The 56,105-nt window shown below is 65.6% G+C and carries 55 protein-coding genes and 1 pseudogene (2 of these 56 only partly in view); 40 read left to right on the forward strand and 16 right to left on the reverse strand.

Annotation, left to right across the window (positions count from 1 at the left end; translation table 11 throughout):
* The 3 genes in view from U0034_RS11835 to U0034_RS11845 are tightly spaced (at most 54 nt apart) and all read left to right on the forward strand, a layout consistent with a single transcriptional unit that may run on beyond the window.
* On the forward strand, positions 1–428 hold the 3' portion of the coding sequence (locus U0034_RS11835) for a TetR family transcriptional regulator (RefSeq protein ID WP_085227798.1). 250 nt of this gene lie to the left of the window's left edge; only the last 428 of its 678 coding nucleotides appear in the window; its start codon lies off the left edge, out of view; its stop codon occupies positions 426–428.
* Positions 429–482: 54 nt separating this feature from the next.
* Positions 483–1,337: an FAD binding domain-containing protein gene (locus tag U0034_RS11840; protein WP_085227799.1), complete on the forward strand. Its 855-nt coding sequence runs from the start codon at positions 483–485 to the stop codon at positions 1,335–1,337.
* Positions 1,318–4,149, forward strand: coding sequence for a molybdopterin-dependent oxidoreductase (locus U0034_RS11845; protein ID WP_085227800.1), 2,832 nt, complete (start codon positions 1,318–1,320; stop codon positions 4,147–4,149). Before U0034_RS11840 ends, U0034_RS11845 begins: the two co-directional genes overlap by 20 nt.
* Positions 4,150–4,290: 141 nt before the next feature.
* On the opposite strand, the gene U0034_RS11850 is transcribed toward U0034_RS11845, so the two are convergent.
* Positions 4,291–4,677, reverse strand: coding sequence for a BON domain-containing protein (locus U0034_RS11850; protein WP_085227801.1), 387 nt, complete (start codon positions 4,675–4,677; stop codon positions 4,291–4,293).
* 203 nt (positions 4,678–4,880) lie between these two features.
* Complete coding sequence (locus U0034_RS11855; RefSeq protein WP_085227802.1) at positions 4,881–6,437, reverse strand: YifB family Mg chelatase-like AAA ATPase; 1,557 nt, start codon at positions 6,435–6,437, stop codon at positions 4,881–4,883.
* Positions 6,438–6,760: 323 nt separating this feature from the next.
* On the opposite strand from U0034_RS11855, the gene U0034_RS11860 reads away from it, so the two are divergent.
* Positions 6,761–7,993 carry an RpiR family transcriptional regulator gene (locus U0034_RS11860; protein WP_244142496.1) on the forward strand — a complete coding sequence of 411 codons (1,233 nt, stop codon included), beginning with the start codon at positions 6,761–6,763 and terminating at the stop codon, positions 7,991–7,993.
* Entirely contained in the window at positions 7,990–8,823 is an 834-nt protein-coding gene (locus U0034_RS11865; RefSeq protein WP_085227804.1) for a GSU2403 family nucleotidyltransferase fold protein, read from the forward strand. The genes U0034_RS11860 and U0034_RS11865 overlap by 4 nt, the downstream gene beginning before the upstream one ends.
* A 241-nt stretch (positions 8,824–9,064) precedes the next feature.
* On the opposite strand, the gene U0034_RS11870 is transcribed toward U0034_RS11865, so the two are convergent.
* Positions 9,065–9,319 (reverse strand): accessory factor UbiK family protein, encoded by a 255-nt coding sequence (locus U0034_RS11870; protein ID WP_085228100.1) that lies wholly within the window; start codon positions 9,317–9,319, stop codon positions 9,065–9,067.
* A gap of 378 nt (positions 9,320–9,697) precedes the next feature.
* Here U0034_RS11870 and U0034_RS11875 point away from each other — a divergent pair, with 378 nt between their 5' ends.
* The 7 genes from U0034_RS11875 to ptsP (U0034_RS11905) all read left to right on the forward strand — a co-directional run bounded on the left by U0034_RS11875 (position 9,698) and on the right by ptsP (U0034_RS11905) (position 17,186).
* A complete protein-coding gene (locus U0034_RS11875; protein ID WP_020566534.1) occupies positions 9,698–10,036 on the forward strand; it encodes a P-II family nitrogen regulator in 339 nt (112 codons plus the stop codon).
* A 34-nt stretch (positions 10,037–10,070) separates the two neighbouring features.
* Complete coding sequence (locus U0034_RS11880) at positions 10,071–11,561, forward strand: ammonium transporter (RefSeq protein WP_085227805.1); 1,491 nt, start codon at positions 10,071–10,073, stop codon at positions 11,559–11,561.
* Between the two features lie 270 nt (positions 11,562–11,831).
* Entirely contained in the window at positions 11,832–13,121 is a 1,290-nt protein-coding gene (gene gshA, locus U0034_RS11885; protein ID WP_085227806.1) for a glutamate--cysteine ligase, read from the forward strand.
* A gap of 68 nt (positions 13,122–13,189) precedes the next feature.
* On the forward strand, positions 13,190–14,146 hold the full coding sequence (gene gshB, locus U0034_RS11890) for a glutathione synthase (protein WP_085227807.1): 957 nt from the start codon (positions 13,190–13,192) through the stop codon (positions 14,144–14,146).
* 243 nt (positions 14,147–14,389) lie between these two features.
* Positions 14,390–14,914: a PTS sugar transporter subunit IIA gene (locus U0034_RS11895; RefSeq protein ID WP_085227808.1), complete on the forward strand. Its 525-nt coding sequence runs from the start codon at positions 14,390–14,392 to the stop codon at positions 14,912–14,914.
* A 46-nt stretch (positions 14,915–14,960) separates the two neighbouring features.
* On the forward strand, positions 14,961–15,230 hold the full coding sequence (locus tag U0034_RS11900) for an HPr family phosphocarrier protein (RefSeq protein ID WP_085227809.1): 270 nt from the start codon (positions 14,961–14,963) through the stop codon (positions 15,228–15,230).
* A 201-nt stretch (positions 15,231–15,431) separates the two neighbouring features.
* Positions 15,432–17,186 (forward strand): phosphoenolpyruvate--protein phosphotransferase, encoded by a 1,755-nt coding sequence (gene ptsP, locus U0034_RS11905; RefSeq protein WP_085228101.1) that lies wholly within the window; start codon positions 15,432–15,434, stop codon positions 17,184–17,186.
* A gap of 54 nt (positions 17,187–17,240) precedes the next feature.
* On the opposite strand, the gene U0034_RS11910 is transcribed toward ptsP (U0034_RS11905), so the two are convergent.
* The 3 genes from U0034_RS11910 to gpmA all read right to left on the reverse strand — a co-directional run bounded on the left by U0034_RS11910 (position 17,241) and on the right by gpmA (position 20,648).
* A complete protein-coding gene (locus tag U0034_RS11910) occupies positions 17,241–18,011 on the reverse strand; it encodes a HesA/MoeB/ThiF family protein (protein ID WP_085227810.1) in 771 nt (256 codons plus the stop codon).
* A gap of 105 nt (positions 18,012–18,116) precedes the next feature.
* Positions 18,117–19,649, reverse strand: coding sequence for a S41 family peptidase (locus tag U0034_RS11915; RefSeq protein WP_085227811.1), 1,533 nt, complete (start codon positions 19,647–19,649; stop codon positions 18,117–18,119).
* A 252-nt stretch (positions 19,650–19,901) separates the two neighbouring features.
* Positions 19,902–20,648: a 2,3-diphosphoglycerate-dependent phosphoglycerate mutase gene (gpmA, locus tag U0034_RS11920; RefSeq protein ID WP_085227812.1), complete on the reverse strand. Its 747-nt coding sequence runs from the start codon at positions 20,646–20,648 to the stop codon at positions 19,902–19,904.
* A gap of 145 nt (positions 20,649–20,793) precedes the next feature.
* On the opposite strand from gpmA, the gene U0034_RS11925 reads away from it, so the two are divergent.
* From U0034_RS11925 to U0034_RS11940, 4 genes are all read left to right on the forward strand, one after another.
* Positions 20,794–21,207 (forward strand): rhodanese-like domain-containing protein, encoded by a 414-nt coding sequence (locus U0034_RS11925; protein ID WP_085227813.1) that lies wholly within the window; start codon positions 20,794–20,796, stop codon positions 21,205–21,207.
* Between the two features lie 14 nt (positions 21,208–21,221).
* A complete protein-coding gene (grxC, locus tag U0034_RS11930) occupies positions 21,222–21,482 on the forward strand; it encodes a glutaredoxin 3 (protein ID WP_085227814.1) in 261 nt (86 codons plus the stop codon).
* A gap of 136 nt (positions 21,483–21,618) precedes the next feature.
* A complete protein-coding gene (gene secB, locus U0034_RS11935; protein ID WP_085227815.1) occupies positions 21,619–22,086 on the forward strand; it encodes a protein-export chaperone SecB in 468 nt (155 codons plus the stop codon).
* Positions 22,087–22,108: 22 nt separating this feature from the next.
* Positions 22,109–23,122 (forward strand): NAD(P)H-dependent glycerol-3-phosphate dehydrogenase, encoded by a 1,014-nt coding sequence (locus tag U0034_RS11940; protein ID WP_085227816.1) that lies wholly within the window; start codon positions 22,109–22,111, stop codon positions 23,120–23,122.
* A gap of 70 nt (positions 23,123–23,192) precedes the next feature.
* On the opposite strand, the gene trmL is transcribed toward U0034_RS11940, so the two are convergent.
* Together trmL and U0034_RS11950 are read right to left on the reverse strand one after the other, a co-directional pair.
* Entirely contained in the window at positions 23,193–23,663 is a 471-nt protein-coding gene (gene trmL, locus U0034_RS11945; RefSeq protein ID WP_085227817.1) for a tRNA (uridine(34)/cytosine(34)/5-carboxymethylaminomethyluridine(34)-2'-O)-methyltransferase TrmL, read from the reverse strand.
* An 81-nt stretch (positions 23,664–23,744) separates the two neighbouring features.
* Positions 23,745–24,512: a ComF family protein gene (locus tag U0034_RS11950; RefSeq protein ID WP_176072590.1), complete on the reverse strand. Its 768-nt coding sequence runs from the start codon at positions 24,510–24,512 to the stop codon at positions 23,745–23,747.
* A gap of 138 nt (positions 24,513–24,650) precedes the next feature.
* Between U0034_RS11950 and U0034_RS11955 the strand changes: the two genes are divergently transcribed.
* From U0034_RS11955 to U0034_RS11985, 7 genes and pseudogenes are all read left to right on the forward strand, one after another.
* Positions 24,651–25,607, forward strand: coding sequence for a methyltransferase domain-containing protein (locus tag U0034_RS11955; protein WP_085227819.1), 957 nt, complete (start codon positions 24,651–24,653; stop codon positions 25,605–25,607).
* Positions 25,608–25,990: 383 nt separating this feature from the next.
* A complete protein-coding gene (locus tag U0034_RS11960) occupies positions 25,991–26,413 on the forward strand; it encodes a DUF2244 domain-containing protein (RefSeq protein WP_233212035.1) in 423 nt (140 codons plus the stop codon).
* A gap of 19 nt (positions 26,414–26,432) precedes the next feature.
* Positions 26,433–27,770, forward strand: a pseudogene (gene coxB, locus U0034_RS11965) (cytochrome c oxidase subunit II); the annotation flags it as partial.
* A gap of 52 nt (positions 27,771–27,822) precedes the next feature.
* Positions 27,823–29,436 carry a cytochrome c oxidase subunit I gene (ctaD, locus tag U0034_RS11970; RefSeq protein ID WP_085227822.1) on the forward strand — a complete coding sequence of 538 codons (1,614 nt, stop codon included), beginning with the start codon at positions 27,823–27,825 and terminating at the stop codon, positions 29,434–29,436.
* A gap of 63 nt (positions 29,437–29,499) precedes the next feature.
* Complete coding sequence (locus tag U0034_RS11975) at positions 29,500–29,634, forward strand: cytochrome oxidase small assembly protein (RefSeq protein ID WP_211326909.1); 135 nt, start codon at positions 29,500–29,502, stop codon at positions 29,632–29,634.
* Complete coding sequence (locus U0034_RS11980; protein ID WP_085227824.1) at positions 29,634–29,846, forward strand: DUF2970 domain-containing protein; 213 nt, start codon at positions 29,634–29,636, stop codon at positions 29,844–29,846. The genes U0034_RS11975 and U0034_RS11980 overlap by 1 nt, the downstream gene beginning before the upstream one ends.
* Positions 29,847–29,994: 148 nt before the next feature.
* Positions 29,995–30,852, forward strand: a complete 858-nt coding sequence (locus U0034_RS11985; RefSeq protein ID WP_085227825.1) for a cytochrome c oxidase subunit 3 — start codon at positions 29,995–29,997, stop codon at positions 30,850–30,852.
* Between the two features lie 148 nt (positions 30,853–31,000).
* On the opposite strand, the gene U0034_RS11990 is transcribed toward U0034_RS11985, so the two are convergent.
* On the reverse strand, positions 31,001–31,210 hold the full coding sequence (locus U0034_RS11990) for a twin transmembrane helix small protein (protein ID WP_085227826.1): 210 nt from the start codon (positions 31,208–31,210) through the stop codon (positions 31,001–31,003).
* A gap of 153 nt (positions 31,211–31,363) precedes the next feature.
* Here U0034_RS11990 and U0034_RS11995 point away from each other — a divergent pair, with 153 nt between their 5' ends.
* The 10 genes from U0034_RS11995 (at position 31,364) to nagE (ending at position 43,513) form a co-directional block, all read left to right on the forward strand.
* The gene (locus U0034_RS11995; RefSeq protein ID WP_085227827.1) at positions 31,364–32,071 is read left to right on the forward strand and encodes an SURF1 family protein; all 708 of its coding nucleotides are present in this window, start codon (positions 31,364–31,366) and stop codon (positions 32,069–32,071) included.
* A gap of 20 nt (positions 32,072–32,091) precedes the next feature.
* Positions 32,092–32,796 carry an SCO family protein gene (locus tag U0034_RS12000; RefSeq protein ID WP_085227828.1) on the forward strand — a complete coding sequence of 235 codons (705 nt, stop codon included), beginning with the start codon at positions 32,092–32,094 and terminating at the stop codon, positions 32,794–32,796.
* Positions 32,797–32,828: 32 nt separating this feature from the next.
* Entirely contained in the window at positions 32,829–33,962 is a 1,134-nt protein-coding gene (locus U0034_RS12005) for a COX15/CtaA family protein (protein ID WP_085227829.1), read from the forward strand.
* 7 nt (positions 33,963–33,969) lie between these two features.
* On the forward strand, positions 33,970–34,875 hold the full coding sequence (gene cyoE, locus U0034_RS12010) for a heme o synthase (RefSeq protein WP_085227830.1): 906 nt from the start codon (positions 33,970–33,972) through the stop codon (positions 34,873–34,875).
* A gap of 14 nt (positions 34,876–34,889) precedes the next feature.
* Positions 34,890–35,501, forward strand: coding sequence for an SCO family protein (locus U0034_RS12015; protein ID WP_085227831.1), 612 nt, complete (start codon positions 34,890–34,892; stop codon positions 35,499–35,501).
* Positions 35,502–35,698: 197 nt separating this feature from the next.
* A complete protein-coding gene (locus U0034_RS12020) occupies positions 35,699–36,526 on the forward strand; it encodes a MetQ/NlpA family ABC transporter substrate-binding protein (protein ID WP_085227832.1) in 828 nt (275 codons plus the stop codon).
* A gap of 452 nt (positions 36,527–36,978) precedes the next feature.
* Positions 36,979–38,082 carry an N-acetylglucosamine-6-phosphate deacetylase gene (nagA, locus tag U0034_RS12025; RefSeq protein WP_085227833.1) on the forward strand — a complete coding sequence of 368 codons (1,104 nt, stop codon included), beginning with the start codon at positions 36,979–36,981 and terminating at the stop codon, positions 38,080–38,082.
* Entirely contained in the window at positions 38,075–39,082 is a 1,008-nt protein-coding gene (locus U0034_RS12030; protein ID WP_085227834.1) for an SIS domain-containing protein, read from the forward strand. The genes nagA and U0034_RS12030 overlap by 8 nt, the downstream gene beginning before the upstream one ends.
* Positions 39,083–39,095: 13 nt before the next feature.
* Entirely contained in the window at positions 39,096–41,684 is a 2,589-nt protein-coding gene (gene ptsP / locus U0034_RS12035; protein ID WP_085227835.1) for a phosphoenolpyruvate--protein phosphotransferase, read from the forward strand.
* Positions 41,685–41,764: 80 nt separating this feature from the next.
* Positions 41,765–43,513: an N-acetylglucosamine-specific PTS transporter subunit IIBC gene (gene nagE / locus U0034_RS12040; protein ID WP_085227836.1), complete on the forward strand. Its 1,749-nt coding sequence runs from the start codon at positions 41,765–41,767 to the stop codon at positions 43,511–43,513.
* A gap of 212 nt (positions 43,514–43,725) precedes the next feature.
* On the opposite strand, the gene rpoH is transcribed toward nagE, so the two are convergent.
* Complete coding sequence (gene rpoH, locus U0034_RS12045; protein WP_085227837.1) at positions 43,726–44,661, reverse strand: RNA polymerase sigma factor RpoH; 936 nt, start codon at positions 44,659–44,661, stop codon at positions 43,726–43,728.
* A gap of 390 nt (positions 44,662–45,051) precedes the next feature.
* On the opposite strand from rpoH, the gene U0034_RS12050 reads away from it, so the two are divergent.
* Together U0034_RS12050 and U0034_RS12055 are read left to right on the forward strand one after the other, a co-directional pair.
* A complete protein-coding gene (locus U0034_RS12050; protein WP_085227838.1) occupies positions 45,052–45,618 on the forward strand; it encodes an acyloxyacyl hydrolase in 567 nt (188 codons plus the stop codon).
* Positions 45,619–45,662: 44 nt separating this feature from the next.
* Entirely contained in the window at positions 45,663–46,046 is a 384-nt protein-coding gene (locus tag U0034_RS12055) for a nuclear transport factor 2 family protein (protein WP_085227839.1), read from the forward strand.
* A gap of 105 nt (positions 46,047–46,151) precedes the next feature.
* Here U0034_RS12055 and leuA read toward each other — a convergent pair whose 3' ends face one another.
* Both leuA and ybiB read right to left on the reverse strand, forming a co-directional pair.
* Positions 46,152–47,807 (reverse strand): 2-isopropylmalate synthase, encoded by a 1,656-nt coding sequence (leuA, locus tag U0034_RS12060; protein WP_085227840.1) that lies wholly within the window; start codon positions 47,805–47,807, stop codon positions 46,152–46,154.
* Positions 47,808–48,209: 402 nt separating this feature from the next.
* Positions 48,210–49,178 carry a DNA-binding protein YbiB gene (ybiB, locus tag U0034_RS12065; RefSeq protein WP_085227841.1) on the reverse strand — a complete coding sequence of 323 codons (969 nt, stop codon included), beginning with the start codon at positions 49,176–49,178 and terminating at the stop codon, positions 48,210–48,212.
* A gap of 277 nt (positions 49,179–49,455) precedes the next feature.
* On the opposite strand from ybiB, the gene U0034_RS12070 reads away from it, so the two are divergent.
* Positions 49,456–50,169, forward strand: coding sequence for a fumarylacetoacetate hydrolase family protein (locus U0034_RS12070; protein ID WP_085227842.1), 714 nt, complete (start codon positions 49,456–49,458; stop codon positions 50,167–50,169).
* A gap of 27 nt (positions 50,170–50,196) precedes the next feature.
* Positions 50,197–50,841 carry a maleylacetoacetate isomerase gene (gene maiA / locus U0034_RS12075; protein ID WP_085227843.1) on the forward strand — a complete coding sequence of 215 codons (645 nt, stop codon included), beginning with the start codon at positions 50,197–50,199 and terminating at the stop codon, positions 50,839–50,841.
* A 94-nt stretch (positions 50,842–50,935) separates the two neighbouring features.
* Here maiA and ftsY read toward each other — a convergent pair whose 3' ends face one another.
* On the reverse strand, positions 50,936–52,144 hold the full coding sequence (gene ftsY / locus U0034_RS12080; RefSeq protein ID WP_085227844.1) for a signal recognition particle-docking protein FtsY: 1,209 nt from the start codon (positions 52,142–52,144) through the stop codon (positions 50,936–50,938).
* 247 nt (positions 52,145–52,391) lie between these two features.
* Between ftsY and rsmD the strand changes: the two genes are divergently transcribed.
* From rsmD to U0034_RS12095, 3 genes are all read left to right on the forward strand, one after another.
* A complete protein-coding gene (gene rsmD, locus U0034_RS12085; RefSeq protein ID WP_085227845.1) occupies positions 52,392–53,006 on the forward strand; it encodes a 16S rRNA (guanine(966)-N(2))-methyltransferase RsmD in 615 nt (204 codons plus the stop codon).
* A 91-nt stretch (positions 53,007–53,097) separates the two neighbouring features.
* Complete coding sequence (gene coaD, locus U0034_RS12090; RefSeq protein WP_085227846.1) at positions 53,098–53,601, forward strand: pantetheine-phosphate adenylyltransferase; 504 nt, start codon at positions 53,098–53,100, stop codon at positions 53,599–53,601.
* Positions 53,602–53,822: 221 nt separating this feature from the next.
* Positions 53,823–54,083, forward strand: a complete 261-nt coding sequence (locus U0034_RS12095; RefSeq protein WP_085227847.1) for a YfhL family 4Fe-4S dicluster ferredoxin — start codon at positions 53,823–53,825, stop codon at positions 54,081–54,083.
* 44 nt (positions 54,084–54,127) lie between these two features.
* On the opposite strand, the gene hisC is transcribed toward U0034_RS12095, so the two are convergent.
* From hisC to U0034_RS12110, 3 genes are all read right to left on the reverse strand, one after another.
* Positions 54,128–55,198 (reverse strand): histidinol-phosphate transaminase, encoded by a 1,071-nt coding sequence (hisC, locus tag U0034_RS12100; RefSeq protein WP_085227848.1) that lies wholly within the window; start codon positions 55,196–55,198, stop codon positions 54,128–54,130.
* Positions 55,199–55,258: 60 nt separating this feature from the next.
* Entirely contained in the window at positions 55,259–55,861 is a 603-nt protein-coding gene (gene pth / locus U0034_RS12105; RefSeq protein ID WP_085227849.1) for an aminoacyl-tRNA hydrolase, read from the reverse strand.
* A gap of 119 nt (positions 55,862–55,980) precedes the next feature.
* On the reverse strand, positions 55,981–56,105 hold the 3' portion of the coding sequence (locus tag U0034_RS12110; RefSeq protein ID WP_085228102.1) for a 50S ribosomal protein L25/general stress protein Ctc. It continues 487 nt past the right edge of the window; the window shows 125 of its 612 coding nt (coding positions 488–612); its start codon lies beyond the right edge, outside the window; the stop codon is at positions 55,981–55,983.

Raw genomic sequence — 56,105 nt, forward strand, 5'->3', positions numbered from 1 at the left:
CGGAAAGCAAGGTAGCGCCGGACCCTTCGGTTCCCGTGGAAGCGCTCAAGACCCTGATCCGCTTCAAGCTGGACTACTATTGGCGTAATCCCGATTTCATGACGCTGCTCAACACGGAAAACCTCCACAAGGGCCGGCATGTGTCGACGCTCGAGCGCAAGGGAGAGTACTCGTCGCACGCGTTGCAGATCATCGCGAGGATTCTCGAGAGCGGCGCCGAACAGGGCTTGTTCCGCAAGGATCTGGACCCGCGCCACGTTTTCCTGCTGATCGCGTCGGCGGCTTATTTCTATACGTCCAACCGCTACACGTTATCCGTGTTTCTGGGCGAGGAACTGGGCGCTCCGGAGGCGGTGCGCGAGTGGGAGGCGTTCGTGATCGATAGCGTGCTGCGCGTCGTTCGTGCGGATACGCCGTCCGGCTCATAGGGCCCGTTCGCGCCGATTCGTCGCTCGTCGTCATGAGGATGCACGCCGCTTGCAATGAACTACCTTCGTGCTCGCACCGTTGAAGAAGCGCTCGCCAGGTTGGCGCGGCATCCGCAGCCGCGTATCGTCTGCGGGGCGACCGATGTCTTTGCGGATGCCGACCTTGTGCCATCGAGTTACGAATGGCTCGACATCAGCCGCATCGATGCCTTGCGCGTCATCGAGCGCCGTGGCGGCATAGCGCGTATCGGCGCGGCCTGTACCTGGGAGGCGATTGCCCGCGTGGCATGGTTGCCCGCTGCTCTAACGCAGGCAAGCGCATGCGTTGGATCGCGGCAGATTCGCGTTCAGGGCACGATCGGCGGCAATCTGTGTCATGCGTCGCCGGTAGCGGACGGCGTGCCTGCATTGCTCGTACTCGATGCGCAGGTGGAACTGGCGAGCGCGCGGGGCGTGCGCCGATTGCCTTTGGCGCAGTTCTTTCCCGGCGGCCGCCGAACCGCGCTGCAATCGGACGAGCTGCTCGTCGCGGTTCTGTTCGCGTTGCCGGGCGAGCAGGATCGGACGGCGTTCATCAAATGCGGGAATCGCGATGGCCCCACGATCGCCGTCGTTTCGGCCGCGGCGCGTCTGCGCGTGCGCGCCGACGGCGCCATTCAGACCGCTGCCGTTGCCGTCGGCGGCGCATCGGAGCGGGTCGTCCGAATGCATGCCGTCGAGACTTTGCTCGCCGAGCAGCCGTTTAAGGGGCTGACGAAAGCGATTGAAGCTGCGTCGCTTTCCGAGCTCGCGCCGATCGACGATTGCCGCGCGACGGCCTCCCACCGCTTGCATCTCGCGCGGCTCGCTATCAGGCGCGTTTGCGCATTCTGCATCGAGGAGTCGCCCCATGGCGCATCAACTGCTTGACGATCCCGTGTCGGTCCGCGGCGAATCCGCCAGCGGCAGCATGGCGGATTCGCCGCTGGTCGACTCGTTCGAACTGAACGGCGCGCGCCGGCGTCTGCCCACCGATCTGTCGCGGCGCCTGATCGACCATCTGCGCGCCGATCTGCGCCAATTCGGAACCAAGGAAGGGTGTCGCCAGGGCGACTGCGGGAGCTGCACGGTACTCGTCGATGGCGAGCCGCGTTACGCCTGTCTGATTCCATTGGCACAGGTGGCGGGGCGCCGCGTCGTGACCGTCGAAGGGCTGGCCGACGGCACGCGCTGCGGCGGCCGCTTGCAGCAGGCGTTCCTGGCTAACCAGGCGGTGCAATGCGGTTTTTGCACGCCGGGCATGCTCGTCGCCGCCGCGGCGGCGATCGACGCGGGACAGGTAACCGACCTCGCCAGTGCGCGCGATGCGATCGATGGCGTCCTGTGCCGATGCACGGGCTACCAGAAAATAGTCGGTGCCGTGGCCGAAGTCGGGTGCGGCGCCGCTGCACGGCGCTGTACGACGGCGCCGTCCGACGGGCCGTCGGTCGGGGTGCCGCTGACGCGCCTCGATGGGCCCGAAAAGGTCGACGGCAGCCAGCGTTTCGGCGCGGACGATTACCCGGCCGACAGCCTCGTCGTGCGAGCGGTTCGATGCCCGCATCATCGCGCGCGTTTCACGTTCGGCGATATTCAGGCTTTTGTCGAGGCGCATCCGGGGGTGCATCGGGTACTGACCCATGCCGACGTGCCCGGCCTGAATCTGCATGGGGTGGCGACGCCCTATGCCGACCAACCGGTCCTTCCGGAGTCGGAAACGCGGCATCGTCTCGAGGCGGTCGCGCTGGTCGTCGGCGAGCGCGAGGCGGTCGTGGCGCTCGACATGAATTGCTTTCCGGTCAGATGGGCACCGCAGCCTGCGGTTCTGAGCGTCGCCGATGCCGTAAAGGCGCTGAGCCCGCGGTTGCATGCCGATCGCCCCGGCAACGTTCTGATCGAGGGCGTGGTGCACCGCGGCGACGCGAAGGGCGCGATGCGGCGGGCACGCTACGTGGTGAACGCCACGTTTCAATCGAGTTTCGTCGAGCATGCGTACCTCGAACCCGAGGCCGGTTGGGCCCGGCGGGTGGACGACACCGTCGAAATTCACTCGTCCACGCAGGCGCCCCATCCACATCGCGCGGATCTCGCCCGCATCCTTGCGCTCGCGCCGGAACAGGTGCGCGTGGTGGCGACGGCCGTCGGCGGCGGCTTCGGCGGCAAGCTCGACATGACGGTCCAGCCATTGCTTGCCATCGCGGCCTGGCACGTCGGCAGGCCCGTGGTCATGGTCTTGTCACGCGAAGAGTCGATGGCCACGTCGACCAAGCGCCATCCGGGCCGCATGACGTCGAGTATGGCCGCCGATGCCGCTGGCCGGCTTTGCGCGGTGACGTTCGACGGCGACTTCAATACAGGCGCATTCGCGTCCTGGGGCACCGCGGTGGCGAACCGGGTGCCTGTGCATGCCGGCGGCCCGTACAACATCGCGCACTACGCCGCCCGTGCGCGTGCGATTCATACGCATGTCACGCCTGCTGGCGCATTCCGGGGCTTCGGCGTGCCGCAAACGATGATGTCGCAGGAACAGCTGATCGACGAACTGGCGATCGAGGCGGGCATCGATCCGCTCGAGTTTCGGGCGATGAACGCACTGCGGCCGGGCGATACGCTGCCGACCGGGCAAGTGCTGGACGATAGCGTGGGCCTGACCGCTTGCCTCGATGCGCTGCGTCCCGTCTGGCGCGAAATGCGAGCCGGGATTGCCGCGTTGAACGAACGGGCCCCCCGTCATGTTCGGCATGGCGTCGGCCTCGCCGCGTTCTTCTACGGTTGCGGCAATACGGCGTTACCGAATCCGTCCACCGTGCGCTTCGGCGTTCGGCCGGACGGCACGATCGTTTTGCACCAGGGCGCGGTGGACGCCGGGCAGGGTGCCAACACAGTCATCCCGCAGATCGCGGCCGATGCGCTCGGCGTGCCGGTCGATCATCTGCGCTTCGTCGGGCCCGATACGGCTGTGACGCCCGATTGCGGGCGTACGTCAGCCTCGCGCCAGACGTTCATCACCGGGCGCGCCGCCTTTCTGGCCGGAACGGCCTTGCGTCACCGGCTGCTCGCGTTCGCGGGCGCGCCGGCCGATGCGCGGATCCGTGTCGACGCGCGCGGTATCGTCGTCGACGGCCGCGTACTCGATTTGCGCTCGCTGCCGGTCGACGAGCACGGTTATGTGCTCGCGGCGGAGGAAAGCTTCGATCCGCCCGTCACGTCGCTCGATGCCGCGGGCCAGGGGCGCCCTTACGCAACGTATGCGTTCGGCGCGCAAATCGCGCTGGTCGCGGTGGATTGCGAGAGCGGACGTGTCCGCGTGCTGAAGGTCGTGGCGGCGCACGACGTCGGGCGGATGGTGAATCCGACGCTGCTCGAGGGGCAGGTCGAAGGTGCGGTGGCGCAGGGAATCGGCATGGCGTTGATGGAGAAATACCATCCGGGACGACACAATAATCTGCACGACTACCTGATTCCGACTGTGCACGACATGCCGGAAGTCCGCTCCATTTTTATCGAGGCGCCGACGACGGTCGGGCCTTACGGCGCCAAAGGCATCGGCGAGCCGGCACTGGTGCCGACCGCCGCCGCCATTCTCAACGGCATTCACGATGCGATCGGCGTGCGGATTCGCGAAGCGCCGGCTTCTCCCGATGTCGTTCTTCGCGCGCTGGCGGCACGCGAAGAATTGCCCGTTGATCGAAGTGGTAATTGACGCAGGAACGCCACGCCGCAATCGCGCATGTACGCGACAAGGCAGCTCGCCGAAGGTGCTCGTCCACCGGTGCCCGACGCAAAACGAAACGAGCGGGCGCCGATGCGCGAAGCCAGGCGAGCGCCCGCGATTCGCACGGCTTCAGCTGCCTTCTTCGCGGATGCTGAGATTGCTCGTCACAGAATTCACGCCCGGCACTTTCTTCGCTGCGTCGGCTGCGAGCTGATCCTGACTCGCGTCGTCGATGAAGCCGGCAAGCACCACTTTGCCGGTATCGGCCATTGCGAAAACGGTGATGCTCGTGCTTTTCAGCCCTTTAGTGCTGAAAAGCTGCTTGCGCACCTGTCTTGCCAATGCGCGATTGGCAAGACGTTGCGTTTTCGAGGTCGTTTTTGCGTGCCCCGCAGCCGGCGCGACCGCAGCGCTGTTGTTTTCCGTCGAGGAGGTGGCCGCGTCGGTTTGGGCCAGTGCAAACGTGGGCACGCAAACAGCCATCGCGCCGCATAGCAGTGCTGATTTGAAGTTCATTTTCTTTACCCTTGGTTCGTTGTGCGAGCACGTGAACATGAACGTGCATGGCGGCGCAATCGCCCGCGACGAACACAGCCTGCGACGAATCGGACACCGCGATTGAAGGATATGGGGCGGGCGAAGGGAGAGCCATACGACATGCGTTTCAACCGGGCATGCGTAGGTGGGACGAACCCATACCTGTGTATGCGCAGCGGGTATCAGGCGGGTGTCAATGCTCGCCGATACTGAATGGCCTCGGCCACCTGCGCCGAATCGGGCATTGCGTCGCCAGCCAGGTCCGCGATGGAACGCGCGACCTTCAGCACGCGGTAATAGCTGCGTGCGGACCATCCAAAGCGCTCGCTCGCTTCGCGCAACAGCAGCTCGCCGGCGCTGTCGAGGCGACACACGTCGTCCACTTCGCGTCCGCTCAACTCTCGGTTCGTCTTCCCTTGCCGCGCCAGTTGCCGCTCGCGCGCCGCAGCAATGCGCGGCGCGATCGACGCACTGGATTCCCCCGAGCCAGCCGCGCGCGCCGAGAGCTCGGCCGGCGTAAGAGCGGGCAGTTCGATCTGAATGTCGATGCGATCGACGAGCGGCCCGGAGAGCTTGCGCAAATAACGCGCGGCGATCTCGGGCGTGCACCGGCAGCGGCCCGACGGATCGCCGCGCCAGCCGCAAGGGCAGGGGTTCATGGCGGCCACCAGTTGGCAGGCCGCCGGAAAATCGGTTTGCAGCGCTGCCCGCGAGATCGTAATGCGGCCTGCCTCGAGCGGCTCCCGCAGCGTTTCGAGCACGTCGCGGTCGAATTCCGGCAACTCGTCCAGAAACAGCACGCCGAGGTGCGCCAGCGTGATTTCGCCGGGCTGAGGCGGGTTGCGGCCGCCGACGAGCGCCGCCGCACTCGACGAGTGATGAGGGGCGCGAAACGGCCGTTGCCGCCACTGCGCCGGCGAAAAGCCGAGCACGCTTGCCGAGAGCAGCGCGGCCGACGCCAGGGCCTCTTCGTCGGTCATGGGCGGCAGGAGGCCCGGCAGCCGTGCGGCAAGCATCGACTTGCCCGCGCCCGGCGGCCCGACCATCAACATATGGTGCCCGCCGGCCGCGGCGATTTCGAGCGCGCGCCGCGCGCCGGGCTGGCCGATGACGTCGGCCATATCGGGCGGCGCGCCGGCTTCATGGCGGTCGATGGCCGGCGCATCGAGCGGTGCGAGCCGCGAGTCCGTGGCGCCGGCCAGATGCGCACAAAGAGCGGGCAAGTCGGGGGCGCCGTAGACGGCGACGCCGGGTACGAGCGCGGCTTCGTCGGCGCTTGCGAGCGGAAGATAGAGTTCGGGCAGCGGGGCGGCACCCTGCTGCGCATCCGCTTCGCGCGGCGCGCGCCGCGCGGTGCCGCAGGCCATCGCGAAGGCCCCGCGCATCGGACGCAGCGCGCCGGTCAGCGACAACTCGCCCGCGAACTCGCGGCCGGCCAGCGAGGCCACCGGAATCTGCCCGCTCGCCGCGAGAATCCCGAGCGCGATCGGCAGATCGAAACGCCCCGATTCCTTAGGCAGATCGGCCGGTGCGAGATTGACGGTGATACGCCGGACGGGAAAGTCGAACCGGCAGTTTTGCAGGGCGGCGCGTACGCGCTCGCGGCTTTCGCGGACTTCGAGATCGGGCAGTCCGACGATCGAAAACGACGGCAACCCGTTGGCGAGATGGACTTCGACGGTTACTTCGGGCGCGCGGCCGGACGCCGGCGCGCGCGAGCGCACCACGGCAAGCGACATGTGTTCTCCGGGTAAGCGGGCCGCGCGAGGCGGCGGCCCTGTCTATGACTGCGGCTTCACGGCTCGCTTGCCGTTCGCGCTTTCGCGGCGATCAGGATTCCTGCGCGGCCGCGTCAGTTGTGCAAACACTCTAGCAACGATCAATCGGTCCCGCCAGCGCGGTGGGCTGATGTTGGCCATCAGGCCGATGCCCGGTGCGGCAGCCCGTGGCTCACTCGAGTCGCTGCTCAGCGAGGGGGCAGACGGCCTCTTGGCTTCAGCTATGGGATTCGTGAAACGGGGCAAGGTCATGTATGCGCCCCTAAGTATCCGAACTTCTTGTTGTGCCAAAGCTTCCTGCTTGCCTCGAACCGATCGCGCGATTAACATGGCCGTGTGATTTAACATGGCCAACTGAAATAACATGGGCAAGTGATATGAGCAATCTACACTTTGCGCCCGGAGCCGCCGACCGCCTCGCGCGCCACTCCGTGCATGCGCTTTTCCGGGGCCAGGGATGGGATGTCATTGAGAAGGGCGAGGACGGCAAGGGGGCGGATTTCATTCTGACGAGCCCCCGTGGCCAGACGTATCACGTCGTATTGAAGGCGCTGACCGAAGGGCGTGCCGATCGCGCGATCCCGCTATTCTCGCAGGCTCTGCTGGAGTCGCGCGCACGCGCGAACGAACGGCACGACCGATCCTACCCGGCTGTCATCCTCTGGGTGGGAGTCGCATCGCACGCTCTCATCAGAAAGCTCGTGGACTTCCAGAAGGAGTATGGGAGCGGTGAACCGTTCGCCATCCTCTCAGACGTGCCGCTGTACGCTGATTTCCCCGAACTGGAGGCCGAAGAGCCGCCGCCGAGCGTGCGGCGCAGCGGCCATTCGGCACCGCCGACGCTCGTTTTCTCCGACCTCGCCCAATGGATGCTCAAGCTCCTGCTGGCGGCCGACATCAAGCGCGAGGGCCTGATAAGTGCCCCGGGAAAGACGTACATGACGGCGACCGGGCTTGCGCGGGAAGCTCGCGTATCTGTCATGAGTGCCACTCGGCTCATCAATGCCCTGAAAGAAGAAGGTTTGGTCGAATTGGCGCCCCATCTGCGGATCGTGCAGCGACGCAAGCTTGCGCAACGTTGGAAGGCAGCGTACGTGAAACCGGCCGCCGGCGTGCCGATGAAATATCTCGCGGGGGGCGTGCCCGAGGAGCAGCAGTTACGAAAGACGCTCAAGCGCGAAGAAGCGGCGACGCTGGGCCAGTTTGCGGCGGCCAACGCTCTGCGCGTAGGGCACGTTCATGGCGCAATACCGACCCTCTGGGTGCTCGATCTCGCAGCGGCTGAAGGATGGCGGGGTCTGAAGCGTGCGCGCGAGGGCGAACGGCCGGATCTGATCCTGAAGCAGCACCCGTATCCGCAATCGCTGCTTCGCGGGCGCGTGATGCGTGATGGAGTCTGGGTGTCCGACATCATCCAGACCTGGCTCGACGTTTCCGCCGACCCGACACGCGGTGCGGAGCAGGTCGCCGAGCTCGAGCACGGCGTTCTGGCAAAAGTAGTGGGAGAAAAAATGTGAGCGACTTCGCGGAATTCAGCAAACTTGCCATGACCCTGGAGCCGTGGCGCACGCAGATTGTCTTCGTTGGCGGATGGGCATTCCGGCTCTATGGCTATGAGCCGCGTGCTTACACGGCGGACCACAAGCCGATCTTCACCCAGGACGCGGACGTGGCATACGACAAGCGCGAGCTGCGCGAAGGCGATATCAAGGCGGCATTGGAAGGCGCTGGCTTCACTGAGCAACCGAACCTTGCTGGCGGTTTCAGACCGCCGGCAATGCGCTACAACCTGGGTGGCGATGAAAACGGGTTTTACGCTGAGTTTCTTACGCCGCTCACCGGTAGCGGGAAAAAGCGCGACGGGAAAGGAGGATGGGAGGAGGACGCGACCGAACTGCACGCGGGTGTCGTCGCGCAAAAACTTCGGTTCCTCGAAGTTCTCCTGTTCAAACCCTGGCTGGTGACGATCCCGAAAGAAGAGTCCGGGCTTTACGAGGCCGTGACCGATCTTCGCGTGCCGAACCCGGTGAGTTTCATGGTCCAGAAGCTCTTGATCAGGGACAGGCGGGAAGGGAAAAAGCGCGCTCAGGACGTCCTCTACATAAGTGACACGCTCAAGATTTTCTACGGAGCAATCGAGAGTGATCTAGTTCCAATCTGGAAGGAACTGGAGGCCACGCTGCGTGCCAACCAGCGAAAGTCGGTTCGCAAAGGCGTGCGCGAGCTGTTCTCGGAGATGAACGACGTGATCCGCGAAGCGGCAGAGATTCCTGATGACAAGCGGGACCCTGGAGCGATGCTACAGCTGTGCAGGGAAGGCTTCGAAGAACTCTTCGGCGAGGTCTAGTCCGCCGCCGCGGTGCTCAGGCGTTGCCGGAGCCATCTCCGCTCGACCTTGCCGGCGCTGGCGATCCAGTCAGAAGGGCGAGAAACGCACGTGCTGACATACTTCGGGCGCGCGGCCGGACGCCGGCGCGCGCACCACGGCAAGCGACATGTGTTCTCCGGGTAAGCGGGCCGCGCGAGGCGGCGGCCCTGTCTATGACTGCGGCTTCACGACTCGCTTGCCGTTCGCGCTTTCGCGGCGATCAGGATTCCTGCGCGGCCGCGAGCTTCTGCTCGAGCTCGGCCACGCGCCGCTCGAGTTCCTCGAGGCGCGTGCGCGTGCGCAGCAGTACCTGCGCCTGCGTATCGAATTCCTCGCGCGTCACGAGGTCGAGCTTTGAAAACCCTTGGGAAAGCATCGCCTTCACGTTGCGCTCGACGTCTTTCGCCGGCGAGTGCTTGAGCAGCTCGCTCATGCGCGCCTGGAAGTCCTGAAAGAAATCGTTCGGTTGCTTCATGATGGTTCCCCTTCGGTGCACATAAAAAGTGCGGATGATTTGCGAACTACCGTCTATAACGCACGAATGATCCAGTTTGGTGCGTTGCCGCGCCGCACGCGCCGGACGATGTACGCCGTTGGTGCGTGCGCGCCGCGTCGGTTGTGCGAACACTCTAGCAACGATCCATGGGCCGCGCCAGCACAGTACGCCGATGCTGGCCATCCGGCCGATGCCGCGCGCCGATTCGCCGCGTGCCCTGCCCATGGCACGAAAGGAGGTGATGGCACATAAGTTGCTCTTGTCGGACCCGCACTGGCCGGCGCACGGAGGCCACGGCAGTCGTCCCGGGGTGGCCGGCACCGGCAACGGGTTCTCGCAACGAAAAAGAGGATTTTCATGAAGCTCATTACCGCAATCATCAAGCCGTTCAAGCTCGATGAGGCGCGCGAAGCGTTGTCGGCGATCGGCGTCTCGGGCATCACGGTGACGGAGGTCAAGGGGTTCGGCCGCCAGAAAGGTCACACCGAGCTCTACCGCGGCGCCGAATACGTCGTCGACTTCCTGCCGAAGGTCAAGATCGAGGCCGCTGTCTCGGACGACATCGTCGATCAGGCGATCGAGGCGATCGAGCGGGCAGCGCGCACGGGCAAGATCGGCGACGGGAAGATCTTCGTGACGCCGATCGAGCAGGTGATTCGTATCCGTACTGGGGAGACGGGCGCTGACGCCCTGTAAATTCAAAGAGTTAGCGATAAGAGGAAACCGAAAGATGCGCAAATTCCTGATGTCCTTGGCGATGGCGGCGTCGCTGCTCGCAGGCGGCGTCGGCGCCGCCCTGGCAGACGATGCGTCGGCACCGGCAGCAGCTTCCGCGGCCACCGAGGCCGCTTCCAGCGCGGCACCCGATGCGAGCGCGGCGGCTGCCGCCTCGGCACCGGCTGCGGCTCCCGCAGCCGCCGATGCGTCGGCGCCCGCGGCTGCGGCAGCGGCTTCGGACGCGACTCCCGCCGCGCCCACCGCGCCGTTCTCCGTCGATTCGTCGAAAATCAGCTCGGGCGACACGGCCTGGATGCTGACGTCCACGGCGTTGGTGCTGTTCATGACGATTCCGGGCCTCGCGCTCTTCTACGGCGGCATGGTCCGCAAGAAGAACGTGCTTGCCACGGTGATGCAGAGCTTCGCGATCACCTGCCTCGTGACCGTGCTGTGGACCGTCGTCGGTTACAGCCTCGCGTTCACGCCCGGCAATGCGTTCATTGGCGGCTTCTCGCGCCTGATGCTCTCCGGCATGGCGTTCGTCAAGGGCGACAAGGCCACGACGCTGACCGTCAGCCATCTGGCACAGACGATTCCGGAGTCGGTCTACTTCGTCTATCAGATGACGTTTGCGATCATCACGCCGGCTCTCATCACCGGTGCGTTCGCCGATCGCATGAAGTTCTCGGCGATGCTGGTCTTCATGACGCTCTGGTCGCTCATCGTCTACTCGCCGGTGGCCCACATGGTCTGGGAACCGACCGGCTGGCTCGCGTCCGCGGGCGTCCTCGACTTCGCGGGCGGCACCGTCGTGCACATCAACGCCGGTATCGCCGGCCTCGTCTGCGCGGTCGTGTTGGGCAAGCGTGTCGGCTATGGCCGTGAAGCCATGGCGCCGCACAACCTCGTGCTGACGCTGATGGGCGCCGCAATGCTGTGGGTGGGCTGGTTCGGCTTCAACGCCGGGTCGGCCGTGGCGGCCGACGGCCGCGCCGGTTTTGCAATGTTGACGACGCAGGTCGCAACGGCCTGCGCCGCGCTCGCCTGGATGTTTGCCGAATGGATCGCCAAGGGCAAGCCGTCGGCGCTCGGTATCGCGTCGGGTGCGGTTGCCGGCCTCGTGGCGATCACGCCGGCGTCGGGCTTCGTTGGCGTGGGCGGCTCGCTCGCGATCGGCATTGCCGCTGGCGTGGTCTGCTTCTGGTCTGCTACCTGGCTCAAGAGCAAGCTTGGCTATGACGATTCGCTCGACTGCTTCGGCGTGCACGGCGTAGGCGGTATCCTCGGCGCTATCCTGACCGGCGTGTTCGCGGTCAAGGACATCGGCGGCTTCGACGGCAGCGTGATCCTGCAGCTCAAGGGCGTCCTCACGACGGTCGTTTACAGCGGCGTGGTCAGCTTCGTCCTGCTGAAGCTCATCGACATGGTCATCGGCCTGCGTGTGGCCGAAGAAGAAGAGCGTGAAGGTCTCGACGTCGTGCTCCACGGCGAGCACGTCGAATAAAGGCGTCCCTCCTCTCCAGAAACCGCAAGCAACAGAGCACAGCGATTTGGCCCGCCTTCACGGCGGGCTTTTTTTTATGGCGCGCCCCGTGCGGCGCCAGCCCTCTTCGGCCGCTTCCGGCCATGCTCCGGCCCGCCGCCGTTCGACCCTTCTCTCAATCGGGTCAATAGGAACGGCGCGGCCTCATTGTCCTTGCGAAACGCCGGATCATCCCCAAATCGCCAGGGCAATTGCTCTACAATCTTTTTCTACCCTGTCTGCGAGTGCTCAATGGTTCCGCACCTTGTTACGGCGTTAAACGGTCCGCTGCTCGACCTCGAGCGGAAGATCCTCGATGCCACGCCGGCGATCGAGCGCTGGTTCCGGCTCGAATGGCAGGAACACACGCCGCCTTTCTATTGCTCGGTCGATCTGCGCAACGCCGGATTCAAGCTGGCGCCCGTTGATACGAACCTCTTTCCGGGCGGCTTCAACAACCTGCCGCCCGAGGTGCTGCCGCTCGCCGTGCAAGCGGCGATGGCCTCGATCGAGAAGATCTGCCCCGACGCGAAAGGGTTGTTGATCATTCCAGAGCATGAGACGCGCAACGCTTTTTACCTCGAAAACGTGGCCCGGCTCGCCACGATCATGCGGCAGGCCGGTCTGAACGTGCGCTTCGGCACGCTCGACGAGAACATCGCCGGCCCCGTGACCATTTCGCTGGCGGATGGGCAGAAGATCGTGCTCGAGCCGCTCGAGCGCACGCCGCGCCGGCTCGGCCTCAAGAATTTCGATCCCTGTTCGATCCTGCTCAACAACGACCTCTCCTCCGGCGTGCCGGCCGTGCTCGAGAATCTGCACGAGCAGTACCTGCTGCCGCCGCTTCATGCCGGCTGGGCCGTGCGCCGCAAGTCGACGCATTTCGCCTGTTATGACGACGTGGCGAAAAAGTTCGCGAAGCTCGTCGAAATCGACCCGTGGATGGTCAATCCGTATTTCGCGCACGTGGAAGGCGTCGATTTCACGGCGCGTACGGGAGAGGAGGCGCTTGCCGACGCCATCGACGCCGTCATCAAGAAAATCGCGCGCAAATACCGCGAGTACGGCATCGGCGAAAAGCCCTATGTCGTGGTCAAGTCCGACGCCGGTACGGGCGGGCGCGGCGTGATGACGGTGCACGATGCCTCGGAAGTCGCCAGTCTGACGAAAGGCGAGCGGGTCCGCATGTCGGCGACCAAAGGCGGGCTCGAGGTGCACGACGTCATCGTGCAGGAGGGTGTCTACACGTTCGAGCGCATCGGCGAAGAGGTGGCGGAACCCGTCGTCTATATGATCGATCGCTATGTGGTGGGCGGCTTTTACCGCGTGCACGGCTCGCGCGAGCGCGATCAGAACCTCAACGCGCCGGGGATGCACTTCGTGCCGCTCGGATTCGAGCACACGGCGCTGCCCGATGCCCACGCCAAGCCCGGCGCGGCACCACCCAACCGGTTCTACATGTATGGCGTCGTCGCGCGCCTCGGCTTGCTCGCGGCGTCGGTCGAGCTCGAGAAGACGGACCCGGAGGCGATTCAGGTTTGACCCGCGCGCGGCGGGAACACGAACGAAGACCGAACGATCGAGCCCGGGCACGGGCCGTCAGGAGTTTCATGGACATCCTTTTCATTGCCGATCCGCTTTCGCATTTCAAGATCTACAAGGACTCGACCTACGCGATGATGGCCGAGGCCGCGCGGCGCGGCCACACGATCTTCGCCTGCGAGCCCAAGCATCTCGCCTGGACCTCGGGCGATGTCGAGGCGACGGTGCGGCGCGTGACCATGGTTGGCGATCCGGCCGATCTGCACCGCCATCCGTGGCACGAGAACGGCGCCCACGAGCACCGGTCGCTGACCTCGTTCGGCGCGGTCCTGATGCGCAAGGATCCGCCGTTCGACATGGAATACGTCACATCGACCTGGCTGCTCGAACTCGCGCAGCGCGCCGGGGCGCGCGTGTTCAACCGACCGCAGACCATTCGCGACCATTCGGAAAAGCTCGCCATCGGCGAGTTCCCGCAATTCGTCGCGCCGACGCTCGTCACGCGCGACGCGGCGCGCCTGCGCGCATTTCATGCGGAACACGGCGACGTGATCCTGAAGCCGCTCGACGGAATGGGCGGCATGGGCGTGTTTCGCGTCAAGCAGGACGGAATGAACCTCGGCTCGATCATCGAGATGCTGAGCCATGACGGGGCACGCTCGGTCATGGCGCAGAAGTTCATTCCCGATATCACGGCCGGCGACAAGCGGATTTTGCTGATCGGCGGCGAACCGGTGCCCTATTCGCTCGCGCGCATTCCTCAGGGCAACGAGGTGCGCGGCAACCTCGCCGCCGGCGGCGTGGGGGTGGCGCAGCCGCTCAGCCCGCGCGATCGGGAAATCGCCGAGACGCTCGCGCCCGTGCTCGCCTCGCGCGGGCTACTGCTGGTCGGCCTCGATGTGATCGGCGATTGGCTCACCGAGGTCAACGTTACGAGCCCCACCTGCTTTCGCGAGATCATGGATCAGACGGGCTTCGACGTGGCGGGCATGTTCGTCGACGCCCTCGAGCGTGTCGCGGCCTGACCGAGCCGGGCGCATCGACGCTTCCGGTGCGCCGCGTCGGGGAAAAAAGGGCGGGAAAGCGTGGGCCAGCCCGGGCAACGGCATCGAAACCGCGCGTAAATGGCCTGCTACAATTGCTGTCTCGCACAATGCGTCGGAGCGGTGTACCGCACGGGCGCGAACGGCGGCGAGCGAGGCGGGCGGCGGGGCCGTCGCCTCAAGCGTTCAAAGCGCCTCAAGCCGTTTTTTGGTTGCAGGGCTGACATGGCAGGCATCTTGATCATCGCGCACGCGCCTTTTGCCTCCGCGCTAAGGGACTGCGTCGCACATATTTACGGCGGCGTGCCGGCTCACATCGGTGTGATCGATGTCCTGCCCGACAGCGATCCCACGCAGGTGATCGCCTTTGCGCAAGCGGAAATCGAACGGCTGCGCGAAGCGAACGGCGCGCTCGTGCTCACCGATATGTACGGCGCCACGCCGGCCAATATTGCCAGCCGGCTCGCGTCGCTGCCGGACGTGCGCGTGCTCGCGGGCGCCAATCTGCCGATGCTCGTGCGAGCCGTGTGCTATCGCACCGCGCCGCTCGATGCGCTGGTCGACAAGGCGCTGACGGGTGCGGCGAACGGTGTGCATGCCATTGGCCCGCAGATGTCGCCGAGCGAGGGCTGTTCCCCGGCGCCGTGCCTGCCTGCAACCGGCGCCCCCGCTGCAACGGCAGCGGCTTGTGCGGAAGCGGGCACCGTGCTTGGCGCGCCACTGGCGGGCGGGCGCCGCGCGGGTCCGTGAAGTCGTCCATCGTCATCTTTCGCCAGAGTGCCCATCGGAACAGCACATGCTTCAAGAAGAAACGACCATCGTCAATAAATTGGGGTTGCACGCCCGCGCGTCGGCGAAGCTTACTCAGCTTGCAGGCAACTTCCAAGCGGAAATCTGGATGAGCCGGAACGGGCGCCGCATCAATGCAAAGAGCATCATGGGGGTCATGATGCTGGCCGCCGGCATTGGCAGCACGGTCATCATCGAAACCGAGGGGCCCGACGAAGAGGACGCAATGCGCGCGCTCTTGCAACTGATCGCCGATAAATTCGGCGAAGGGCAGTAAGCGGGTCTTTCGCGTTCGTCTGCTAGCTGAAAGGAGCCGCGGTTCGACCGCGGTTTTTTCATATACGGACGCTGCGGCGCGGCATTTCATGTTGCGCCGCATGCAGCCAGCCGCCACGGACAGAATTTATAATCGCTGATCAGGGTCGTATGACCGATGCAGCGGTATTACTCCCGCCGCAGCAAATTCGAGGAGGTGCGCGTGTCGTTCTCGCTGCATGGAATTCCGGTGTCACGCGGGATCGCGATCGGACGAGCCTATCTGATCGCGCCGGCCGCGCTCGACGTCGACCACTACCTGGTTGATACGCCTCAGATCGAGGGCGAAGTCGAGCGGCTCCGCGCGGCGTTGAAGACCGTGCAAAGCGAACTCGAACGGCTCTCCGAAGATCTCGCGGCCGATGCCCCGAGCGAGGTCGGCGCTTTCATTCATGTCCATACGATGATCCTGAACGATGCGATGCTCGTTCAGGAGACGATCGACCTCATCCGTACGCGCCGCTACAACGTGGAATGGGCGTTGACCGAGCAGCTCGAGCGGCTTTCCCGTCACTTCGACGATATCGAGGACGAGTATCTGCGCGAGCGCAAGGCCGACATCGAGCAGGTCGTCGAGCGGATCCTCAAGGCGCTCGCGGGAGCGCCGTCCGCCGCGGCGCTCGTCGACGGCGCGAGCGAATCGAGCGAAGAAATGATCGTCGTCGCGCACGACATCTCGCCCGCCGACATGCTGCAGTTCAAGAACCAGACGTTTCTGGGGTTCGTGACCGACCTCGGCGGCCGCACCTCGCACACGGCGATCGTCGCGCGCAGCCTCGGCATTCCCGCCGCGGTGGGCGTGCAGCATGCGAGCGCGCTCATCAGGCAGGATGACCTCATCATCGTCGATGGCGATCAAGGCATCGTCATCGTCGATCCGGCGCCGATCGTGCTCGAGGAGTACACGTACCGGCAAACCGAAAAGGCGCTCGAACAGAAGAAGCTGCAGCGTCTGAAGTTCTCCCCGACGCAGACGCTGTGCGGTACGAAGATCGCCCTTTGCGCCAACATCGAATTGCCCGAGGACGCTCGCGCGGCCACGGAATCGGGCGCCGTGGGCGTCGGCCTCTTTCGTACCGAGTTCCTGTTCATGAATCACAAGGACCAGTTGCCGGAGGAAGAGGAGCAGTTCGAGGCCTATCGCCGCGCGGTCGAATTGATGGGCGGGCTGCCTGTAACGATCCGCACGATCGACGTGGGCGCCGACAAGCCGCTCGATACGCTTGGCGGCGGCGACGGCTACGAGACGGCGCCCAATCCGGCGCTGGGCCTGCGCGCGATCCGCTGGAGCCTGTCCGAGCCGCAGATGTTCCTCACGCAGTTGCGGGCGATTCTGCGTGCCTCGGCTTACGGCAAGGTCAAGATTCTCGTGCCGATGCTCGCGCATGCTCAGGAGATCGATCAGACGCTCGACCTCATTCGCGAGGCGAAGCGCCAGCTCGACGATGCCGGGTTGGCTTACGATCCGGGCGTTGAAGTGGGAGCGATGATCGAGATTCCCGCCGCCGCCATTGCGTTGCCGCTCTTTCTCAAGCGCGTCGATTTTCTCTCGATCGGCACCAACGATCTGATCCAATACACGCTTGCGATCGATCGCGCCGACAATGCGGTCGCCCATTTGTACGACCCGCTGCATCCGGCCGTACTGCATCTGATCGCCTTCACGCTGCGCGAAGCGAAGCGCGCAGGGGTGCCCGTGTCGGTCTGCGGCGAGATGGCGGGCGACCCGCAATTGACGAGGCTCCTGCTCGGCATGGGCCTCACCGAGTTCTCAATGCATCCGAGCCAGTTGCTCGTGGTGAAGCAGGAAATTCTGCGAGCCGATTTGCGTGCGCTCGAAAAGCCCGTTGCGGACGTGCTGGCTGCGTTCGAGCCGGAAGAGGTTCAGGCCGCGCTCAGGACTGTCGCGGCGGCTTGAAGGCTGCAGGGCCGCTCGTGCATCGTGATCGCGCGCGGGGGCGGCAAGGCCCGTTCAACCCGGCGCCTGGCCCTCGCGTCTACCCATGCACACGGGGCAATCGGGCTGCCGGGCGATTTTCATCGTCGTCCATTCCATCCGCAGCGCATCGAGCATCGTCAGCCGGCCGGTCAGCGTTTGACCTATTCCGCCGATCACGCGCAGCGCCTCCGCTGCCTGCATCGCGCCGATGATGCCGACGGTCGGCGCGAATACACCCATCGTCGAGCAGGCCACTTCCTCGAACGGCTGATCCTCGGGGAAAACGCACGCGTAGCAAGGGGACGCAGGATCGCGGAAATCGAACGTGCTGATCTGCCCGTCGAAGCGCAGGGCGGCGCCTGAAACGAGCGGCACGCCATGCGCGACGCAGGCGCGATTGATTGCATGCCGTGTCGCGAAGTTATCGGTGCAGTCGAGCACCACGCTCGCGCCCGGCACGTGCGCATCGAGCCATGCATCGTCGATGCGCGTGTCGACCGCCTCGACCGTGACGTCGGGATTGAGCCGCGCCAGCGTCTCGCGCCCCGATTCCACCTTCTTGCGGCCGATCGAGGCCGTGGTGTGAAGGATCTGGCGCTGAAGGTTCGTGAGATCGACCGTGTCGGCATCGACGAGCGTCAATCTGCCGACGCCGGACACCGCCAGATACATCGCGGCCGGCGATCCGAGGCCGCCCGCGCCAACGACGATCGCGTTCGCGTCGAGAAAGCGCTGCTGTGCTTCGATGCCTATCTCGTCGACGAGAATGTGGCGGGAGTAGCGAAGAAGTTGATCGTCGTTCATGGTGTCGCGGCATCGTTGCCTGACACCGCACAGAAAACTTCGGATTTCGCCCGGGACGCTGCGGGCATCGGCGAACGATGCCCGCAGCGTCCCAAGGCGGCGCCGTTACTTGCCCGGCACGGCTACCGGCGAGGCCGGCTTCGTCGCCACCGGCGCCGAGGCCGAACGCTCGACCTTGCGTTGCGCGAGGTTGCGCTCGGCAATCGACTTCGACTCCTGGACCGGCTTGCCCTGCAGCTTGTTCACGGCCTGCTGCAGCATGAAGTCGTCGCCCGAGCCGAATTCGATCGGCTTGCGCTCACGATCCTTCGCACGCTGCTCGGGCGTCTTCTTGTCGTTGTCCTGCTCGAGCTGCTGCAACTGCTGCAGACGATCCTTCTCGCGCTGCTCCTGCTCCTTCTTCTCGTCCGGATCCTGCGTGTTCGCAAGGTGGTTCGTGTAGTCGACCTCGCGCGTGACGAAGGCGTCGTCCGGATCGCCTTCCGCGTATTGATCGACCGGAGCGTCGGGGCGGATTCCCTTGTTCTGGATCGAGCGGCCGCTCGGCGTGTAGTAGTACGCCGTGGTCAGGCGCAGCGCCGTATCGGCGGTCAGCGGGCGCACGGTCTGCACCGAGCCCTTGCCGAAGGTGGTTTTGCCCATGATCAGCGCGCGGTGCTGATCCTGCAGCGCACCCGCTACGATCTCCGAGGCCGACGCCGAGTACGCGTTCGTCAGAACGATCATCGGCACCGTCTTGTAGATCGCGGGCAGCGACCTGAGCGGGTCGGAGTCGAACGACGGCAGCCGGTAGTTCGCGTACGTGTCGCGATAAACCTGCTTCGAGTCGGGAATCTGGCCGTTCGTGGAGACGACGACGGAATCGGGCGGCAGGAACGCGCCGGCCACGCCCACGGCGCTTTGCAGCAGGCCGCCGCCGTTGTTGCGCAGATCGAGGACGAGGCCCTTCAGGTTCGGCTGCTCGCGAGCGATGTCGGCGAGCTTCGTGGCCAGATCGGGTACGGTGCGCTCCTGGAAGCTCGTGATGCGCACGTATGCATAGCCCGGGGCAATCACCTTGGACTTCACGCTCTGCACGCGAATGACGGCGCGCGTGACCGTGACGGGGAACGTGCGGTCTTCGCTCTTGCGGAAGATCGTGAGCGTCACCTTCGTGCCGGGTTCGCCGCGCATCTGCTTGACGGCCTGATCGAGCGTCATGCCGCGCACGGGTTTGTCGTTGATACGCGTGATGAGGTCACCGGGGCGGATGCCCGCGCGAAATGCCGGCGTGTCCTCGATCGGGGAGATCACCTTGATGAGCCCGTCTTCCTGCGAGATCTCGATGCCGAGCCCCGCGAAGCGGCCCTTCGTCTGTTCCTGCAGTTCCTGGTAATCGGTCTTGTCGAGATACGACGAGTGCGGATCGAGGCTCGCAACCATGCCCTTGATCGCCTCGGTCAACAGCTTTTTGTCGTCCACGGGGACGACATAATCGTGCTTGATCTGCCCGAAAACCTCGGCGAAAAGACGGAGCTGCTCGAGCGGCAGCGGCGCCGTGGTGGCCTGCTGCGCCGCAGCGGAAAATTGCAGCGTCGCGAATACGCCGGTGGCGAGGCCCGCGGCGATCAGGCCGATGTTCTTGAGTTTCGTGCGCATAGAGTCAGTTGCGTCTCGGGAAACGGGTAGGAGCGCCGATGGCGAAGGACGGTCAAGTATAACTGGTCGCCCCCAGGGTGCGGGCTGGCGTCGGCCGGCGCCGCTGGACTTTCGACAGCGGTCGGCGGCGCACGGTTCGCACCGCGCGCAAGAATCGGGCACGCAAGGGCACTGGTGGAGCGGTTTTGCGGAAGGCGCCGCCGCGGCGCGGGCGCGGCACGCCGGCCGTGCCCATGCTGCGGCATTCCGGCCTCAGCCGGCCTTGCCCTGGCTGGCGACGGCGGCCTGGGCTTTGGCGACGGCCTCCGCATCGCCAAGATAGTAGTGACGGATCGGCTTGAGCGCTTCGTCGAGTTCGTAGACGAGCGGCACGCCGTTCGGGATGTTGAGGCCGACGATGTCGGCGTCGGAGATCTGATCGAGGTACTTGATCAGTGCCCGCAACGAATTGCCGTGCGCGGCGATCAGCACCTTCTTGCTGGCCTTGATGGCCGGCGCGATCGATTCGTTCCAGATCGGCAGTACGCGCGCCACCGTGTCCTTCAGGCACTCGGTGAGCGGCAGCTCCTCGCGCGCCACCTTGGCGTAACGCGGGTCGCCGTAAGAGGCGCGCGGATCCGCCGGCTCGAGCGCCGGGGGCGGCGTGTCGTAGCTGCGGCGCCAGACGAGCACCTGCTCGTCGCCGTACCTGGCCGCCGTTTCCGCCTTGTTCAGGCCCGCGAGCGCGCCGTAATGACGCTCGTTCAGGCGCCAGGAATGGACGACGGGGATGTACATCAGGTCCATCTGATCCTGCACGTGCCAGAGCGTGCGGATCGCGCGCTTGAGCACGGACGTGTAGGCGATGTCGAACGTGTAGCCGCCGTCCTTGAGCAGCTTGCCTGCCTGTTCGGCTTCGCGAATGCCTTGCTCGGTCAGGTCGACGTCGACCCAGCCGGTGAATCGGTTTTCCTTGTTCCACGTCGATTCGCCGTGGCGGATGAGGACGAGCTTATGCATGAGCTTTGTCGGTCGGTAGTAAGGAAGCGCGCGACGCACGGCACGTCCGGTGACCGTTCCAGCCCCCGGTCGCCATCGCGTCAAGCGGATATTTTATAATGGTCCGATTGCCTGCTTTGTTTTCTTCCTTTTTGGCGGATCCTTCGTGACGTTCTTTACCGATTACGCGAACCTCGTTCTCATCGCCGCGCTCCTCGTTTCCGGGGGCATGCTGCTGTGGCCCATGCTCACGGGCCGTGGCGGCCGCGGCGGCCTGTCGGCCCCCGAGGCGACCCAGCTCATCAACCGCCGCAACGCCATCGTCGTCGATCTGCGGCCCGCGGCCGACTACGCGCTCGGGCATCTGCCCGCCGCCCGCCATCTCGAGTTCGCGGAGCTTCAAGCGAAAATCGGCCAGATCGCGAAGAATAAGGCGAGCCCGGTGTTGCTCGTCTGCCAGAACGGTCAGCAGTCCGCGAAGGCGTCGCGCGTCGTGCGCGAGGCCGGCTACACCGAAGTCCATGTCTTGCAAGGCGGCTTGAACGCCTGGCAGCAGGCCGGCATGCCGGTCGTCAAGTAAAAGGAGTCGCGAGCGTGAATAACGTCGTCATGTACAGCACGCAGGTTTGCCCATACTGCCAGATGGCCGAGCGCCTGCTCAAATCGCGCGGCGTCCAGCACATCGAGAAAATTTTCGTCGACAAGGAGCCTCAGCGCCGGGAGGAGATGATGCAGCGCACCGGGCGTCGCACGGTGCCGCAGGTCTTCATCGGCGAAACGCACGTCGGCGGCTACGACGACCTCTCGGCGCTCGATCGCGCCGGCGGCCTGCTGCCGCTGCTCGAGGCGGCCTGACGCCCCGTTGTTCACCCCTGCGCGACGCGCGGCGCCAAGGCGTTTTCGAGCCGCGGCGCCGCGCGCGTCGCGCGAGCCTTCTGCCACTGCGGCTGGCCCTCGGCCGGCCGGATCGAATTCATCCACCGGAGTCACCATGTCGGACCAGAACAACCAGCCGTTTTTCAACATTCAGCGCATCTATCTGAAGGACCTGTCGCTCGAGCAGCCGAACTCGCCGGCGATCTTCCTCGAGCAGGACATGCCGTCGGTGGAAGTCGAGGTCGACGTGAAGGCCGACCGTCTCGCCGAGAGCATCTATGAAATTGCCGTGACCGGCACCGTGACGGCGAAGATCGCCGAAAAGATCGCCTTTCTGATCGAGGCGAAGCAGGCTGGCATCTTCGATATCCGCAACATTCCGGACGAGCAGATCGACCCGCTCGTGGGCATCGCCTGCCCGACCATCCTTTTTCCGTACCTGCGCTCGAACATCGCCGATGCGATCACGCGCGCCGGGTTCCCGCCGATCCATCTGGCCGAAATCAACTTCCAGGCGCTCTACGAGCAGCGCCTCGCGCAGATGAGCGGGCAAAGCGAAGCCGCGAACGGTGCCACGCACTGATACACGCCGCACTCGGCCGTCGATGAAAGTCGCCGTTCTGGGTGCGGGCGCCTGGGGCACCGCGCTCGCCGCGCACCTCGCCGCGCGCCATGACACGTTGCTTTGGGCGCGCGACGGCGCGCTCGTCGACGAGCTGCGCGGCAAGCACGAAAACACGCACTACCTCGGCGGCGTGACGTTGCCCGCCACGCTGGGCTACGAAACCGAGCTCGCCGCGGCGCTCGCGCATTGTGCCGCCGCCGATGCCCTGTGCGTCGTCGCCACGCCGGTCGCGGGTCTGCGCGCGCTTTGCCGTTCGATGCGCGCGCTGCATGCGGTGCCCGCCCACATCGTGTGGGTGTGCAAAGGTTTCGAAGCCGATACGCAGATGCTGCCGCACCAGGTCGTTGCGGCCGAACTCGTGGGGCATCGGAGCAACGGCGTGCTCTCGGGGCCGAGCTTCGCGCGCGAGGTCGCGCTCGGCCTGCCCGTCGCGTTGACCGTTGCGAGCGCATCGGCCGCGTGCCGCGATCTCACGCTCGCGGCGTTTCACCATGGCGCGATGCGCATCTACACGGGCGACGACATCGTAGGCGTGGAGGTGGGCGGAGCCGTGAAGAACGTGCTGGCCATTGCCACGGGCATATCCGACGGCCTCGCGCTCGGCCTGAACGCGCGTGCCGCGCTCATTACGCGCGGCCTGGCCGAGATGACGCGGCTCGGCGTCGCCCTCGGCGGGCGGCCGGAAACGTTCATGGGGCTCACGGGCCTTGGCGATCTGATTCTCACCGCAACGGGCGATCTTTCGCGCAACCGTACCGTCGGCGTGCAACTCGCCGCGGGGCGCACGCTCGACGATATCCTCGGGCAACTCGGCCATGTGGCCGAGGGCGTGCGATGCGCGCAAGCGGTACTCGCGATCGCGCGTGAGCATGGCGTGGATGTGCCGATCACGGAAGCCGTCTGCCGCGTGCTGTTCGAAGGCGTCGCACCGTGCGACGCCGTGAGCGCGCTGCTCAAGCGCGATGCGCGCTCGGAGTCCCGTCCCGCGTCCTGAGCGCGGGTGGCGCCGCATCGTCCAGCCGAACGGGCCCCCGTACCTGTATGGTCCGCTCGTTCGGCTTCATTCAATCGCCCCCTTCGAAGCCGGCCTGACGCCATGCTTCGAATACGACGACTGCCACCGTATTCGACAGATTGAGACTGCGGTTGTCCGGGCGCATCGGCAACCGCACGCGCCGCTCGGCTTGGAACTGCTCGAGCACGGAGGCGGGCAGGCCACGCGTCTCCGCGCCGAACACGAACCAGTCGCCTGGCTCGAAGCGATGGCCGTGAAAGCGGCTCGCGCCGCGTGTCGTGAAAGCGAACATCCGTTGCGGATCGGGCGACTCGTCGGCTAAAAGTGCTTCCCAGTTTCGATGCACGCGCATCTGTGCGTATTCGTGATAATCGAGCCCGGCACGCCGCATTTTCGCGTCGTCGAGCGGGAAGCCTAGCGGCTCGACAAGATGCAGCCGTGCCCCGGTGTTGGCGCAAAGCCGGATGACGTTGCCGGTGTTTGGCGGGATTTCGGGTTCGACGAGAACGACGTTGAACATGTGTGCTCAGAGTGCCAAATGAAGGTGCAGGCTTCGCCCGCGTGAATGTTCGGACCGTTCGCGGTTCGCGTGCGGATCCGCTCAATCTCTCGGCGTGCGCAGCGCGACGAAGTTCGTGACGCGCTGCGCGCCGGCCGCCTTGAGCGCCCGCGCGGCGGCCTCGAGGGTCGAGCCCGAGGTCATCACATCGTCGACGAGCGCAACGTGCGCGCCCGCGACCGGCCGCGTCACCGCGAACGCATCGCCGACGTTGCGCCGCCTCGCGTCGAGGTCGAGCTTCGACTGCGGCGCCGTATGCGCGACGCGGCGCAGGAGCGTGGCATCGGCGCGCACGCCGAGCAGGCGCGCGAGCGGCTTCGCGATCTCCCACGCCTGGTTGTAACCGCGCTCGACGAGTCGCTCGTGCGCGAGCGGCACCGGCGCGACCACCTCGGGGTTCGGCTCGCGATCGAACTCGTCTTGTGCTCGTTGCGCGAGCCGCGCGGCGAGCTCGCGTGCCACGAACAGGCGCCGCCTGAACTTTAGCGCGAGCGCCAGCCGGTCGAGCGGCGGACGATAATCCGCAAGCGCGAGCGTGGCGTCGAAAGGCGGCGGCAGCCGCTCGCAGCGCACGCACACGTAGTGCGGCCTGCCGCGTATCCCGGCGCGTCCGCCGGCGTGCGCGGCCGCGAGGGGGAGCGCGCAGACACGGCAGCGCTGCCTTGGCTCGTTCCAGTACGCAGCGTCGCATCCGCGACACAACGCCCATTGCGACATATTGCCGCATAATGCGCCGCACAGCGCGCAGGCCTGGGGCAGCGCAAGACGAGCAACGCACAAGAGCATCCGTGCCGGAAACGCAAGTGGCATAGGGCCGCCGGCACGTCGCGGGGCATCGCCGGCCGGCGCTTCGAACGATGCCGGACGGCGCGCGCGCATCGGCTTTTTCCTCGCTGGACTCGCTGGAGCGAGCGAGTATACTTCGGGCTCTTCGCCAGATCGACCGACATGTCCTCCACACCCGCTAAGTCTGGCCGTCCGGCCTATGATTCCAGGCTTGTGCGGCGAATCTTCGATCGTCGCGCCGAGACGTTCGGCGAGGTGTCGTTCCTGCCTCGCGAGATAGCGGATCGCATGCGGGAGCGGCTCGATTACATCAAGATGAAGCCCACGAGCGTGCTCGATGCGGGGTGCGGCAGCGGTGACGATATGCCGCTCCTGCGCGCGCGCTTTCCCGAGGTCCCGGTGTTCGGCACCGATCTCTCGCATGCGATGCTGGCGCGCGCCGCGCAGCAAGGCCGCGGCGAGACGAACTGGCGGCGCCTGTTGCCAGCGCCGCTCCAGCGCGCGCTCGGTGCGCCCGGCGCGCGCCTTGCGCAAGCCGACTTCGCCGCGTTGCCGTTCGCGCCCGGCGCTTTCGATTTCATCTGGTCCAACCTTGCGCTGCATTGGCATGCGCGGCCCGATCTCGTCTTCCCCGAATGGCAGCGCGTGCTCAGCGTGGGCGGGCTGCTGATGTTCAGCACGCTCGGCCCGGATACGCTGCGCGAGCTGCGCGGCGCGTATGCCGAGGTCGAGGCGGCGCACGGCATCGCGAGTCGCGCGCACGTGATCGATTTCGTCGATATGCACGACCTCGGCGACATGCTCGTCGAATCCGGGTTCGAGATCCCGGTCATGGATCAGGAAACGCTGACGGTCACCTACAAGTCGCCCGAGTCGCTGCTCGCGGACGTGCGCCGCTGGGGCGCCTACCCGTTCGAGCGCGAGCGTGCCGGGCGCGCCTCGCGGCGGCTGCATCGGGCCTTGCTTGCGGCGCTCGACGCGAGAAGGGGAGCCGACGGCACGATCGCGCTGACGTTCGAAGTCATCTACGGACATGCATGGAAGGCGGTACCGCGCACGACGCCGGAAGGGCACGGCATCGTGCGTATAGAGGACATCGGCCGCAGGCGCTTGCCCTAGTCGGCCACGGGATTGACGGTGGCCGGCGCCGTAGCCGCATGTGGCGGGCGCGGCGAATTGGGGAAAGCCCTGGGATGACTCGGCGCTTTCTTGTCGCGGTTAATACTGTTTCCGTCGGGATCGCAACGCACGTTGCAAGGGCTTCGAGATGAAGGGGTGAAAAGCGCGCAAAGGCTTGTCGCGCCTGGGTTGCGAGGCGATTGCCGCTTGCTTGTGGATGCCATTGAACGCGCCTATAATGCGTCAGTTTGTCGCCTTGGGAACCCCACGACACAAGGCGGCGAGCCCCGAGACGCGCGGTATGCGAATGGCATGCGCAGGAGGCAGCATTGGAAGCAACGACCCTGCTGACGAATGCGGAGCCGGTCCTGGAGGACTGGTTGATGAGGCGCAACTGCTCGGTATCGCCGCGGCAGTTCGTATGGTTCTACGCGTCGCTGGCCATCTGCTCGCTGGCGATCGCGATGTTGCTGGTCGTATGCGGCGCCTGGCTCGTTTTGCCGTTCACGGGCATCGAGCTGCTGGCGGTGGGCGCCGCGTTTTTGATTTATGCACGTCACGCGGTCGATTACGAACGCATCCGTCTCTTCCCGAGCCGGCTCGTGATCGAGCAGGTGAGTGCAGACCGGTTGACGCAATTCGAATTCAATCCGCGCTGGGTGCGGGTCGAGCCGGGAGCATCGCCGCGCGATCCGATCACCCTGGTGTCGCGCGGACAGGCGGTCGCCGTCGGGCAGCATCTCGCGTTTTATCGGCGCGCGCAGTTCGCGGACGAACTGCGCACTGCGCTGCGCAGATGCGGGTAGCGGGGGCGAGGGGGTTTGAATGGAAATTTTGGGTAAGGAAGCTATGAAAACAATCAAGCGAGCCCTCGCGGGCGTGCTGGCCGCAAGCGGGCTCATCGTTGCCGGCGCCGCATGGGCAGTCGGCGACAGCCCGGGCGGCCCGGCCGTCAACGAGATCAACCTCCAACCGCCCGTGACGAAAATCGCCGAGGAGCTGTATCACCTCCATACGATGATGCTGATCCTCTGCACGCTGATCTTCGTCGGCGTGTTCGGGGTGATGTTCTATTCGATCTTCGCGCACCGCAAGTCGAAGGGCCACAAGGCCGCCAATTTCCATGAAAGCACGACGGTCGAAATCATCTGGACCATCGTGCCGTTCATCATCGTCGTGCTGATGGCGCTGCCGGCCACCCGTACCGTCGTCGCGATGAAGGACACGAGCAACGCCGACGTCACGATCAAGGTCACCGGCTACCAGTGGAAGTGGGGCTACGACTACGTGAAGGGGCCGGGCGAGGGCATCAGCTTCGTTTCGACGCTCACGACGCCGCGCAGCGCCGTGAACGGCACCACGCCGATCAGCGACACTTACCTGCAGGAAGTCGACAACCCCCTCGTGGTGCCGGTCGGCAAGAAAGTGCGCATCATCACGACGGCCGACGACGTCGTCCACTCGTGGTACGTGCCCGCGTTCGGCGTGAAGCAGGATGCGATTCCCGGTTTCGTGCGCGACACCTGGTTCAAGGCGGAAAAGACCGGCACGTTCCGCGGCTTTTGTACGGAGCTGTGCGGCAAGGAGCACGCGTACATGCCCGTCGTCGTGGAAGTGAAGTCGGACGAAGACTACGCGAAGTGGGTCGACGACCAGAAAAAGAAAATGGCCGCGGCCAGCGACGATCCGAACAAGACCTATACGCTTGCCGAACTGAAGGCGCGCGGCGAGAAGGTGTACGCGGCCAACTGCGCCGCCTGCCACCAGCCGACCGGCAAGGGCGCGGGCACGTTCCCGGCGCTCGATGGCAGCAAGATCGTCAACGGCCCGATCGCCGAACATGTGAGCATCGTCCTCAACGGCAAGAACGCGATGCCGAACTGGGGCAAGACGCTCAACGACGTCGAAATCGCCTCGGTCGTCACGTTCGAACGCAATGCATGGGGCAACCACACCGGCGATATCCTGCAGCCGCGCCAAGTGGCCGACGCCCGCAACGGTAAGTTGCCGCAAGGCGGCGGGACACAGGCGGGCGCACCGGCCGAGGGCGCGCCGCAAGCGAGCGCGCCGCAGGCCAGCGTCGCCCCTTCGCAGCATCAGCCGGAAGCGGCGGCAGCCCACGCGAGCGCGCAAGCCGCCCGCCGTGCTGCCGTGGCCCCGGCGGCTTGACGTGTCGCACAGTCGGTGCATGCACTATTCGCTCTAGGAGATTTTCATGTCTAGCATCGGACACGATGTAGCCGCGGGTCACGGCCACGCGCATGACGACCACGCTCATGCGACGCCGCATGGCTGGCGTCGGTGGCTCTTCGCCACCAATCACAAGGACATCGGGACGATGTACCTGTTGTTCTCGTTCACGATGTTCCTGTCGGGCGGCGTTGCGGCGCTGATGATCCGCGCCGAGCTCTTCGAGCCGGGCCTGCAGATCATGCGCCCCGAGTTCTTCAACCAGCTCACCACCATGCACGGGCTCATCATGGTGTTCGGCGCGATCATGCCGGCATTCGTGGGCTTCGCGAACTGGATGATTCCGCTGCAGATCGGCGCGGCCGACATGGCCTTCGCGCGGATGAACAACTTCAGCTTCTGGCTGCTGCCGGTGGCCGCGGTGCTGCTCGTCGGCTCGTTCTTCGCGCCGGGCGGCGCGACGGCCGCGGGCTGGACGCTCTATGCGCCGCTTTCGACGCAGATGGGCCCGGGCATGGACTTCGCGATCTTCGCGGTGCACATCATGGGCGCGTCGTCGATCATGGGCAGCATCAACATCATCGTGACGATCCTGAACATGCGCGCACCGGGCATGACGCTGATGAAGATGCCGATGTTCGTCTGGACGTGGCTCATCACGGCGTACCTGCTGATCGCGGTGATGCCGGTGCTCGCCGGCGCGATCACGATGGTGCTGTTCGACCGCCACTTCGGCACGTCGTTCTTCAACGCGGCAGGCGGCGGCGATCCGGTGATGTACCAGCACATCTTCTGGTTCTTCGGGCACCCCGAGGTGTACATCATGATCCTGCCTGCGTTCGGCATCGTGTCGCAGGTAATCCCGGCGTTCTCGCGCAAGCCGCTTTTCGGCTATAGCTCGATGGTCTATGCCACGGCCTCGATCGCGATCCTCTCGTTCATGGTCTGGGCGCACCACATGTTCGTGACCGGCATGCCGGTCACGGGCCAGCTCTTCTTCATGTACGCGACCATGCTGATCGCCGTGCCGACGGGCGTGAAGGTGTTCAACTGGATGGCCACGATGTGGCGCGGCTCGCTGACGTTCGAGACGCCGATGCTGTTCGCTATCGGCTTCCTGTTCGTGTTCACGATGGGCGGCTTCACGGGCCTGATGCTCGCAATGGCGCCGCTCGACATCCAGTACCACGGTACCTACTTCGTCGTCGCGCACTTCCACTATGTGCTCGTGGCCGGTTCGTTATTCGCGCTCTTCGCGGGCTGGTATTACTGGGCACCGAAGTGGACGGGCTGGATGTATAACGAGACGCGCGGCAAGATTCACTTCTGGGCGTCGATGATCTTCTTCAACCTGACGTTCTTCCCGATGCACTTCGTCGGTCTGGCGGGCATGCCGCGCCGCTATGCGGACTATCCGGCGCAGTTCACCGACTGGAACCAGGTGGCGACGATCGGCGCGTTCGGCTTCGGCCTGGCGCAGGTGTACTTCCTGTTCGCCGTCGTGCTGCCGTGTTACCGCAGCGGCGGCGAGCTCGAGAAGGCCGCCGACAAGCCGTGGGATGGCGCGACGGGTCTGGAATGGACGGTGCCGAGCCCGGCTCCGTTCCACACCTTCGAGAATCCGCCGACGGTGGAGTAACAGGCAGTTGCGAGGCGCAGGGTGGGCGGCAGTGCCCGCCCTGCCACGAAACATATGACGAGCATGACAGACGACTCACAAAAAAGACGTACCCTCGCGCGGATGCGGGCTCGGAACCTGCGACTCGCCACCATTCTGATCGGTATCGTCGCCGTCTTTTTTGTGGGCGCCGTCGTAAGGCAGTGGCTGTTCGGCTGATGGGAGCGCGCGGCGTGCAAGACGAAGGCAAAAGCAGTTTCGCCAGAACGATGAAAGCGGTGCTGTGGTCGTTCTTCGGCGTGCGCAGAGGACGCGACCATGCGGCTGACGCGTCGCAGCTCAACCCGCTGCACGTGATCGCGGCGGCGGTGATTGCGGCGGCCGTGTTCATCGCGCTGCTGATCGCGATCGTGCATGTGGTGGTGGGCTGACTGACCGGCTCGCGGGGTGTGAAGGGTGGTGGCCGCAGGGCATGTTCCAGGCGGCGAATCGAAGCTTGAAAGCGACGCGGCGCCGGCATCGATGCGCTGGCGGCAAGCTGGATGTCAGAACAATTGGACTGAAGTGGAGAATTCAACAATGAGCGGTCAAAACGAGAGCCCGTATTACTTCGTGCCGAATCCATCGCGGCACCCGGTCACGGCGGCCGTTGGCCTCTTGATCATGCTCGGCTCGCTTGGGCTTTGGCTCAATGCGACGCCCTGGGCCCCCTTTACGATGCTGATCGGGCTGCTCTGGGTGCTGTTCGTGCTGTGGCATTGGTTCGGCGATGCCATTTCCGAATCGGAAGGCGGCATGTACGGCAAGCGTGTCGATACGTCGTTCCGCTGGAGCATGAGCTGGTTCATCTTCTCGGAAGTCATGTTCTTCGCCGCGTTCTTTGGGGCGCTCTTCTACGCGCGCCAGATCGCGATGCATGAACTCGGCAGCCTGGACTACAAGCTGATCTGGCCGGACTTCAGCGCCGTATGGCCGAACATGGGCCCGGCGGCACTGGCCGGTCACTTCAAGTCGATGACGCCCTGGCCGGTACCGACGATCAACACGGCACTGCTGCTCAGTTCCGGTGCGACGCTGACCGTTTCCCACCATGCGCTGCGCGACAATCATCGGACGAAGGCGATCGTCTGGCTGGCCGCGACGGTTTTGCTCGGTATCGTGTTCCTGTTCATGCAGGGCTTCGAGTACTTCCACGCCTATAACGAGCTGAACCTCACGCTCTCGTCGGGCATCTACGGCTCGACGTTCTTCCTGCTGACGGGTTTCCACGGCTTCCACGTGTTCCTCGGCGGCACGATGCTCACCGTCGTGCTCGTGCGTCTGATCCGCGGCCACTTCACGGCTGAGCACCACTTCGCGTTCGAAGGCGCTGCGTGGTACTGGCACTTCGTCGACGTTGTCTGGCTTGGCCTTTACGTCGTCGTCTACTGGCTGTGACGACGAGGGGGGCGCTCCCCCCCTCGTCGATGCGGATGCGGGAATGCCGGCGTGCGGCGAAATGTCGCGGCATGCCGGGTGCCCGAATGTCGGATTTCAGCGCGGCGCCGCCTTCGAGTCGATCGAGGCGGCGTTTGCGTTTCTGTGCTCAGTGGCCGAGCGGTACCTGGCTGTACTGAATCCAGCCGAGCCAGTGAGCGATCAGAAGGAAGAGGAACAGCGTGATCGACAGGCCGACGCGTGTCGCGAGCGACCAGACCATCCGCTTCGTTCTGCCACGGTCGTGCATCATGAAGTACAGCGCGGATACCATGCTGGCGACGATGAGGATGAAGGCGATAGCTACGATGAAGTGCATGGAATCAACGAAAGGTCGGGAAACCGAAACCGGAACAATGACGATATCCGCAATTATCGCACCCGCAGGCCCTTGCCGGATGCCCGCCGACCATGCGCAGCCGGCCGGGCGGGCGCCGTTTGCCTCTGGTGTGGCGGGCGCCCGGGGGCGGGCATGAAGTTTCGTCTCGTTCCCGCGCTGCTGATTCTGGTCGCCATGGCCATTACGATCCGGCTTGGTTTCTGGCAGCGCGACCGCGCGCATCAGAAGGAGGCGATCGAGGCCCGCATCGAGCAGTTCGAGCATGCACCGCCGCAGACGGTGACGAAAGCGCCGATTGCGGCCGGCGCGATCGAATATCACCGTGTGCGGGCGTATGGGCGCTTCATGCCGGAGCACGTCGTCTACCTCGACAATCGGCCCTATCGCGACCAGCCGGGCTTTTACGTCGTCATGCCGCTCGCGCTGACCGACGGCGGCCATGTGCTCGTCAATCGCGGCTGGCTGCCGCGCAATGCCGACGTGCGCACGGCCATCGCGCCCTACCGGACGCCCACCGGCGATGTCTGGGTGGAGGGCATCGCGCGGACCAATGCTTCGCGCGCATTCGAGCTCGGCGAGGGCGGGTCGGCGCCGCGACAGGCCATTCGTCAGAATCTCGACGTCGATGCGTTCTCCGCCGAAACGCACTTGCAGCTGCAATCGTTCGTGATCCAGCAGACGAACGACACTGGCGATGCGCTGGTGCGCGACTGGCCTGCGCCGACCCTGGGCGTCGAGCGCAACTACGGCTATATGCTGCAGTGGTGGGGCATGGCCGCCGCGGCGCTCGTGTTCGGCCTGTACGCGGCGCGCCGCGCCGCAAGGAAACCAACGATTTGAAGAGGGCTCCCGTTTTGCCGATGTCATCTCCGAACCCCGATCGCTCCAACCGCTCCGATGGCGCCAGCCGAGCCGATGACGGCCCGGCCCGAGCCGGCCGCGGCAGACAAGAAGCCCCGGGCGCCCCCGGTGCTCCGGCTCGCGGCTCCTGGCAGCGCGGCCGGTGGATGGTGCTGCTGCTCGCGCTCGTGTGCGCGGCGCCCGTCATCGCGTCGTATCTTGCCTATTACGTCTTCAAGCCGAGCCACGGCACAACCAACTACGGCACGCTCATCGAGCCGCAGCGCCCGATTCCCGAGAGCCTCGTCGTCACGGACGAGGCCGGCAAGCCGATGAGCTTCAGCGCCTTGCGCGGCCGATGGATCATGATCGCCGTGGATGCGAGCGCTTGTGACAAGGCCTGTGCGACGAAGCTTTATTTCATGCGCCAGATTCGCGCAACGCAGGGCGGCGAGCGCGAGCGGATGCTCACGGTCTGGCTGCGCACGGACGCGCAGCCGGTGCCCGACGTGATCAAGACTGCCTATGCGGGCACGCAGATGTTCGTGGCGGACCCGGCGGCCGTCGCGGCCTGGATGCCCGCGGATAGCGGCACGCGCGTGGCCGATCACATCTATCTCGTCGATCCGAACGGCAACCTCATGATGCGTTTCCCCAAGGATCCGAATCCGAGCAAGGTGAAAGGCGACATCACGAAACTGCTGAAGTGGTCGAGCATCGGCTAAGCCGCGTGCCAGCGCTTCGTTAGAGGTCCGACATGTTTTTAGTGCAATTGGGGTTGATCGGTCTTTGCATCGCGCTCTTGCCGCTCAGCTACGTCTGGGTGAAGGCGAGCGACGACAAATTTCGCAAGCTCGTCTGGGTCACGACGTTTCTCACGCTCGATCTCGTCATGTTCGGGGGCTTCACGCGGCTCACCGACTCGGGACTCGGGTGCCCGGACTGGCCGGGGTGCTACGGCACGGCGTCGCCTTTCGTCGCCCACGCCCAGATCGCGGCTGCTCACGCAGCGCTGCCGAGCGGGCCCGTCAGCATGACGAAGGCCTGGATCGAGATGATCCACCGCTACTTCGCGATGGCGATCGGCGTGCTGATCATCGCGCAGACGCTCATCGCCTGGGTGGCGCGTATCAAGCGGCGGCCGCTGCACGTCTCGCCATGGTGGCCGACCGCGCTGCTCGCTCTGATCGGCGTACAGGGCGCTTTCGGTGCGTTCACGGTCACGATGAAGCTGCAGCCCGTGATCGTCACAACCCATCTGTTGCTCGGTCTTGCCCTGCTCGGGGCGCTTGCCTGGCTCGCGGCCCGCATGACGCCGATCCCGGCGCTCGAGCCGGGCACCGCCCGCTATCGCGCAGCCGCGTTCGCCGGCCTCGCGCTGCTCGCCGTGCAGATCGCGTTGGGCGGTTGGGTCAGTACCAACTACGCGGTGCTCGCATGTACGGATTTTCCGACCTGCAACGGCCAGTGGCTGCCGCCGATGGATTTCGCGCAGGGTTTTCACCTCTGGCGCGCGCTCGGCATGACCGGCGATGGCGACGTGATCACACAGGACGCGCTCGTGGCGATCCACTGGACGCACCGCAGCTTCGCGTTTGTCGTCGCGGCCTATCTCGCCTGGCTCGCGCTGCAACTGCGCCGTTTCCCGTCGCTGCGGCGGCCGGCGCTCGGCATGCTGGCCGTGCTCGCGCTTCAGTTCGCCACGGGCCTCTCGAACATCGTGCTGCAATGGCCGCTGCCGATCGCGGTGGCTCACAACGGCGGAGCCGCGGTCCTGCTCGTTTTGCTCGTTGTGCTAAACTTTCGCACCGCTGCGCGAGCTGAAGGCAGCATCGCCCCCGCCCCGCTGGCGTCATGGCTCGCGACACCGCGCCCGCGTGATTCCGAGTGATTCCCCCATGGACAGCACAACGCTCCCCCACAGCCTCGGCTCCCGGTTTTCGCAGTATTTCGCGCTGACGAAGCCGCGCGTGACGCAACTCGCGGTCTTTTGCGCCGTCATCGGCATGTTCCTGTCCACGCCCGGCATGGTGCCGTGGACGGTGTTGCTCGGCGGCACGATCGGCATCTGGCTGCTCGCCGGCGCCGCATTCGCGATCAACTGCCTCGTCGAACAGAAGGTCGACGCCATGATGAGGCGCACCGCGTGGCGGCCTTCCGCGCGCGGCGAGATCACCACGGCCCAGATCCTCGTCTTTTCGGCTGTACTCGGCGGTCTCGGCATGTGGACGCTCTACACGTTCACGAATGCGCTGACGATGTGGCTCACGCTCGCGACGTTCGTGGGCTACGCCGTCATCTACACGCTGCTGCTCAAGCCGGCCACGCCGCAGAACATCGTGATCGGCGGCGCATCGGGCGCCATGCCGCCCGCGCTGGGCTGGGCCGCGGTGACGGGCGCGGTACCCGGCGACGCCTGGATCCTCGTGCTCATCATTTTCGTCTGGACGCCGCCGCATTTCTGGGCGCTCGCGCTCTACCGGCGCCAGGATTACGAGAACGCCGGCCTGCCGATGTTGCCGAATACGCATGGCGAGCAGTTCACGCGGCTGCACATCCTGCTCTATACGATCATTCTCTTCGTCGTCTCGCTCATGCCCTTTATCTCGCGCATGAGCGGAATCGTCTATCTCGTCTCGGCAGTGCTCCTCGGCGCGATCTTCCTCGCCTATGCCTGGAAGATCTACCGCGGCTACTCCGACGCGCTGGCGCGCAAGACTTTCCGTTATTCGATCGTCTATCTCTCGTTGCTGTTCGCCGCGCTTCTCGTGGATCACTATGCGCGCGCGCTGATCGGCGCATGAGAGTTTTCCCGTCCATGCTCAAGAACCCGCTCGTGCGCCGCGCACGCGCCTTGCTCGCGGTCGGCCTGCTAGGCGGTGTGCTCGCCGTGGCCGGCTGCGGCAAGCAGGCGCCGGCATTCCAGAACCTCGATATCACGGGTAACTCGCAGTTCGGCACGACCTTCGCGTTGCCGGACACGGCCGGCAAGATGCGCACGCTCGAGGAGTTCAAGGGCAAGGCGGTCGTGCTCTTTTTCGGCTACACGCATTGTCCCGACGTCTGTCCGACGACGATGGCCGAGCTCTCGCAAGCGATGCAGCAGCTCGGTTCCGACGCGGGGCGCGTGCAGGTGCTCTTCGTCACCGTCGATCCGGCGCGCGATACGGCCCAGGTGCTTTCGCAGTACGTTGCAGCCTTCAATCCCTCGTTCGTGCCCATCCGGCCGAACGACGCGCAACTGGCGAAGCTCGCGAAGGATTTCCGCGTTTATTACGCGAAGGTCCCGGGCAAGACGCCCGACAGCTACACGATGGATCACACGGCGGCGAGCTACGTTTTCGATCCTTCGGGCAAACTGCGGCTCTTCGCGCGCGATGGGCAAGGCGTGGACCCATGGGTCCACGACCTGAAACTACTGCTCGATTGATCCGCGGGCATCCGGGCCGCGGCGCTTCGCCGCACGAAGGCCGGCCGCCCAGCGCCGGCGGGCCTTGCAGGCGTCGCGCCGCGGCGCAGCATATCGATATGCCATCATCGTATTTCTCATCGTCTTGCCCCTGTGAGACGATGATTTCCCCTGTTTTTCCGTCGTAGTTCTCCTCCCATCAAGAAAGCGAGTTCTTCATGCAGTTCAAAACGCTTCCCCATACGCTCGTCAAGGTTCTCTTCGCAGCCGCGGCCGGTGCCGCATTGATCACGGGCACCGCTGCGCGGGCGGAAGACAAGCCCATCAAGGTCGGCGTCATCAGTGGCCCCGATTCTCAAACGTGGGCCGTCGTCAAGAAAGTGGCCAAAGAGAAGGAAGGCCTCGACGTGAAGATCGTCGAGTTCAGCGATTACGTGCAGCCGAACGCCGCGCTCGATGCAGGTGATCTCGACGCTAACGCTTTTCAGCACAAGCCCTATCTCGACAGCCAGATCAAACAGCGCGGCTACAAGCTCGTGAGCGTGGGCCTCACCTATATTTCGCCGCTGGGCATCTACTCGAAGAAGCTCAAGTCGCTCAAAGATCTGCCGCAAGGCGCGAAAGTGTCGCTGCCGAACGATCCCTCGAATGAAAATCGCGCTCTGTTGTTGCTGCAGGCGCAAGGTGTCATCAAGCTGAAGGCGGGAGCGGGCACGAACGGCAACAGCGCCACGCCGCTCGACATCGAGTCGAATCCGAAGAAGATCAAGCTGATCGAGCTCGACGCCGCGCAACTGCCGCGCTCGCTCTCCGATGTGGACGCCGCGGCGATCAACACCAACTACGCGCTGTCCGCCGGGCTGCAGCCGGCCAGGGATGCCATCGCGCGCGAGGACGTGCACAGCCCTTACGCGAATTTGATCGCGGTGCGCGCGCAGGACAAGGACAAGCCCTGGGTGAAGAAGCTGGTGGCGGCTTACCAGTCCGAGCAGGTACGCCAGTTCATCAACACCGAATTCAAGGGCGCGGTCGTTCCGTCGTTCTGATCGGGCATCGCGCCCCGGCACCGCACTCGCGGGCAGCGCCGCGCTCGACGCTGTTCTGTCGAACCGACGCAATTCCGCCATCGAAACGCCGCAGCATGACGCTGTGGCGTTTTTTTTTGCGACCAAGCCGCCGTCGTTGCGGGGCGTTTTCTCATACGTTTAGCACTGGTTCTAAACGTTGGCCGCGGGATAAGGGTAAATCCCGACTGAAACCGGGCGCGCAAAAGCAGGGCGGGGAGGTCGAAAACCCTTGTCAGTCAAGGCATTGGACGCTTTCGGGTGCGGCGACGCCGGTAAATTGACTGGTACTAATCTGGTTATATAATGGGCTCCGAAATTGCGGACCAATTCGGTGGGGAGGGCGATAGTCCCTCAGACCATGGCGCGCCGCAGGCGCCGCATCGAGTCCGTCTGCCCGTGGTACCTCGCATCACCCTGAAATGACATCCCCCATGCTCAAAGGAAACATTCTGACGCCCGACGGCTGGATTCACGGCGCGCTCGAACTCGAGGCGGGCCGTATCCGCTCGATCGAGGGCGAGTGCGCCGATCCGTCGAAGAACGACAGTCCCTATATCCTCCCCGGTTTCATCGATCTGCATGTACATGGCGGCGGCGGCGCGGACGTCATGGAGGCGGGCGATGCGATCGAGACGATTGCACGCACGCACGCGCGCCACGGCACGACGAGCCTGCTGGCGACTACGATGACAGCTCCCCGCGACGAACTGATGGCTGTCGTCGCAGGGCTTGGCCATGCCGCGCGCACGCGTGCGCCGGGGGGCTCGCGCGTGCTCGGGGTTCACCTCGAGGGCCCGTATATCAACCCCGGCAAGCTCGGCGCACAGCCTGACGCAGCCGTTTCGGCGGCACTCGACGAAGTTCTGAAATACCTGTCGATCGCACCGGTCCGCGTCGTGACGCTGGCCCCCGAAATCGCGGGCCATATGGAAATCATTTCCGAGATGGCTGCGCGCGGCGTGCGCGTGCAACTCGGCCATTCGCTCGCGACCTATGACGATGCGGTGGCCGCGCTGAAGCACGGCGCCTGCGGCTTCACGCATTTGTTCAATGCGATGTCGCCGATGCATCACCGCAATCCGGGTCTTGTCGGCGCGGCGTTTGCGCATGCCGAGTACGCCGAGATCATTCCCGACTTGCTGCACGTTCATCCGGGCGCCATTCGCGCGGCATTGCGTGCGATCCCGCGCCTTTACGTGGTGACCGACAGTACGTCCGCCACGGGCATGCCCGACGGCGAGTACCGCCTCGGCAGCCAGCACGTGACCAAGTGTCTCGGTGGCGTGCGTCTGGCCGACGGCACGCTCGCGGGCAGCACCCTGACGATGGATGATGCGCTGCGCAATCTGGTCTCGCTCGGTCTGCCGCTTGCCGACGTCTCGAACCGTCTGTCGCGCTACGCGGCCGATTACCTCGGTATAGAGGATCGCGGCCGCCTTGCGCGCGGCGCATGGGGCGACATCGTCGTGTTCGAGCGCGATCTAACACTGGCGGCCACCTACGTCGAAGGAGAGATGATTGTCGAATATGCTTAGCGAGGCGCTTGCCGCGGGCGCCGCCGTTGCCGCGCAATGCGCCGATACCTCGCGTGTCGAAGCGCTCGCCGCCGTGCTGGCCAGCCAGCCGCGCCATGTGGCGCTGACGGTCGCGCGCGGCAGCTCCGACCATGCGGCAAGCTATTTCGCGAGTCTGGCGATGAGCCGCATCGGCATTCCGGTGGCATCGCTGCCGATGTCGATCGCCACGTTGCAGGCGGCGCCGCTGCGCGTGGCGGGCGAACTCGCGATCGCCTTCTCGCAATCGGGCAAGAGCCCGGACCTCGTGGGCACGATGGCGTCGCTGCGCAGCGCCGGCGCGCTCACCGTGGCGTGCGTCAACGCTCCGCGGTCGGATCTCGCCGATGCCTGCGAATGGCATTTGCCGCTCATGGCCGGCCCCGAGCGCTCGGTGGCCGCGACCAAGAGCTATATAGCGATGCTTTCGCTGTCGGCGCAGCTCGTGGCGTTCTGGCAGCGCGACACCGAATTGCTCGACGCCGTGCGCGCGCTGCCCGCAACGCTCGATGCGGCTGCGTCGCTCGACTGGTCGGCCGCGATCGACGCGCTGCGCGACGCCGAGCGCATGTTCGTGATCGGCCGAGGCCCCGGCCTCGCAATCGCGCAGGAAGCCGCGCTCAAGTTCAAGGAAACGTCCGGTATTCAAGCCGAGGCGTTCTCGAGCGCCGAGGTGCGCCACGGGCCGATGGAACTGATCGATCGCGATTACCCGCTGCTCGTCTTCGCTCCGCGCGGGCCGGAGCAAGAGGGGCTCGTGCGTCTGGCATCGGACATGCGCGCGCGCGGTGCGCGGGTATTGCTTGCCGCCCCGCCGGGTACGGAGCAAGCGTCACTGCCGCTCGCGGCGACGCGTCACGTGGCGCTCGATCCGATTGCCGCGATTCAGTCGTTTTATGTCATGGCCGCCGAGCTGGCGGCCGCGCGCGGTCGCGATCCCGATCAGCCGCGCTATCTGAACAAGATCACCGAAACCCACTGAGCGAGAAATGCGGATGGAACGAGCTGAGGAGTCCCGATTGATCACACTGGACGGCATCGTCTTGCGGGCACCGTTGACCGGCCCGGTCGTTGCACTGGCTGACGTGCCGGACCCCGTCTTCGCGGGCGGGATGTTCGGCGACGGAATCGGCATCGATCCGCTCGACGGGCGCCTCGTCGCCCCCTGCGATGGCGTCATCACGCATCTCGCCCGCACCGGCCACGCGGTGACGATGCAAACCGCCGAAGGCGCCGAGATCCTGCTGCATGTCGGCATCGACACGGTCGAACTCGATGGTCAGGGATTCGTCGCGAAAGTGGCGCAGGGTGCGCAGGTCAAGGCGGGCGATCTGCTGATCGAGTTCGATCAGGACTTCGTCGCGCGCAAGGCGCCGAGCCTCGTATCGGTGATGGCGGTCGCGAACTCGGATGCGTTCGAGGTCATCGAACGCGCCGGTACGCCGGGTCGCGGCATCGTCAAGGCCGGCGAGCCGCTGCTGGTGCTGCGCGCCAGGACGGCCGCCGCCGTGGGCGCGTCCCGGGCACCGGCGCGGGCGGAGCAGACGCATACCGCGCGTGAAATCGTGCTGTCGCAGCCGGGCGGCTTACATGCACGGCCGGCCGCGCGTGCGAGAGAGGCGGTGCGCGGGCTCGATGCGCGTGTCGAGTTGCGGCACGGCGGCCGCGAGGCCAACGTCGAAAGCGTCGTTGCGTTGATGGCGCTCGGGGCCGGCGAGGGGGCGACCGTCGAAGTGCGGGGCGAGGGGCCCGACGCCGTTCAGGCCGTCGATGCGGTCGTACGCGAACTCTTGCGCGAGGTGCATGGCGAGTTCGAAGAGACGCCCGCCCGCATGAGTTCGCCGCCGCCGCGTCAGCCGGCCCGCGCGGCCGGCGCGCCGCTCGATCCGAACACGCTCGCCGGCGTGTGCGCCGCGCCCGGCATTGCGGTCGGCCTGCTCATGCGCTGGGACGACGCCGACGTGGACCCGCCGGAGGCTGCCGGCGGTACGCCCGCGGCGGAAAGCCGGCTGCTCGATCGGGCGCTCGCCGCCGTCGACGCGCAGTTGAATTCGACCGTGCGCGATGCTTCGCAGCGCGGCGCAGTGGGCGAAGCGGGCATTTTCGCCGTACATCGCGTGTTGCTCGAGGATCCGACGCTGATCGACACCGCGCGCGATCTGATCAGCCTCGGCAAGAGCGCCGGCTTCGCCTGGCGCGAGGCAATTCGCGCCCAGATCGCCGTGCTCGCGAACGTCGACGACCTCCTGCTCGCCGAGCGCGCGGCGGACCTGCGCGACATCGAAAAGCGCGTGCTGCGGGAACTCGGCTACGTGCGCGCGGATACGCGCGAATTCCCTCCTGACGCGGTGCTCGCGGCGGCGGAATTCACGCCATCCGATCTCTCGTCGATCGACCGGGCGCGCGTGGCGGGGCTCGTGATGGCGGGCGGCGGCGCGACGTCGCATGCCGCGATCATCGCGCGGCAACTCGGCATTCCCGCACTCGTGGCGGTAGGGGACGCGCTGCATGCGATACCGGACGGCACGCAGGTAGTCGTCGATGCGAGCGCGGGGCGGCTCGAATATGCCCCGACGGCGCTCGACGTCGAGCGGGCGCGGCTCGAGCGGCAACGCCTTGCCGGCGTGCGCGAGGCGAACCGACGCCTGTCGCAGCAGGCGGCCGAAACGGCGGATGGGCGGGCGATCGAGGTCGCCGCGAATATCGCCACGCTCGACGACGCGCGCATCGCGGTCGAGAACGGTGCCGATGCGGTGGGTCTGCTGCGCACCGAGCTGCTCTTCATTCATCGCGCGACGGCGCCGAGCGCACAAGAGCACCAGGAAAGCTATCAGCCGATCGTCGACGCGCTGAACGGGCGCACGGCGATCATCCGCACGCTCGACGTCGGTGCGGACAAGGAGGTGCCCTACCTGACGCTGCCGGCCGAAGCGAACCCGGCTCTCGGCCTGCGCGGCGTGCGTCTCGCGCAACTGCGCCCCGATCTGCTCGACGATCAGCTGCGCGGCTTGATCCGCGTGACGCCGCACGGCTCCGTACGGATCCTGTTGCCGATGGTGACCGACGCGAACGAGCTGATGCGCCTGCGTGCGCACATCGACGAACTCGCGCGCGCGGTGGGCCGCACGGATCCGGTCGAGGTGGGCGTGATGATCGAGGTGCCGTCGGCGGCGCTGCTTGCGGACCAGCTCGCACGCCATGCCGATTTCCTGTCGATCGGCACGAACGACCTCACGCAGTACACGCTCGCCATGGACCGCTGCCAGCCCGATCTGGCCGCGCAGGCGGACGGGCTCCACCCCGCCGTGCTGCGCCTGATCGATGCGACCACGCGCGGTGCGGCGAAGCACGGCAAGTGGGTTGGCGTATGCGGTGCGCTGGCGGGCGATCCGCTCGCGGTACCGCTGCTCGTCGGCCTTGGCGTGACCGAGCTTTCGGTCGACCCGGTTGCCGTGCCCGGCATCAAGGCGCGTGTGCGCCGCCTCGATTATCAACTGTGCCGGCAGCGCGCGCAGGATGCGCTGGAGCTCGAATCGGCCCAGGCGGTAAGAGCAGCAAGCCGCGAAATATGGCCGCTCGAGTAGCGCGCGTACGCGCTTCAAAAAGCGACTGAGATCGCGTTTCAAAGATAGACATCGACGACGAGAACGCAACGGAGGATTTGATGGATGCGAACCCATTCCTGAAAGTACAGCGCCTGGGACGGGCGCTGATGCTGCCGATTGCCGTGTTGCCGGTCGCAGGCATCCTGCTGCGGCTCGGCCAGGCGGACGTGCTGAACATCAAGATGATCGCCGACGCCGGCGGCACCATCTTCGACAACCTGCCGTTGCTGTTCGCCATCGGCGTGGCGGTGGGCTTCGCGAAGGACAACAACGGCGTGGCTGCGCTGGCCGGCGCGATCGGGTATCTGATCGAAGTGGCCGTGATGAAGGACATCAACGACAAGCTCAACATGGGCGTACTGTCGGGCATTATCGCGGGCATCGTGGCGGGGTTGCTCTACAACCGCTACAAGGACATCAAGCTGCCTGACTATCTCGCGTTCTTCGGCGGCAAGCGATTCGTGCCGATCGTGACCGGGCTCGTATGCGTGGTGCTCGGCATCGTGTTCGGCTACGTCTGGCAGCCGGTCCAGGCCGCGATCGACGCGACGGGCCACTGGCTCACCACGGCCGGCGCGATCGGCGTGTTCGTCTACGGTACGCTCAATCGGCTGCTGCTCGTCACGGGTCTGCACCACATCATCAATTCGCTCGCGTGGTTCGTGTTCGGCACCTTCACCCCGCCGGGCGGCGGCGCGGCCGTCACGGGGGATCTGCACCGCTTCTTCGCGGGCGATCCCACCGCGGGGGGCTTCATGACGGGCTTTTTCCCGATCATGATGTTCGGCCTGCCGGCCGCGTGCCTTGCCATGTTTCACGAGGCGCCGAAGGAGCGCCGCGCGATGGTGGGGGGGCTGCTCTTTTCGATGGCCCTCACGTCGTTTCTGACCGGCGTGACCGAGCCCGTCGAGTTCAGCTTCATGTTCCTCGCGCCGGTGCTCTACGTGATCCATGCGTTGCTTACGGGCTTGGCGCTCGCGATCTGTCAGGCGCTCGGCATTCACCTCGGCTTCACGTTCTCGGCTGGCGCGATCGACTACGTGCTCAACTACGGGCTGTCGACGAAAGGCTGGCTCGCGATCCCGATCGGGCTTGTGTACGCCGTGGTCTACTATGGGCTCTTTCGCTTTTTCATCCGCAAGTTCAACATGGCCACGCCGGGCCGCGAGCCGGCCGGCACCGAAGCGCAGGTCGAGTCTTTTGCGGCCGGCGGCTACGTCGCTCCGGCAGCCGGCGCCGCCGTGCCGCGCGCGCAACGCTACCTCGCCGCGCTCGGTGGTGCCTCGAACCTGACGCTGGTCGATGCCTGCACGACGCGCCTGCGCCTGTCGGTGGTCGACGCTGACAAGGTATCGGAGCCCGATCTGAAGGCGATCGGCGTGCGCGGCGTGCTCAAGCGCGGCGCCGGCAATGTGCAGGTGGTCATCGGCCCGGAGGCGGACCTCATCGCTGACGAGATCCGCGCGGCGATGGCGGGTGCCGGCACGGCCGGCGCGGCCCAGCCGGCGCAGGCTCTGGCCGGGGCCGCCGATGGCCCGAGCGGACCGCTCGACCCGGATCCGATGCGCTGGCTTGCCGTATTCGGCGGTGCGACGAATGTCGTTTCGCTCGATGCGATAGCCGCCACGCGCCTGCGTGTCGTCGTGCGCGATCCGGCTTCCGTGGATCGCCAGCGGCTTGCCTCGCTCGATGTCGCGTGGGTCTCGGCCGATACGTTCCACATCGTGTGCGGCCCGGCCGCCCAGCGTTATGCGAAGGCACTCGCTACGCGCCTGCCGCCTGCCGGCCCGGCGCCGCAGCCAGCCTGAGCGCGCGAGGCGTCTTTGCGATCGAGAGCGGCCAACGTGCCGCTCTTTTCGTTGGCAGGCGCGCCGTGCGATGCCTGTATCTCCCCGTGTTCCGCGCGCGCCGCCAAGGGCAGGAACCATGGCAACGCAATGGCGGGGAGAGGAGAAAAAAAATCCCGCCGCGTGCAAGAGTTGCAAGCGGCGGGATTGCCGGGCACCTGGCCCGGACGCGATTACGCGTATTCGACGAGGGCGCTGCGCATTTTCTTCATCGCACTCGCTTCGATCTGACGGATGCGTTCGGCCGAAACGCCGAATTCGTCGGCGAGTTCGTGCAGCGTCGAGCCGCCCGAACCGTCGTCGGCAACGTTGAGCCAGCGCGCCTCGATGATGCGGCGGCTGCGTGCGTCGAGCGCTTCCAACGCCTGCGCGATGCCGTCGGACTGGAGCTTGTCGCGCTGGCGCGCGGCCAGCACGGCAGTCGGCTCGCTCGCCGGATCGGCCAGATAGGCGATGGGCGCGTACGACTCTTCACCGTCTTCGACGTGGCTTTCGAGCGCGACATCACCGCCCGAGAGGCGCGTTTCCATCTCGGTGACTTCTTCGCGCTTCACGTTGAGCTCTTTGGCGAGGCCCTCGATCTCCTCGGGCGTGAACGCATGCAGGCCCTGCTTGTGGCTGCGCAGGTTGAAAAACAGCTTGCGCTGCGCTTTCGTCGTTGCAACCTTCACCGTGCGCCAGTTGCGCAGGATGTACTCGTGGATCTCGGCCTTGATCCAGTGCATCGCGTACGACACCAGGCGCACGTTTTGCTCGGGATCGAACCGCTTCACCGCCTTCATCAAGCCGATGTTGCCTTCCTGGATGAGGTCGGCGTGAGGCAGCCCGTAGCCCAGGTAGTTGCGTGCGATCGACACGACGAGCCGCAAATGCGACATCACGAGCTGGCGAGCCGAGTCGAGGTTGTTGTGCTGGCGGTAATCCGTGGCGTACTGGCGCTCTTGCTCTGCCGTGAGCATCGGGATCCGGTTGACCGCCTGGATGTAGGCGTCGATATTGCCGAGTTGCCCGGGCAGCATCGACGATGGCGCGAGCGTCAGAGCACCCGCCGAGGCAGCCTTGGCGGGCGCCGGGGCGAGGGAACTCGGAAGGGTCATTGCGTTGCTCACGTAGGAAACTCCTTGGAATCAGAGATTACTGCTCGTAACGAGTACGACTCCACCGGGGGATATTAGCACTCCCGGGAGCCGAGTGCTAAGTCTTCGAGTCATGCCATTCGCAGAAGTTCCTGAATGGCTATCGAGACTGCTTCATCGATAGGAAATCATCCTACTCCTTTTCGCTAAGGCGTGTTGTCTCTAAAAAGGGTTGGATCATTTCCATGGCGAAGCCGCGGCGGCACGACGCGTGCGCCCGCGCACGGTTTCGCGACTCAGTTGGCTGTAACGCGGTAAGGTTGCGGGATTATTCGTACCGTAACAATGCGGATGCGGCGCGCCGGTGCGGTCCGTCCCCGGACGGAGGGGCGCGTCGTTGGACGAGGCCTTTCGGAGTAAGCAATGCAAAACAAGAATCGGAATTGGCTCCTTCGCTCGACGCTTGCGTGCGCGGGTGCTGCAGCGCTATCGGCGGCAACCGCCGCGCACGCCGACACCTTCGGCGTCCAGGTCGCGGGCGGCATATCGGATAAGCACCACGTCGACAACGTCGATCTCGGCTTCGTCTGGGATCCGGGCATCAACTGGTGGGAAATCGGCGGCTGGCATTTCTCGCTCGTCGGCGAAGCGCATGTGGCCTATTGGCATCCGACGCAGGGCGCGTCGCGTCGCGACGTCTACGAGATCGGTGTCTCGCCGATGGTCCGCTTCATCAAGTCGAGCGGCGCGATCCGTCCTTACATCGAGGCAGGCGCCGGCGTGCGCGGCCTCACGCATGCGGCCATCAGCGACAGCTTTTCGCTCGGCACGGCGTTTCAGTTCACCGAGACCGTGGGCGTCGGAGCGCAGTTCGGCGCTCGTCAGCAGTATCAGGCCGGCTTCCGCTTTCAACATGTATCGAATGGCGGTATCAAAGAGCCGAATCCTGGTATAAATTTCAGCCAGCTATATCTGCAATACAACTTCTGAGGCGGGTGCCGTCGTGCGGCATCCGGGCGCATGGGAGCTGAGCGATGGCGGCAAAGATGATCGAAGCGATTCGCGTGCTCGAGCGCGACCGGTTTCGTGCGATGGTCGACGGCGATGTGCCGGTGCTCAACCAGTTGCTGTCCGACCACGTCAGCTTCGTTCACACGAACGGCAAGCGCGAGACGAAGCAGCAGTTCATCGATGCCATTTCCGCGGGCCGCCGTCGCTACCGGCAAATCGAGGTGCAGTCGCAGGACGTGCTGCCCGTGGGCAGCGAGACCTGCGTCGTCACCGGCCGCGCGCTGATCGAGATGGAGGCGAACAGCGGAGCGCTGCTCTATCCGATCGCCTACACCGCGATCCAGGCCCAGGAGGAGGGGCGGTGGCGGCTCGTCGCATGGCACGCCACGCGTTGCGCGCTCGAATGAGCGGGCAGAGCGCAGCGGGTTTTTTGCGCTGACGTTTCCGGTTGCGCTTTCACCCCACGCTTTGCCGGGCCTCCTGCCTTGCCCGCGTCTTTTGTTAGCCCGGGCTCACGCGGCCACCTGCCGCTCGCCGCCGTCCCATTCGAAACGGTTGACTGCGCTCACGAGCGCGTCGGCGGCCGCGGCGCGTTCGTCGCCATTCACGCCCACGCCGAATCGGGCGGGCGCGTCGCCCACGCGGCAGCTCACGAACACGGCCCAACCACCCGTTGCGGTGCGTGTCGCCTCGTACGAGGCGACGTCGATCGGGTGCGGCGCCGCGTTGGAGAGTGTGCGCGCGAGCGCCTCGACGAACGCCTCGCCGCTCGCGCTCATACCGGCCGCGTCGATGCGCGCGATCTCGCGGCGGTGCCAGCGCACGCTCATACTGTCCGTGCGCGCGGCGGGGCCGGCTACGTCGACATACTCGGCGGTGAATCGCTTGCAGATCGCCTCGCCGCTGACTTCCGCGCCCGACGCGTCGGCAACCTGCTGAACGGCATGGCTGAACTCGATTTGAAGCCGGCGCGGCGGCGCGAAGCCAAGGCCCCGCTCGAGCAGATAAGTAGCGCCGCCCTTGCCTGATTGGCTGTTCACGCGGATGACCGCGTCGTAGCTGCGTCCGACGTCCGCCGGGTCGATCGGCAGATAGGGCACTTCCCACGGCGTGTCCGGAGCCTGCTGGGCGAAGCCCTTGCGGATCGCATCCTGATGCGAGCCCGAGAACGCCGTGAAGACCAGATCGCCCGCATACGGATGGCGCGGATGCACGGCAATCGCATTGCAGCGCTCGACGACGCGGCGAACGGCGTCGATGTCAGAAAAGTCGAGCCGCGGATCGATGCCCTGCGTGTAGAGGTTCAACGCGAGCGTGACGAGGTCGACGTTGCCCGTGCGCTCGCCGTTGCCGAAGAGGCAGCCCTCGATGCGCTCGGCGCCCGCCAGCAGTGCGAGTTCGGCGGCCGCCACGGCGGTGCCGCGATCGTTGTGCGGGTGGACCGAGAGAACAATGCTGTCGCGATAGGCGAGGTTGCGATCCATCCACTCGATCTGATCGGCGAACACGTTCGGCGTCGAGGCTTCGACGGTGGCGGGCAGATTGACGATCATCTTGTGCTCGCGTGTCGGCTGCCAGGTCTGGGCCACGGCATCGCAGACCTCGCGCGCGAACGCGAGTTCGGTCATGGTGAACGTTTCGGGCGAGTATTGATACGTCCAACAGGTCCCGGGCCGGCGCGCCACCTCTTCCTTGATGAGCCGCGTGCCTTTGACCGCGAGTGCCTTGACCTCGTCCTTCGACGCATTGAAGACGATGCGCCTGAAAGACGGGCAAATCGCGTTGTAGAGGTGCACGATCGCGCGCGGTACGCCGTCGAGCGCCTCGAAGGTGCGCGCGATGAGGTCCGCGCGCGATTGCACGAGCACCTCGATCGTGACGTCGTCGGGAATCCGCTGCTCGTCGATCAGCCTGCGTACGAAGTCGAAGTCGATTTGCGACGCCGACGGAAAGCCGACTTCGATCTCCTTGAAGCCAATGGCCACGAGCATTTCGAAGAACTCCAGCTTCTGCTCGATGCTCATCGGCTCGATCAGCGACTGATTGCCGTCGCGCAGATCGGTGCTCATCCAAATCGGGGCGGCGTCGATCGTGCGGTTGGGCCACTTGCGCGTGGTCAAACGGACGGGCTGAAACGATCGGTACTTGTCGGCAGGGTTGCGGAGCATGACGAACCTCGTTCGTTGGGTCGTCTGCGCAACGCGGGCAGGGGAGCCATGTTGCGGCGCCAAAGCGCCGGCGTTTGCGCGATTCGTCCGAGCGATGGCCGGCCGAATGCTGACGACTACGGATTGTAAGGAACTGCGGTTTGGGTAAAACGGAACTGCGGGAAACTGCGATGAGGACCGCGCGGGATGCGCGCGGCGCTACGACCGGCTTACGCTAGTCGTAGCGATAGGGGCCGCGCTAGGCGGCCGAAGGTAATTCGGAGGGTGTTCTGGAAGGAACGCATGTCGCACACTGTATGACACGGCCCCGCGCGGTGTCAACCGGTGCGGCGTGCGCCGTACGCGAGCCGTTGCAGGCCCGGCCTGCCTCGGGCGCCCCGTCCCGGTTTCGGGCCCGGTGCCTCAAGCCCGCACGATGCGCGCGATCAGCTCGACTTGCCGCGCAAGTGTGGGCGGTACGGGCGTCTTCCCCGACAGCGCGCTTTCGATCCAGGCGGCCGTCGTTGCGGCGTCGCGCGATTCGGGAAGCTCGACCGCGGTGGCATCCGCTGCGGCGCGCTCGGCCTCGGCCAGCGTCTCGGACAAGCCGTCGTGCAGCCAGTCGATCTGCACTTGGCGGCGTGTGTCGGCCACTGCCTCGCCCTCCGTGCCGCGCGCAAGCAGGGCACCGCCGGCAGCCGCCTCGGGGTGCGCGAGGAAGAGCGCGGCAAGGCTCTCGCGGTATTCAGGGTGCGTGTAGTTGACGAGGCGCAGCCCGGCCGGTGAGAACGGCTGCATGATTTTCACGAGCGTGTGCGTCGAATTGCGCACCCCCATCACCCGGCGCAACCCGAGCAGGCGCGCGAGTTTCGGCGCGAGCGTGTCGATCGGGGCGAATGCGAGCCGGCGCGAACGCAGTTCGCCCTCGATGGCTGCGTGGGACACGGCCGGTTCGATGCCGAGCTCGGCGAAGATCTCGGCGCTCGTCACGCGCCCCGGATCGGTGCTCACGCCGTGCACGAGTGTCGGTACACCCTCGCGCGCGAGCAGCAACGCGAGCAGCGGCACGAGATTGGCCTGCTTGCGCGCGCCGTTGTAGCTCGGGATAGAAACCGGGCGGCACCCGCCGCCCGCGACGCGCACGGGCTCGAACGAAGCATGGGCCGCTGCCAGCATGGCTGCGAGTTCTTCGGCTGTCTCGCCTTTCAGGCGATAGGCGAGCAGCACCGCGCCGAGTTCGAGATCGGAGACGCGGCCATCGAGCATCGCGCCATAAAGCGCGCGCGTATCCTCGGGTGAGAGGGCGCGCGCGCCGTTCGGCCCGCGTCCGATTTCCTTGATGAAGCGGGCGCACGGGAAAGGCGCGGTGGATGCGGCGACAGATTCGGTCATGAATGCGGACGGGCGGCGGGCGCCACGCTCGAGAAGGGCTGGGAAACCCCACTGAGTACCGCATCCGGCCCGATCTGGCAAGTCGGGCGTGGTGGACTTGCCGCGCTTGCGCGGCCGACAGCCGGCACTCGTGGCGGGCCTTCTTGCCTCGCCTCGTGCCCGCTGCTGCGCGGGGGCGCCGCCGCGCACGCGCAACGGAGAGCCGCGCTACACTCGTGGCTTGCTCTTCGCGTCGCTGTGCTCGCGGCGCTTCGACCGGTTCCACCTGGAGAAACGGATGGATTACGTATTTCCCCCGGCGCCCGCGGTTGCGGTGCCCATTGCCGAAACCGCAACGGCCGGTAGCGGCCGCCGCTTTCCCGTGCGTCGCATTTACTGCGTCGGCCGCAACTACGAGGCGCATGCGCGCGAGATGGGACACGATCCCGATCGCGAGCCGCCATTCTTTTTCTCCAAGCCGGCCGACGCGGTGCTCTATGTGGCGCCGGGGGCGATCGGCGAGTTTCCGTATCCGTCGCTGTCGAACAACGTCCATTACGAGATGGAGCTCGTCGTCGCGATCGGCAAGGCGGGCAAGGACATCCCGGTCGAAAACGCGCTCGAGCATGTCTACGGCTACGCCCTTGGCCTGGACATGACGCGGCGCGACCTTCAGGCTGAGGCCAAGAAGCTGGGCCGCCCCTGGGAAACCGCCAAGGGATTCGACTACTCGGCACCGCTCGGCCCGATTCATCCGGCGGCGAAGGTGGGGCACGTCGAGCGGGGCGCGATATGGCTCCAGGTGAACGGTGAGGAGAAGCAGCGCTCCGATGTCTCGCAATTGATCTGGTCGACGGCCGAGACGATCGCGCATCTGTCGCGGCTTTTCGAGCTGCAGCCGGGAGATCTGATTTTCACGGGCACGCCCGAGGGCGTCGGCGCAATCGTGAAGGGCGATCTGATGACGGGCGGCGTGGACGGTCTCGGCGAGCTTCGCGTTCGCGTGGTCTGAGCACGCCAGGGGCACAGGCAAGGGTATATGCAGCTATACAGCTATTTCCGCAGTTCGGCGGCATACCGCGTTCGCATCGCGCTCAACATCAAGGGGCTCGACTACGAATATCTGCCCGTTCATCTGTTGCGCTCGGGCGGAGAGCAGCTCAGCGCCGATTACCGCAAGCTGCATCCCGATGCGCTCGTGCCCACGTTCGTCGATGGCGATGCCGTGCTCCAACAATCGCTAGCCATCGTCGAGTATCTGGAAGAGACGCACCCTGAGCCGCCGCTCCTGCCGCGCGCGCCTCTCGACCGGGCATACGTGCGCGCCGTGGCGATGCAGATTGCTTGCGAGATCCATCCGCTCGACAACCTGCGCGTGCTGCGGTATCTCGTGCACGAACTCGGTGTAAGCGACGAAGCCAGGAACCGGTGGTATCGGCATTGGATCGAAAGCGGTTTCGCCTCGCTCGAAGCGCGGCTGGCGCTCGATTCGCGTACGGGCACATGCGTGTTCGGCGACGCCCCGACGCTTGCCGATGCCTGTCTCGTGCCGCAGGTTTTCAACGCGAACCGGTTTGGCATCGACTTGACGCCTTATCCGACGATACGCCGCATCAACGACTACGCGAGCAGCCTCGATGCGTTCGTGCGTGCGGCGCCCGGCGCGCAGCCCGACGCCGAATAGGGCGCAAGGTGCGTTTCGCCGCTTGCCGGGGCTCGTTTGCTTTGCTCGTTTGCTTTTCCTCCGCCCCGCTCGGCGGGGCGCCGGGTGGCAGGCGTCAGCCGAGCAGCGCGTCGGCAAATTCCTCCGCGCTGAACGGTTGCAGATCTTCGACTTTTTCGCCCACGCCGATGAAATAGACAGGCACGGGGCGCTGGCGCGCGATGGCGGCGAGAATACCGCCTTTGGCGGTGCCGTCGAGCTTCGTGACGATGAGGCCCGTAAGCGAGAGCGCATCGTCGAACGCCTTCACCTGTGCGAGCGCGTTTTGCCCGGTGTTGGCATCGATGACGAGCAGGACCTCGTGCGGGGCGTCGTCCATGGCCTTGCCGATCACGCGTTTGACCTTGCGTAGCTCTTCCATCAGGTGCAACTGCGTGGGCAGGCGCCCCGCCGTATCGGCCATCACCACGTCGATGCCGCGCGCGCGCGCCGCTGTGACCGCGTCGAAGATGACGGCAGCCGGATCGCCGCTTTCCTGCGCGACGACCGTCACGTTGTTGCGCTGGCCCCAGATGGCGAGCTGCTCGCGCGCTGCGGCGCGAAACGTGTCACCGGCCGCGAGCAGCACCGACTGCTGAAAGCTCTGCAGATGCTTGGCGAGCTTGCCGATGCTCGTGGTTTTACCCGCGCCGTTCACGCCTGCGATCATCATGACCATCGGCTGGGCGCGGCCCAGCATCAACGATTTCTCGAGCGGCTTCAGCAGATCGACGAGCAGCGAGCGCAGCGCCGTTTTGACTTGCTGCGGGTCCGTCAGCCGGTCTTCGCGGACCTTTTCGCGCAACGCGCGGAGCAGGTATTCGGTTGCCTCCACGCCTGCATCCGACATCAGCAGTGCCGTTTCGAGTTCTTCATAGAGCGCGTCGTCGATCTTGGTGCCGACGAAGATGCCTGTGATCCCGGCGCTCGTTTTCGAGAGCCCCGAGCGCAGACGCGCGAGCCACGACTGCTTGGCAGCCGGCTCGGGTGCCGGGGGCGGTACGATCTCGACTTCCTCTTGCTCGATGCCGGACGCCGCGGCGGGCTGTGCGGGTGCTGTGCTTTGCTGCGAGACCGACGTGGAAGCGGGCGCAGGCGCAGGAGCCTGAGGGATTTGAGGGGTTTGAGCGGCGGGGGCCGGCGAGGGTGCAGGTGCAGCCGGCGGCTGCGGCTCGGCGGGCACCGTTGCCGTGGGGGCGGCGGCCGGCGCCTCGGCGGGCGAGTGTTGTTCCTCGACGGTTTCGGGCGACTTCGAGCCCTTGAATCGCTTGAAAAAACTGAACATGGTTTGAGCGGTGAGAGTGCGCAGGAGGCGCGCGGGCGCGCCGGGCGAGCGGGCCGTGGGGCGGTCGCATCGAGCCCGCGGAGCACGGAGAAGGCCGCTATTTTATCAGGCGGGCCGTCAGGCGCGCGCTCACCCGGCGCGGGGCCCCATGCGCTGTGGTAACGTTGGCGATCCGTTGCCGCGGCCGGTTTGCGCTGCCTGCGGCGCCCTTTCCCCACATTCCCGACCGAGCGACGTCGTTTCACGCATGCCCCGTTCTTCCCATGTTTCCCGCACCGCCGTGGCGAGTGCAAATCGCGGCAAGCCGCATACCGTTCGCATCATCGGCGGCGACTGGAAGCGCACGCCGCTGCCGGTGCTCGACCTCGACGGCTTGCGGCCTACGCCTGACCGCGTTCGCGAAACCGTTTTCAACTGGCTCGGCCAGCGTCTTGATGGGCAACGGTGCCTCGATCTGTTTGCCGGCAGCGGTGCGCTCGGGTTCGAAGCCGCTTCGCGGGGCGCGGCGCGCGTAGTGATGGTGGAACGTCATCCGAAGGCAGCCGCCCAGTTGCGTGCCAACCAGGCGCGGCTGGCGGCGCGGGCCATCGAAATTGCGGAGGCCGACGGCCTGCGACTGGCCGCGAGCCTGCCGCCGCGCGGCTTCGATGTTGTTTTCCTCGATCCGCCGTTCGGAGCCGAAATGCTCCCGCGCGCGATCGAGTTGGCGATGCCGCTCGTGGCGGACGAAGGCTTTTTGTATGTGGAATGCGGGCAGCCGCTGGACGGCGGCGATCCGTTGCTGGCGGGCTGGACCATCGTGAGGCACGGCAAGGCGGGCTTGGTCCATTACCATTTGCTGCAGCGCGAAAATGATGAATAATGCGCCTTTCGAAAACGACGCCGGGCCGGCGATCTGACCGGTGCGGCAGGCCGCGCTGCGCGCGCCGAACGGATCATGAGAGGAGATGTCCATGGTAGTCGCCGTCTATCCGGGGACGTTCGACCCGCTCACGCGGGGTCACGAAGACCTCGTACGCCGCGCGTCGAGCATATTCGATACGCTCGTGGTCGGTGTTGCCGACAGCCGTGCCAAGAAGCCCTTTTTTTCGCTGCAGGAGCGGCTCGACATCGCGCAGGAGGTGCTCGGGCACTACTCGAACGTGCGTGTGGAGAGCTTCAAGGGCCTGCTGAAGGATTTTGTGCGGGCGAACAACGCACGTGTGATCGTACGCGGCCTTCGGGCCGTCTCCGATTTCGAGTACGAATTTCAGATGGCGGGCATGAACCGCTATCTGCTGCCCGACGTCGAGACGATGTTCATGACGCCGTCGGATCAGTATCAGTTCATCTCGGGCACGATCGTGCGCGAGATTGCGCAACTGGGGGGCGACGTCAGCAAGTTCGTCTTTCCTTCGGTGGAAAAGTGGCTGAAGGAGAAGGTCGGTCAAATGGCCTCGGGCAACCCGGCGCCCTGAGCGAGACCCGACGGATACCCCTACTGCGCGCGGCGTCGCCGCATCGGCGCCGCTACTCCGGCGTAAAATAGCGGGTGCGCCTGGGAGTCAGGGGCGCGTTCATCATTGCAGGACGCATCGCAGTACGTTTGCGCTCCCTTGTCGGCCACGGAGCCAGTCCAGCTCACCGCAGGAACGCCGGAACGCTGCACTTACCGTTTTACCGATTTTCCGGTGATAGCATGGCCTTGATCATTACCGACGAGTGCATCAACTGCGACGTTTGCGAGCCCGAGTGCCCGAACGACGCAATCTCGATGGGGCCCGAGATCTACGTGATCGACCCATCGAAGTGCACCGAATGCGTCGGTCATTTCGACGAACCGCAGTGCCAGCAGGTCTGCCCCGTCGAGTGCATTCCACGCGATCCGCAGCACGCGGAAACGCCCGAGCAGTTGCTCGCCAAGTATCGCGCGCTGCAAGCTGCCAAGTCGGCCGGCTGAGCAGGGCCGGCCCAGGTCGTGACTGGCTGCCGGCCGGATCAGGACTACGGCTCGATATGACGCCTTAACGCCGCCACCAGCGCATCGCATTGCGCATCGGTGCCAACGGTGATGCGCAGGTACTCCTCGATCCGCGGCAGGTCGAAGCGGCGCACGAAGATCCCCTTTTCTTTCAGCATCTGCGCAAGCTCGCGGCCACTATGCCCGGGGTGTTTCGCAAAGACGAAGTTGGCCTGTGACGGCAGCACTTCGAATCCGAGCGCGATCAGTGCGCGAGACAGGTGCTCCCGGCTCGCCATGACCTTGCCGCGCGTGTCTTCGAACCAGGCTTCGTCTTCGATCGAGGCCAACGCGGCCGCCTGCGCCAGCCGATCGAGCGGGTACGAATTGAAGCTGTCCTTCACACGCGTGAGCGCGTCGATCAGCGCTGCATCGCCGAATGCCATGCCCACGCGCATGCCGGCGAGCGAGCGCCCCTTCGAGAAAGTCTGAACGACAAGCAGGTTCGGGTAGCGCGTCACCAGCGAAGCCGCCGAATCGGCGCCGAAATCGACATAGGCTTCGTCGACTACAACGACCGATTCCCGATTCGATGCGACGAGCCGTTCGATCTCGGCGAGCGGCAGCGCCCGCCCCGTGGGGGCGTTGGGATTGGCGAACAGCACGCCGCCGGACGGCGCAAGGTAGTCGTCGACGCGGATCGCGAATTCGTCGTCGACGGGCACCGTTTCATAGGCGACGCCGTATAGCCGCGCGTAGGTGGGATAGAAGCTGTATGTGATGTCGGGAAAACGAATCGGCCGCTCATGCTTGAGCAAGGCCTGAAACGTGTGAGCCAGGACTTCGTCGGAGCCGTTGCCGACGAAGACGTTTTCCGCGGTCAGTCCGTATCGGGCCGCGAGCACTTCGCGCAGGCGCAGGGACGTCGGCTCCGGATAAAGGCGCAGCGCCTGCGCGGACTCGCCGAGCGCCGCACGGATCGCATCGGGCACGCGCGGGGAGGGTGGGTAGGGGTTCTCGTTCGTATTGAGCTTGACGATGTCTTGCCGCGCCGGCTGCTCGCCGGGCACGTACGGCTTCAACTGACGAACGATGTCGCTCCAGTACTGACTCAAAGCATTCTCCTCGAATGGCAGGCCGGCTCGGTGGCCGACGACGCGGTGAACCAGGGGCCCCTATGCGCTGCGGTGAAGCTGCATCGTTGCACGATCGAGCTCCCCTTTGACCACTTGCGGCATGACGGCGAGCGCACGCTCGATGGCGGCATCGATGACATCCTGCTCTTCCTTGCGGGGCGGCTTGAGGACGAAATTGGCGACGTCGGGCTTTGCTCCGGCGCGCGCCGATTCGGGAATCAAGTCGCGCGGGTGCCCGATGCCAATGCGCAGCCGCCAGTACTGCTGCGACGAAAGATGGGCACTGATGTCCTTGAGCCCGTTGTGCCCGCCGCTGCCGCCGCCCAGCTTCAGCTTCACGGCGCCCGGAGGCAGATCGAGTTCGTCGTGCGCGACAAGAATCTGATCGGGCAGGATCTTGAAGAAATGCGCGAGCGCGACGACCGATTGCCCCGAGCGGTTCATATAGGTCTGCGGCTCGAGCAGATGTACCTCCTCGCCATAAAGCCGTGCCTTGGCGTAGAAGCCATGAAAGCGCCGCTCGTCACGCAGCGTGGCGCCCGCTTCGCGGGCAAGTTGATCGACGAGCCAGAATCCGGCGTTGTGGCGCGTCGCGGTGTACTCGGCGCCCGGATTCCCGAGCCCGACGATCAGCTTGACCATGGTCGTTCCAGCTTCATTGTCATGAGGGACGAAAAAAAACCCGCCGGGCATGCCACGGCGGGTCACGTCGTCCGTTTCGCATCGAAACGGATCGAGAGGATATCGGTCGATCCGGATCCTCAGGCTGCCGGGGCTTCGCCTTCGGCAGCGGCATCGCTCGACACGGCACCGGCCGGCACCGTGGCCGACGCGACCACCGGGTTTTCCGCCTCGACGTGCGCCACGAGCGAAACGCCCTTCGGCA

This window comes from Trinickia caryophylli (assembly GCF_034424545.1).
In the GTDB taxonomy this organism is placed as follows: Bacteria; Pseudomonadota; Gammaproteobacteria; order Burkholderiales; family Burkholderiaceae; genus Trinickia; species Trinickia caryophylli.

Bases quoted from the DNA above. Each gene is read 5' to 3' on its own strand.
- U0034_RS11840 (WP_085227799.1), top strand. From the start codon at position 483: ATGAACTACCTTCGTGCTCGCACCGTTGAAGAAGCGCTCGCCAGGTTG.
- U0034_RS11845 (WP_085227800.1), top strand. From the start codon at position 1,318: ATGGCGCATCAACTGCTTGACGATCCCGTGTCGGTCCGCGGCGAATCC.
- U0034_RS11850 (WP_085227801.1), bottom strand. From the start codon at position 4,677: ATGAACTTCAAATCAGCACTGCTATGCGGCGCGATGGCTGTTTGCGTG.
- U0034_RS11855 (WP_085227802.1), bottom strand. From the start codon at position 6,437: ATGTCGCTTGCCGTGGTGCGCTCGCGCGCGCCGGCGTCCGGCCGCGCG.
- U0034_RS11870 (WP_085228100.1), bottom strand. From the start codon at position 9,319: ATGAAGCAACCGAACGATTTCTTTCAGGACTTCCAGGCGCGCATGAGC.
- U0034_RS11875 (WP_020566534.1), top strand. From the start codon at position 9,698: ATGAAGCTCATTACCGCAATCATCAAGCCGTTCAAGCTCGATGAGGCG.
- U0034_RS11880 (WP_085227805.1), top strand. From the start codon at position 10,071: ATGCGCAAATTCCTGATGTCCTTGGCGATGGCGGCGTCGCTGCTCGCA.
- gshA (WP_085227806.1), top strand. From the start codon at position 11,832: ATGGTTCCGCACCTTGTTACGGCGTTAAACGGTCCGCTGCTCGACCTC.
- gshB (WP_085227807.1), top strand. From the start codon at position 13,190: ATGGACATCCTTTTCATTGCCGATCCGCTTTCGCATTTCAAGATCTAC.
- U0034_RS11895 (WP_085227808.1), top strand. From the start codon at position 14,390: ATGGCAGGCATCTTGATCATCGCGCACGCGCCTTTTGCCTCCGCGCTA.
- U0034_RS11900 (WP_085227809.1), top strand. From the start codon at position 14,961: ATGCTTCAAGAAGAAACGACCATCGTCAATAAATTGGGGTTGCACGCC.
- U0034_RS11910 (WP_085227810.1), bottom strand. From the start codon at position 18,011: ATGAACGACGATCAACTTCTTCGCTACTCCCGCCACATTCTCGTCGAC.
- U0034_RS11915 (WP_085227811.1), bottom strand. From the start codon at position 19,649: ATGCGCACGAAACTCAAGAACATCGGCCTGATCGCCGCGGGCCTCGCC.
- gpmA (WP_085227812.1), bottom strand. From the start codon at position 20,648: ATGCATAAGCTCGTCCTCATCCGCCACGGCGAATCGACGTGGAACAAG.
- secB (WP_085227815.1), top strand. From the start codon at position 21,619: ATGTCGGACCAGAACAACCAGCCGTTTTTCAACATTCAGCGCATCTAT.
- U0034_RS11940 (WP_085227816.1), top strand. From the start codon at position 22,109: ATGAAAGTCGCCGTTCTGGGTGCGGGCGCCTGGGGCACCGCGCTCGCC.
- trmL (WP_085227817.1), bottom strand. From the start codon at position 23,663: ATGTTCAACGTCGTTCTCGTCGAACCCGAAATCCCGCCAAACACCGGC.
- U0034_RS11950 (WP_176072590.1), bottom strand. From the start codon at position 24,512: ATGCCACTTGCGTTTCCGGCACGGATGCTCTTGTGCGTTGCTCGTCTT.
- U0034_RS11955 (WP_085227819.1), top strand. From the start codon at position 24,651: ATGTCCTCCACACCCGCTAAGTCTGGCCGTCCGGCCTATGATTCCAGG.
- U0034_RS11960 (WP_233212035.1), top strand. From the start codon at position 25,991: ATGAGGCGCAACTGCTCGGTATCGCCGCGGCAGTTCGTATGGTTCTAC.
- ctaD (WP_085227822.1), top strand. From the start codon at position 27,823: ATGTCTAGCATCGGACACGATGTAGCCGCGGGTCACGGCCACGCGCAT.
- U0034_RS11975 (WP_211326909.1), top strand. From the start codon at position 29,500: ATGACAGACGACTCACAAAAAAGACGTACCCTCGCGCGGATGCGGGCT.
- U0034_RS11980 (WP_085227824.1), top strand. From the start codon at position 29,634: ATGGGAGCGCGCGGCGTGCAAGACGAAGGCAAAAGCAGTTTCGCCAGA.
- U0034_RS11985 (WP_085227825.1), top strand. From the start codon at position 29,995: ATGAGCGGTCAAAACGAGAGCCCGTATTACTTCGTGCCGAATCCATCG.
- U0034_RS11990 (WP_085227826.1), bottom strand. From the start codon at position 31,210: ATGCACTTCATCGTAGCTATCGCCTTCATCCTCATCGTCGCCAGCATG.
- U0034_RS11995 (WP_085227827.1), top strand. From the start codon at position 31,364: ATGAAGTTTCGTCTCGTTCCCGCGCTGCTGATTCTGGTCGCCATGGCC.
- U0034_RS12000 (WP_085227828.1), top strand. From the start codon at position 32,092: ATGTCATCTCCGAACCCCGATCGCTCCAACCGCTCCGATGGCGCCAGC.
- U0034_RS12005 (WP_085227829.1), top strand. From the start codon at position 32,829: ATGTTTTTAGTGCAATTGGGGTTGATCGGTCTTTGCATCGCGCTCTTG.
- cyoE (WP_085227830.1), top strand. From the start codon at position 33,970: ATGGACAGCACAACGCTCCCCCACAGCCTCGGCTCCCGGTTTTCGCAG.
- U0034_RS12015 (WP_085227831.1), top strand. From the start codon at position 34,890: ATGCTCAAGAACCCGCTCGTGCGCCGCGCACGCGCCTTGCTCGCGGTC.
- U0034_RS12020 (WP_085227832.1), top strand. From the start codon at position 35,699: ATGCAGTTCAAAACGCTTCCCCATACGCTCGTCAAGGTTCTCTTCGCA.
- nagA (WP_085227833.1), top strand. From the start codon at position 36,979: ATGCTCAAAGGAAACATTCTGACGCCCGACGGCTGGATTCACGGCGCG.
- U0034_RS12030 (WP_085227834.1), top strand. From the start codon at position 38,075: ATGCTTAGCGAGGCGCTTGCCGCGGGCGCCGCCGTTGCCGCGCAATGC.
- ptsP (WP_085227835.1), top strand. From the start codon at position 39,096: ATGGAACGAGCTGAGGAGTCCCGATTGATCACACTGGACGGCATCGTC.
- nagE (WP_085227836.1), top strand. From the start codon at position 41,765: ATGGATGCGAACCCATTCCTGAAAGTACAGCGCCTGGGACGGGCGCTG.
- U0034_RS12050 (WP_085227838.1), top strand. From the start codon at position 45,052: ATGCAAAACAAGAATCGGAATTGGCTCCTTCGCTCGACGCTTGCGTGC.
- U0034_RS12055 (WP_085227839.1), top strand. From the start codon at position 45,663: ATGGCGGCAAAGATGATCGAAGCGATTCGCGTGCTCGAGCGCGACCGG.
- leuA (WP_085227840.1), bottom strand. From the start codon at position 47,807: ATGCTCCGCAACCCTGCCGACAAGTACCGATCGTTTCAGCCCGTCCGT.
- ybiB (WP_085227841.1), bottom strand. From the start codon at position 49,178: ATGACCGAATCTGTCGCCGCATCCACCGCGCCTTTCCCGTGCGCCCGC.
- U0034_RS12070 (WP_085227842.1), top strand. From the start codon at position 49,456: ATGGATTACGTATTTCCCCCGGCGCCCGCGGTTGCGGTGCCCATTGCC.
- maiA (WP_085227843.1), top strand. From the start codon at position 50,197: ATGCAGCTATACAGCTATTTCCGCAGTTCGGCGGCATACCGCGTTCGC.
- ftsY (WP_085227844.1), bottom strand. From the start codon at position 52,144: ATGTTCAGTTTTTTCAAGCGATTCAAGGGCTCGAAGTCGCCCGAAACC.
- rsmD (WP_085227845.1), top strand. From the start codon at position 52,392: ATGCCCCGTTCTTCCCATGTTTCCCGCACCGCCGTGGCGAGTGCAAAT.
- coaD (WP_085227846.1), top strand. From the start codon at position 53,098: ATGGTAGTCGCCGTCTATCCGGGGACGTTCGACCCGCTCACGCGGGGT.
- U0034_RS12095 (WP_085227847.1), top strand. From the start codon at position 53,823: ATGGCCTTGATCATTACCGACGAGTGCATCAACTGCGACGTTTGCGAG.
- pth (WP_085227849.1), bottom strand. From the start codon at position 55,861: ATGGTCAAGCTGATCGTCGGGCTCGGGAATCCGGGCGCCGAGTACACC.